Annotated in this window: 48 protein-coding genes and 1 tRNA gene (2 of these 49 cut by a window edge); 22 read left to right on the forward strand and 27 right to left on the reverse strand. The window is 70.8% G+C overall.

What is annotated here, in order from left to right:
* The 6 genes from AAFX79_10075 to AAFX79_10100 all read right to left on the reverse strand — a co-directional run.
* Positions 1-1664, reverse strand: the 5' portion of a protein-coding gene (locus AAFX79_10075) for an HAD-IIIC family phosphatase (GenBank protein MEO1008906.1). The gene continues 280 nt to the left of window position 1, outside the view; only the first 1664 of its 1944 coding nucleotides appear in the window; the start codon lies at positions 1662-1664; its stop codon lies off the left edge, out of view.
* A gap of 123 nt (positions 1665-1787) precedes the next feature.
* Complete coding sequence (locus AAFX79_10080) at positions 1788-3071, reverse strand: glycosyltransferase family 4 protein (GenBank protein MEO1008907.1); 1284 nt, start codon at positions 3069-3071, stop codon at positions 1788-1790.
* Positions 3072-3153: 82 nt separating this feature from the next.
* Positions 3154-4188 (reverse strand): hypothetical protein, encoded by a 1035-nt coding sequence (locus AAFX79_10085; protein ID MEO1008908.1) that lies wholly within the window; start codon positions 4186-4188, stop codon positions 3154-3156.
* Between the two features lie 82 nt (positions 4189-4270).
* Positions 4271-5323, reverse strand: a complete 1053-nt coding sequence (locus AAFX79_10090; GenBank protein MEO1008909.1) for an NAD-dependent epimerase/dehydratase family protein — start codon at positions 5321-5323, stop codon at positions 4271-4273.
* Positions 5324-5488: 165 nt separating this feature from the next.
* Positions 5489-6391: a sulfotransferase domain-containing protein gene (locus tag AAFX79_10095; GenBank protein MEO1008910.1), complete on the reverse strand. Its 903-nt coding sequence runs from the start codon at positions 6389-6391 to the stop codon at positions 5489-5491.
* A 55-nt stretch (positions 6392-6446) separates the two neighbouring features.
* Positions 6447-8327 (reverse strand): SLC13 family permease, encoded by a 1881-nt coding sequence (locus tag AAFX79_10100; GenBank protein MEO1008911.1) that lies wholly within the window; start codon positions 8325-8327, stop codon positions 6447-6449.
* Between the two features lie 122 nt (positions 8328-8449).
* On the opposite strand from AAFX79_10100, the gene AAFX79_10105 reads away from it, so the two are divergent.
* The gene (locus AAFX79_10105; protein MEO1008912.1) at positions 8450-9280 is read left to right on the forward strand and encodes a TerC family protein; all 831 of its coding nucleotides are present in this window, start codon (positions 8450-8452) and stop codon (positions 9278-9280) included.
* Positions 9281-9681: 401 nt separating this feature from the next.
* Here AAFX79_10105 and AAFX79_10110 read toward each other — a convergent pair whose 3' ends face one another.
* The 4 genes from AAFX79_10110 to AAFX79_10125 form a co-directional block, all read right to left on the reverse strand.
* Positions 9682-11136: an ABC transporter permease gene (locus AAFX79_10110; GenBank protein MEO1008913.1), complete on the reverse strand. Its 1455-nt coding sequence runs from the start codon at positions 11134-11136 to the stop codon at positions 9682-9684.
* A 10-nt stretch (positions 11137-11146) separates the two neighbouring features.
* Positions 11147-12742 (reverse strand): ABC transporter permease subunit, encoded by a 1596-nt coding sequence (locus AAFX79_10115; protein MEO1008914.1) that lies wholly within the window; start codon positions 12740-12742, stop codon positions 11147-11149.
* A gap of 36 nt (positions 12743-12778) precedes the next feature.
* Positions 12779-14560 (reverse strand): ABC transporter substrate-binding protein, encoded by a 1782-nt coding sequence (locus AAFX79_10120; GenBank protein ID MEO1008915.1) that lies wholly within the window; start codon positions 14558-14560, stop codon positions 12779-12781.
* 132 nt (positions 14561-14692) lie between these two features.
* The gene (locus tag AAFX79_10125) at positions 14693-15508 is read right to left on the reverse strand and encodes a BtpA/SgcQ family protein (GenBank protein ID MEO1008916.1); all 816 of its coding nucleotides are present in this window, start codon (positions 15506-15508) and stop codon (positions 14693-14695) included.
* Between the two features lie 131 nt (positions 15509-15639).
* Here AAFX79_10125 and AAFX79_10130 point away from each other — a divergent pair, with 131 nt between their 5' ends.
* From AAFX79_10130 to rfbB, 4 genes are read left to right on the forward strand one after another with little or no spacing between them, the layout of a single operon-like run.
* Complete coding sequence (locus tag AAFX79_10130; GenBank protein ID MEO1008917.1) at positions 15640-16410, forward strand: sugar phosphate nucleotidyltransferase; 771 nt, start codon at positions 15640-15642, stop codon at positions 16408-16410.
* Complete coding sequence (locus tag AAFX79_10135; GenBank protein MEO1008918.1) at positions 16407-16931, forward strand: hypothetical protein; 525 nt, start codon at positions 16407-16409, stop codon at positions 16929-16931. Before AAFX79_10130 ends, AAFX79_10135 begins: the two co-directional genes overlap by 4 nt.
* Positions 16928-17791 carry a dTDP-4-dehydrorhamnose reductase gene (gene rfbD, locus AAFX79_10140; protein MEO1008919.1) on the forward strand — a complete coding sequence of 288 codons (864 nt, stop codon included), beginning with the start codon at positions 16928-16930 and terminating at the stop codon, positions 17789-17791. Before AAFX79_10135 ends, rfbD begins: the two co-directional genes overlap by 4 nt.
* The gene (gene rfbB, locus AAFX79_10145; protein MEO1008920.1) at positions 17784-18839 is read left to right on the forward strand and encodes a dTDP-glucose 4,6-dehydratase; all 1056 of its coding nucleotides are present in this window, start codon (positions 17784-17786) and stop codon (positions 18837-18839) included. Before rfbD ends, rfbB begins: the two co-directional genes overlap by 8 nt.
* 3 nt (positions 18840-18842) lie before the next feature.
* On the opposite strand, the gene AAFX79_10150 is transcribed toward rfbB, so the two are convergent.
* Entirely contained in the window at positions 18843-20870 is a 2028-nt protein-coding gene (locus tag AAFX79_10150; GenBank protein MEO1008921.1) for a cation-translocating P-type ATPase, read from the reverse strand.
* Between the two features lie 243 nt (positions 20871-21113).
* Here AAFX79_10150 and AAFX79_10155 point away from each other — a divergent pair, with 243 nt between their 5' ends.
* Positions 21114-22148: an NAD(P)H-dependent glycerol-3-phosphate dehydrogenase gene (locus tag AAFX79_10155; protein MEO1008922.1), complete on the forward strand. Its 1035-nt coding sequence runs from the start codon at positions 21114-21116 to the stop codon at positions 22146-22148.
* Here the strand turns inward: AAFX79_10155 and AAFX79_10160 are convergent.
* The 3 genes from AAFX79_10160 to AAFX79_10170 form a co-directional block, all read right to left on the reverse strand.
* Positions 22145-24691, reverse strand: a complete 2547-nt coding sequence (locus AAFX79_10160; protein ID MEO1008923.1) for a ComEC/Rec2 family competence protein — start codon at positions 24689-24691, stop codon at positions 22145-22147. The two genes, AAFX79_10155 and AAFX79_10160, sit on opposite strands and share 4 nt — an antisense overlap.
* Positions 24692-24795: 104 nt before the next feature.
* Positions 24796-25869, reverse strand: coding sequence for a prepilin-type N-terminal cleavage/methylation domain-containing protein (locus AAFX79_10165; protein MEO1008924.1), 1074 nt, complete (start codon positions 25867-25869; stop codon positions 24796-24798).
* A 502-nt stretch (positions 25870-26371) separates the two neighbouring features.
* Positions 26372-27256, reverse strand: coding sequence for an HDOD domain-containing protein (locus AAFX79_10170; protein MEO1008925.1), 885 nt, complete (start codon positions 27254-27256; stop codon positions 26372-26374).
* Between the two features lie 211 nt (positions 27257-27467).
* Here AAFX79_10170 and AAFX79_10175 point away from each other — a divergent pair, with 211 nt between their 5' ends.
* Positions 27468-28769 carry an ATP-dependent Clp protease proteolytic subunit gene (locus AAFX79_10175; GenBank protein ID MEO1008926.1) on the forward strand — a complete coding sequence of 434 codons (1302 nt, stop codon included), beginning with the start codon at positions 27468-27470 and terminating at the stop codon, positions 28767-28769.
* A 4-nt stretch (positions 28770-28773) separates the two neighbouring features.
* Here AAFX79_10175 and neuC read toward each other — a convergent pair whose 3' ends face one another.
* Positions 28774-30045, reverse strand: a complete 1272-nt coding sequence (gene neuC, locus AAFX79_10180) for a UDP-N-acetylglucosamine 2-epimerase (GenBank protein ID MEO1008927.1) — start codon at positions 30043-30045, stop codon at positions 28774-28776.
* A gap of 97 nt (positions 30046-30142) precedes the next feature.
* On the opposite strand from neuC, the gene dnaN reads away from it, so the two are divergent.
* Together dnaN and gatA are read left to right on the forward strand one after the other, a co-directional pair.
* A complete protein-coding gene (gene dnaN / locus AAFX79_10185; protein MEO1008928.1) occupies positions 30143-31312 on the forward strand; it encodes a DNA polymerase III subunit beta in 1170 nt (389 codons plus the stop codon).
* An 8-nt stretch (positions 31313-31320) separates the two neighbouring features.
* Complete coding sequence (gene gatA / locus AAFX79_10190) at positions 31321-32805, forward strand: Asp-tRNA(Asn)/Glu-tRNA(Gln) amidotransferase subunit GatA (GenBank protein ID MEO1008929.1); 1485 nt, start codon at positions 31321-31323, stop codon at positions 32803-32805.
* Between the two features lie 6 nt (positions 32806-32811).
* Here the strand turns inward: gatA and AAFX79_10195 are convergent, their stop codons facing one another.
* Positions 32812-34323 carry a CPBP family intramembrane glutamic endopeptidase gene (locus AAFX79_10195; GenBank protein ID MEO1008930.1) on the reverse strand — a complete coding sequence of 504 codons (1512 nt, stop codon included), beginning with the start codon at positions 34321-34323 and terminating at the stop codon, positions 32812-32814.
* A 281-nt stretch (positions 34324-34604) separates the two neighbouring features.
* Between AAFX79_10195 and rplM the strand changes: the two genes are divergently transcribed.
* From rplM to pheA, 3 genes are all read left to right on the forward strand, one after another.
* On the forward strand, positions 34605-35051 hold the full coding sequence (gene rplM, locus AAFX79_10200) for a 50S ribosomal protein L13 (protein MEO1008931.1): 447 nt from the start codon (positions 34605-34607) through the stop codon (positions 35049-35051).
* A gap of 218 nt (positions 35052-35269) precedes the next feature.
* The gene (gene rpsI / locus AAFX79_10205) at positions 35270-35665 is read left to right on the forward strand and encodes a 30S ribosomal protein S9 (GenBank protein ID MEO1008932.1); all 396 of its coding nucleotides are present in this window, start codon (positions 35270-35272) and stop codon (positions 35663-35665) included.
* A gap of 120 nt (positions 35666-35785) precedes the next feature.
* Positions 35786-36907: a prephenate dehydratase gene (gene pheA, locus AAFX79_10210; protein ID MEO1008933.1), complete on the forward strand. Its 1122-nt coding sequence runs from the start codon at positions 35786-35788 to the stop codon at positions 36905-36907.
* A 12-nt stretch (positions 36908-36919) separates the two neighbouring features.
* Here pheA and AAFX79_10215 read toward each other — a convergent pair whose 3' ends face one another.
* On the reverse strand, positions 36920-37831 hold the full coding sequence (locus AAFX79_10215) for a hypothetical protein (protein ID MEO1008934.1): 912 nt from the start codon (positions 37829-37831) through the stop codon (positions 36920-36922).
* A 92-nt stretch (positions 37832-37923) separates the two neighbouring features.
* Between AAFX79_10215 and AAFX79_10220 the strand changes: the two genes are divergently transcribed.
* The 3 genes from AAFX79_10220 to AAFX79_10230 are packed head-to-tail and all read left to right on the forward strand — an operon-like array spanning position 37924 to position 40889.
* The gene (locus tag AAFX79_10220) at positions 37924-39063 is read left to right on the forward strand and encodes an alkaline phosphatase D family protein (GenBank protein ID MEO1008935.1); all 1140 of its coding nucleotides are present in this window, start codon (positions 37924-37926) and stop codon (positions 39061-39063) included.
* Between the two features lie 41 nt (positions 39064-39104).
* Positions 39105-40121 carry a hypothetical protein gene (locus AAFX79_10225; GenBank protein ID MEO1008936.1) on the forward strand — a complete coding sequence of 339 codons (1017 nt, stop codon included), beginning with the start codon at positions 39105-39107 and terminating at the stop codon, positions 40119-40121.
* Positions 40122-40124: 3 nt separating this feature from the next.
* Entirely contained in the window at positions 40125-40889 is a 765-nt protein-coding gene (locus AAFX79_10230) for a hypothetical protein (protein MEO1008937.1), read from the forward strand.
* Between the two features lie 66 nt (positions 40890-40955).
* Here AAFX79_10230 and AAFX79_10235 read toward each other — a convergent pair whose 3' ends face one another.
* From AAFX79_10235 to AAFX79_10245, 3 genes are all read right to left on the reverse strand, one after another.
* Positions 40956-41093 carry a hypothetical protein gene (locus AAFX79_10235; GenBank protein MEO1008938.1) on the reverse strand — a complete coding sequence of 46 codons (138 nt, stop codon included), beginning with the start codon at positions 41091-41093 and terminating at the stop codon, positions 40956-40958.
* A 61-nt stretch (positions 41094-41154) separates the two neighbouring features.
* Entirely contained in the window at positions 41155-41328 is a 174-nt protein-coding gene (locus tag AAFX79_10240; GenBank protein ID MEO1008939.1) for an entericidin A/B family lipoprotein, read from the reverse strand.
* Between the two features lie 40 nt (positions 41329-41368).
* The gene (locus AAFX79_10245) at positions 41369-42253 is read right to left on the reverse strand and encodes an ATP-binding cassette domain-containing protein (protein ID MEO1008940.1); all 885 of its coding nucleotides are present in this window, start codon (positions 42251-42253) and stop codon (positions 41369-41371) included.
* Positions 42254-42393: 140 nt separating this feature from the next.
* Here AAFX79_10245 and AAFX79_10250 point away from each other — a divergent pair.
* Positions 42394-42466: transfer RNA gene (locus AAFX79_10250), tRNA-Phe, on the forward strand.
* Positions 42467-42880: 414 nt separating this feature from the next.
* Complete coding sequence (locus AAFX79_10255; GenBank protein ID MEO1008941.1) at positions 42881-44932, forward strand: S9 family peptidase; 2052 nt, start codon at positions 42881-42883, stop codon at positions 44930-44932.
* A gap of 18 nt (positions 44933-44950) precedes the next feature.
* On the opposite strand, the gene AAFX79_10260 is transcribed toward AAFX79_10255, so the two are convergent.
* The 3 genes from AAFX79_10260 to AAFX79_10270 form a co-directional block, all read right to left on the reverse strand.
* Positions 44951-45181: a hypothetical protein gene (locus AAFX79_10260; protein MEO1008942.1), complete on the reverse strand. Its 231-nt coding sequence runs from the start codon at positions 45179-45181 to the stop codon at positions 44951-44953.
* Between the two features lie 219 nt (positions 45182-45400).
* Positions 45401-45730: a hypothetical protein gene (locus tag AAFX79_10265; GenBank protein MEO1008943.1), complete on the reverse strand. Its 330-nt coding sequence runs from the start codon at positions 45728-45730 to the stop codon at positions 45401-45403.
* A 125-nt stretch (positions 45731-45855) separates the two neighbouring features.
* Positions 45856-47298 carry a VCBS repeat-containing protein gene (locus AAFX79_10270; GenBank protein ID MEO1008944.1) on the reverse strand — a complete coding sequence of 481 codons (1443 nt, stop codon included), beginning with the start codon at positions 47296-47298 and terminating at the stop codon, positions 45856-45858.
* Between the two features lie 123 nt (positions 47299-47421).
* Here AAFX79_10270 and AAFX79_10275 point away from each other — a divergent pair, with 123 nt between their 5' ends.
* The gene (locus AAFX79_10275) at positions 47422-48336 is read left to right on the forward strand and encodes an AraC family transcriptional regulator (GenBank protein MEO1008945.1); all 915 of its coding nucleotides are present in this window, start codon (positions 47422-47424) and stop codon (positions 48334-48336) included.
* 31 nt (positions 48337-48367) lie between these two features.
* Here AAFX79_10275 and AAFX79_10280 read toward each other — a convergent pair whose 3' ends face one another.
* On the reverse strand, positions 48368-49915 hold the full coding sequence (locus AAFX79_10280; GenBank protein MEO1008946.1) for a deoxyribodipyrimidine photo-lyase: 1548 nt from the start codon (positions 49913-49915) through the stop codon (positions 48368-48370).
* Between the two features lie 422 nt (positions 49916-50337).
* On the opposite strand from AAFX79_10280, the gene AAFX79_10285 reads away from it, so the two are divergent.
* Positions 50338-50991 (forward strand): hypothetical protein, encoded by a 654-nt coding sequence (locus AAFX79_10285; protein MEO1008947.1) that lies wholly within the window; start codon positions 50338-50340, stop codon positions 50989-50991.
* A gap of 126 nt (positions 50992-51117) precedes the next feature.
* On the opposite strand, the gene AAFX79_10290 is transcribed toward AAFX79_10285, so the two are convergent.
* Positions 51118-51642 carry a CYTH domain-containing protein gene (locus AAFX79_10290; protein ID MEO1008948.1) on the reverse strand — a complete coding sequence of 175 codons (525 nt, stop codon included), beginning with the start codon at positions 51640-51642 and terminating at the stop codon, positions 51118-51120.
* 88 nt (positions 51643-51730) lie between these two features.
* Entirely contained in the window at positions 51731-53866 is a 2136-nt protein-coding gene (gene ligA / locus AAFX79_10295) for an NAD-dependent DNA ligase LigA (protein ID MEO1008949.1), read from the reverse strand.
* Positions 53867-53894: 28 nt separating this feature from the next.
* Between ligA and AAFX79_10300 the strand changes: the two genes are divergently transcribed.
* Positions 53895-54770, forward strand: coding sequence for a bifunctional 5,10-methylenetetrahydrofolate dehydrogenase/5,10-methenyltetrahydrofolate cyclohydrolase (locus tag AAFX79_10300; GenBank protein MEO1008950.1), 876 nt, complete (start codon positions 53895-53897; stop codon positions 54768-54770).
* 22 nt (positions 54771-54792) lie between these two features.
* On the opposite strand, the gene AAFX79_10305 is transcribed toward AAFX79_10300, so the two are convergent.
* A complete protein-coding gene (locus AAFX79_10305) occupies positions 54793-55806 on the reverse strand; it encodes a tetratricopeptide repeat protein (protein MEO1008951.1) in 1014 nt (337 codons plus the stop codon).
* Positions 55807-56017: 211 nt separating this feature from the next.
* Here AAFX79_10305 and AAFX79_10310 point away from each other — a divergent pair, with 211 nt between their 5' ends.
* Complete coding sequence (locus AAFX79_10310; GenBank protein ID MEO1008952.1) at positions 56018-56863, forward strand: hypothetical protein; 846 nt, start codon at positions 56018-56020, stop codon at positions 56861-56863.
* A gap of 29 nt (positions 56864-56892) precedes the next feature.
* On the forward strand, positions 56893-57246 hold the beginning of the coding sequence (locus AAFX79_10315) for an SDR family NAD(P)-dependent oxidoreductase (GenBank protein ID MEO1008953.1). 456 nt of this gene lie beyond the right edge of the window; the window shows 354 of its 810 coding nt (coding positions 1-354); its start codon is at positions 56893-56895; its stop codon lies off the right edge, out of view.

The following is a 57246-nucleotide window of genomic DNA, read 5'->3' on the forward strand; positions in this document are numbered from 1 at the left end:
AGGGTGTCGAGGTGCCACGCGTCGCCCTCGATCCTCGCGATCACGACGCCGACGATGCCGTTGTCGCCGAAGCGGTCGGCCACGCGGATCCAGTACACGCTGCTGTCGCCATCGCGGGCGAACGCCTGCACGTCCTGCGTGCTGTAACGCTTGGTGGTCATGTTGAGCTGGTTGGTTTTCTGGGTGAGCTGGGCGATCCGCTCGACCGTAGCCGAATCGGTCGTTTCGTCCACGATGCCGACCTCGGCGACCATGGCCAGCGAGCGCCAGTAGTCCTCGAGCGACGTGGCCGCGCTCTGCAGCTCGGTGCGCTGCCGCTGCTCGACGTACATGCGGCCCCGCGATCGGTCGTCGTCGCTGAGCGCCAGCCGCTCGAAGAGCGGGCACTCGCGGATCGCCCGGAGCATGTGCTTGGGGTCGGCCGACGCCGGCTCGAGCACCATGACCTCCGGCGCCAGCGTGCGGACCAGCTCACGCTCGACGGGGTTGTCGTCGAGGAAGACCAGCGAGTCGACGCCGATGTTCAGCTCTGCTGCGATCTCGCGCAGGTTCTGGGCCTTGTCGGTCCAGTTCACGCGGACGGCGGCCAGGTGCTCGGGGCGGATGAGCATGTGCGGATGGCTGCGGAGCACCTCGTCGGCGTCGCCCGGGTTGTTCTTGCTGCACAGCGCCAGCACCACGCCGCGATGGTACAGGTCGAGGGCGGCCCGCTGGATGGCGACGTAGTGCGCGCCGGGGTGCTCCACGCCCAGCTGGATGCCGTCGGGCCCGTCCTCGCCCACGATGCCGCCCCACAGCGTGTTGTCGAGGTCGAGCACGAGGCACTTGGACTGCCGGCCGGCGATGGGTAGCAGGAAGCGGGACCACTCCCGTGCCAGCGGCAGCAGCGCGTCGGCGGCCAGCGGCATCCGCATCGTGAGGAATTTGTCCTCGTCGTGCCAGCGCTCGCGGCCGTGGCGGGCGACGAGCGCGTCGTAGTCCAGCACGTGCACGCCGGGGACTTCTGCCGCCGCTGCGCGCAGCCGATCGTTGATGCGACCAATCGCCTCGGCTTGCCGCGCGTGCGTGCCGTCGCGGGACTCGAGCGCCACGCCGAGCGTCGGCCACGCGGGCTGCTCGAGCGTGTGCACGACGAGGTGGGCGGCCGAGCGATCGCGGAAGGTCCGGATCAGCGAGGCCAGCTCGCTCGCGACTCGATCGGCCTCGGCTAGCGCGTCGTCGCGGGAGAGGCCCGCGGCGCCGCTCCAGAGAATGGGCGCGATGTCCCGCGTCTGCACCGCGAGCACGACGGCCTGCGGCGCGGGATCGGCGTAGGCGATGCTGCGGGGGTCGAGCAGCTCCTGCGTCCAGGCGTTGAACTCGCCGAAGCGGATGCGCAGGTCGACGCCAAACTCGGCGGCGCAGGCCCGGGCCAGCGGTGCCACGGGCTCGAGCGTGACGCTGCGGAGCACGAGCAGGTCGAGCGTCGGGGCGCCCAGAGCCGCGGCGAGCTTCTGGAAGCGGCCCGCGACCCAGGGGGCGGCGGCCGGATTGGACCGCCAGAACGCGTTGAGGGCGTGTTGCGCGGGGCGGGCGGCGTCGGCGTCTTGCAGCGCGCGGGCGATGGCCTCGTCGATCGCCTCGCGGGAGGGCGGGGATGGCTCTGGCCGGCCTGCGCTGCTCACCGTGTGCATCCTCCGCCGCGGGCCGGATCGTATGGGGCGCCACCCGGCCGCCCCGGCTCCGACGCACCCGACGTACGCCGCCGCCCACCGGCAAGATCGGCGATTTCGGCCGATGGGTTGGGGCTAACGCGACGCTCCGGGGGCCCCGGCGAGTTCCGGATGGCGGCGGGCGATGGCGGCCTCGACCGCGTCGCAGAACTCGCCCAGCAGGCGGGCTTGCGTGTACCGCTCGTCGATGAAGGCCCGGGCGCGGCGACCCATGGCGGCAAGCTCCCCCCGCGGGGTGTCGAGGATGGCCTCGATCTGCCGGACGCAGGCGTCGGCATCGCCGTGGGGCACCCGCCAGCCCACGCCCTCGCCCGAGAGCAGATCGGTCACGTGGCTGGGCTCGGGTCCGACGAACAGGATGGGCCGGCCGACCGCCATCGCGCCGTAGACCTTGCACGGATGCACGCAGCCGACGACGGGGTCGACCATCGTGACCAGGTGCACGTCGGCGGCCGACAGCGAGAACCGCAGCCGCTCGAAGGGCTGGTAGGGCAGATCGACGATGTTGCCCGGATCGTGCTCGGCGATGACGCGGCGGACGTCGGCCTTGCCCAGCCCGCCGCCGATGAACATGAACACCACGTCCTCGCGGTGCCGCAGCGCCAGGGCCGCGTCGAGCACGGTCGTGACGGGCGTGGTCATGCCGTGGTTGCCCGAGTACATGAAGACGAACTTGCCCTCCAGGGCGTGCTCGCGGCGGAAGTCGTTGTCCTCGTGGGCCACGGGCTGGACGTGGTCCTCATGCGGCCAGGGCGGCAGGATGGTCATCCGCTCGCCGACGGCGGCCTTGCGTTCCAGCCGATCGGCCATGAAGCGATCGAGGGCCACGACGCCGTCGCTGCGCCGGAGCGTGACGCGGTTGAAGAAGTCGAACAGCCGCGCGACGGGATGGCGGGCGCTGATGACGCCACTCTCGATGAGTTGGTCGGGGTTGAGGTCCATCACCCAGAAGGCCAACGCGGCGCGCTTCAGTCGTGCCAGCGTGGCGCCGAAGACGCCGGCGAAGGGCGGCGCCGTGCTCACCAGCACCCCCCGCACGCCGCCCACGAACAGCCCGCGGGCGAACGCCTGCACGACGAAGAGCAGCCCGGCGAGCAGGCGGAGGGGCAGGGCCCGCTTGCCGAAGCTCGAGAGCGGCAGCCGGCGGATCTCGACGCCGTCGCGGGTCTCGCGGGCGGGATATCGGACCGTGGCGTCCTCGTAGCCCCGGGCCGCCGCGAGCACGACCACCCGCCAGCCGCGCCGGACCATCTCGGCCGCCGCGTCGTGCATGTGCTGGCCGACGCTGGCCGGGTCCGGCACGTACACGAGGCTGATCACGACGAGCGTGGGCCGGGGCTGTGGGTCGTCTGCTGGCATCGCCGGGGTGGCCATCGGTCAGCGGGGCGCCCGGGTGTAGGCCGGGGCGCCGAATCGGGCCGGCCGCGATGGCCGCCGGTCGTCAGCCGTCGTTGACGTACTTCTTGAGTTCCTGCACGACATACTGCAGGGTGAGCTTGTCGTTGCCGTCGGGCATGTAGGTCATGCCCCGCTCGAGGCTCTCGATGGCCTGGCGGGCGACGTCCTTGCCCGCGCCGCGGATGGCGGCGATCTGCTCGCGGGCCTCCTGCTGCTTGGCGGGTGGCAGCGAGTTGAAGTCGATCTCGGCGGCGCCCCCGCTCTGCTCGGCCTGCTTGGCGGCCATCTCCTTGACCTCGGCGGGCGGCTCGAACGCCGAGGCGTCGAGCTTGTTGGCCTCGAGGGTCTTGACGGTCATGGCGATGGGCTGGGGGCCCATCTGGGCCGACTCGACCATCGCCTTGTGGAAGAACTTGACGCCCTCGACGGCCTTCCAGTCCTCGAAGGCGACGGTGGTGGTCTGCTGGCCCATCGGGCCGGCCTCGGTCTGGCGGAAGCCCACGGGCATGCCCGTCTTGGCGTCGTAGAACATGTGGCCCTCGCTGTCGCCCTCCTTGGTGACGTAGAGCACCTTGAAGCTGTCCACGCCGCGGAAGGACTCGCGGCCCACGGTCTCGAACTTCTCCAGCTCCTCGTCGCGCATCCCGATGGGATCGATCATCGCCATGTGCATCGACGCCTGGTCGTTGAGCTGCTCGGCCTGCTCGTCGGGCAGGATCATGTACTCGCCGGTTATGGGGTTGGTGCCCCAGGCGATGGTGCCGTCGGTGCCCATCGAGGTTTCGCCGAAGCCGCCCATGTTCATCTTGACCAGCCGGCCGCCCGCGCGGGCCCACGCGGTGTCCATCTCTATCTGCATGCCCATGGCCTCCATGGACATGACCACGCGCAGGCTCTTGATCTTCTCGAGCTTCGAGCGGCCGCCGACGGCCTCGACCGCCTTCTCGGCGAGCTTCGCGGCCTTGGGCAGGTCGGCCTGTGCCTGCGCCGATGCGGACACGGAGTTCTGGGCGAGTGCGGGCAGGCCCGCGACGCCGAGCGTCGCGCACAGGGTCAGGGCAGCGATCGTGGTCCGCATGGCGAGGTCCTCTCTTGCTCTGGAATGGGTCGTGCTCGGGAACGAATGTGCGGTGCCGGGTCGTCCTAGACGACCCGCGGGTTCATCGCGCAGCGCCAGCCTGCTCGGAATGCCTGGCGTGCGCGCCCTTGGGTGCGGCCTCGCGCTTCGGCACGCTGCCGTTGTACTTCTTCATGTGCTCGTCGTAGATCCACTTGTAGGTCCGCTCCATGCCGTCCCGCAGGCGGATGGAGGGAGCCCAGCCGATCTCCCGCTGGATGAGCGTGTTGTCGCTGTTGCGGCCGTTGACGCCCTTGGGGGCGTCGAGGTTGTAGCTGCGATCGAGCTTGATGCCGGCGATGTCCTCGACGATGTCCACGAGCTGGTTGATGGTGACCAGCTCGTCGCTGCCGAGGTTCAGGGGCTCGATGCTGTCGCCGTGCATGATCCGCTGGCTGCCCTCGAGGCAGTCGTCGATGTACATGAACGAGCGGGTCTGCTTGCCGTCGCCCCAGATCTCGATGGAGTGGTCGCCGCTGAGCTTGGCCTCGATCACCTTGCGGCACATGGCGGCGGGCGCCTTCTCGCGGCCGCCCTCCCAGGTGCCGAAAGGGCCGTACACGTTGTGGTAGCGGGCGACCCGCGTGTAGATGCCGAAATCCTCGCGGAAGTGGCGGCACATCCGCTCGCTGAAGAGCTTCTCCCAGCCATAGCCGTCCTCGGGCAGCGCGGGGTAGGCGTCCTCTTCCTTCAGCGGGACGACGTCCTCGTCGACCTGCTTGTCGCCGTTGTACACGCAGGCGGACGAGCTATAGAAGAACTTCTGCACACCGGCGTCGCGGGCGGCCATCAGCATGTGCGTGTTGATGAGCACGCTCAGCATGCACTCGGCCTTGTGGGTCTCGATGAAGCCCATGCCGCCCATGTCGGCGGCCAGCTGGTAGACGTGGGTGGCGCCGTCGCAGGCCTTGTGGCAGGCGTCGAGCCCGTTCAGATCGGCCACGAGGTTGTCCGCCTCGCCGTGCACCTGGTACCACTGGTCCAGCGGCTTGCGGTCGACCGAGCGGACGCGGAAGCCCTGCTTGAGCAGATCGGCGGCCAGGTGCCCGCCGATGAACCCGCCCCCGCCCGCGACGACCACCAATTCGCCTGCCATGTGCCCTTCCTCCCGGTGCTGGTCGTGGGGCTCCCGGCGCTGCCACGGGGCGCAAGGGGCCTCCGGGCGTCCGCCGCCAATCCACGAATATTGATGTTATCGCGTCCGCCGAACGCCCGCGGCCGGCGCGGCTCGGGGTTCCCATCGCCCCGCGGCGGTGCTTCGTCACCGGGACGTCCCCGGTTCGGCGTGGCTCGCCCGGGGCCCCTCCCGCACCCAGGCGTCGTCGGGCTCATAGCCCAGGCGTCGGAGGGCGTGGCCGGCGTGCCGCTCGATGAAGGCCCGGTCGTCGGGATCCAGCGTGTCGCGCCACTTGGGGACGGCCATGCCCTTGCGGCGTCCGATAACATTGGTGCTCTCGGGCACGCCCGTGAGCCGGGCGGCCCAGATCCGCCAGCGGTGCTTCATCGCCCGGGGCAGGACGGGCTCGCGCCGCAGCGGGGGCTGGCCGAGCGCCTGGGCCAGTTCGTCCATGGTGCCGGCGGGATCGGCGATGACCCGCTCGAAGCGGAGCACCAGCGAGGGCTCGCCGCGGTCGAGCCAGGCCTCGACGTGGTTGGCCCACACCCCGGGCCTCGGCACGCCGTTGATCTCCGTGCGGATGAACTCGGCCAGCGGCATCGCGGCGTAGCGCTCGTCGTCGACCGCATCGAAGGCGTGCAGGCTCGCGAGCATCGAGCGGACGTCCCGGACGCAGTAGATGCGGATGCTGCGGGCCATCAACGCGGCGCACAGGGGGGCGGCCTCCTCGCTGGCCTCCGGGAAACCCGGCAGGCTGTGGGCCTTGAGGATCGGCATCGAAGTAGACCGCAGCACCGCGAGGCACGCCGACGGCCCGACGTGCGACGGGTGCGTCGGGCGGAAGCGGTCCATGCTGAAGTACAGGTAGCGGTGCGGATTGACGCCGGGGCGGAACGGCGGGCGGCACGCGTCGAACTGCCGCCGCAGCAGGTCCATCGTCAGGTGCGTGCCCGACCGCTGGTGGGACGCCACCAGCACCGGGCGGACGCCCGGCGGGACCAGCCCGTCGTCCGCCGCCTGCATCGCACCAGCATCTGCGTCCGGCATGCTGCAAGGCTACACCGGCGGGCCGTGCGCGCCGGCTCTGCGCGACGAGCGATCGCTAGATGGGCCGGAACGGGAAGACCAGCGGCACGAGCACCATCGCGGTGATGGTGACGATGGCGGTCATGGGCACGCCCAGGCGGAGGAAGTCGAGGAAGCGGTAGCCGCCGGGCCCGGTGACCATGAGGTTGGTCTGGTAGCCGATGGGCGTCAGGAAGCTGGCCGAGGCCGCCGCCATGAGCCCCAGCAGGAAGGGCTCGGGGCTGAGGTCCGCGTCCTGGGCGGCCTGCATGCTGATCTCGAACATGATGACGGCGGCGGCGGCGTTGTTGATGACCTGGGTGAGCAGCACCGTGATGAGGATCACCGCCAGCAGCAGGCCGTAGGGCCCCAGGCCCAGCCCCAGGATGGCGTCGGCCAGGCCGGTGGCGGCGCCGCTCTGCCGCATGGCCTCGCCCAGCCCGATGGCGGCGCCGATGACGAGGATGACCTGCCAGTCCAGGCTCCGCCGCGCCACGGTGCCCGTGACGCACCGGGTGAGCACCATCAGCACGGCGCAGCCCACCGCGGCTGACACGGGCGTGACGCTCGCGGTGACGGCCCAGCCCAGCGTCGCGAACAGCCAGTTCAGGGCCGGCGCGAGCGGCAGCGCGAGCGAGGCGACCAGGATGCCCAGGATGATCAGCGCGACCCACGCGCGGTCGTGGCGGACCACGCGGGCCTCCTCCACGCCCGACACCAGGTAGAAGTGCCGCGAGTTGCGGAAGGCCGACACGAAGCCGCGGTGCGTGCTGAGCAGCAGCGTGTCGCCGGGCTGGAGCACGATGTCGCCGATCTTGCCCTCGACCCGCCTGCCCACGCGGTGCACCGCGATGACCGCGGCGTTGAACCGCGTGCGGAACTGGGCCTGGCGGATGCTCTGCTGGCACAGCGGGCTCGATGGGCTGATCACCGCTTCGACCACGGCGCGGTTGGCCCACGGCGCCTCGACCTTCTTGACCTGGTCGGTCGCGGGCACGAGCCCGCGGATGTTGAGCAGGTCGACCACCGAATCGAGGATGCCCGCGAAGACCAGCACGTCGCCGCCGCGGAGCACCTCGTCGGGGCCGACGGCGGGGATGACCTCGCCGTTGCGCTCGATGGACGCCAGGAACAGCCCGGGCAGGTGGCGCAGCTGGGCCTGCTCGACGGTCTTGCCGTCGATGGCCGACCCCGGCTCGATCCGCATCTCGAGCGTGTACTCGCGCTCACCGTCGCCGTCGTCGACGGGGCGCCGCTTCGGCACCAGCCTCGAGGCGAAGAGCGCCATGAACGCGATGCCGGCGACGGCTGCGGGCAGGCCCACGACCGCGACCCGCCAGAACCGCTCGAGCGTGCCGGGGGTTTCGAGGCCGAATTGGTCCTGCAGCCGCGCGGCGGTGCCGGCATCGGCGATGTACTTCATGTACTGCTCGTCGAGCAGCACGTTGGTCGAGGTGCCGATCAGCGTGCACATGCCGCCCAGGATGGCCGCGAAGCTGAGGGGCATGAAGAGCACCGATGGGCTAAGGCGCGCGCGGCGAGCCCAGGCCGACACGATGGGCATCGCCATCGCCACGATGGGCGTGTTGTTCATCGTCGCCGACATGCCCGCGACGGGGATCGACAGCCGCGCGATCGCGCCCGCGGGCGTGGACGGACGGCCCAGCAGCCGGGTGGCCATCCAGTGCATCGCGCCGGTCTCGGTCAGGCCGGCGGCCACGACGAACAGGGCGGCGATCATGATCACCGACGGGTCGGCGTAGCCGCGGAAGGCGTCGGCGGGGCTCCGGAACACGCCCGCGACCAGGAGCGCCGCGAGCGCCCCGAGCATCGCGGTATCGGGCCCGATGCGGTTGCTGGCCATCGCCACGACGGCGGCCGCGATCACCGAGATGGTCAGCCAGGCGTGCGGGTCCACGAGCGTCTCCGGAGGGCGCCCGCGGGCGGGCCCGGGCGGTGTATCGGCGGTATGGTGGTACGCCGCTGAGCCCGCCCCGTTCTTGGCGGGGCGGCGGGCGTATCCCGCGGGAGGAGACCGCCATGCTGGCCCTGCTCGACGTCGCCGAACCGGCCTCCACCGCCACGCTGTTCTCGGCCGCGGGGCTCGCCGCGCTCGCCGCCCTGGTCACCCTCGAGATCGTGCTGGGCATCGACAACGTGGTGTTCCTGTCGATCCTGGTGGAGCGGCTGCCCGAGGAGCAGCAGGCCCGAGCCCGCTTCCTGGGCTTGTTCTTCGCGATGGTGATGCGGCTGGCGCTGCTGGCGGTCGTGGGCCTGATCCTGAGGCTCACGGGCACGGCCTTCGAGGTCTTCGGCCATCCGTTCACCTGGAAGGACCTGGTGCTGCTCGCGGGCGGCCTCTTCCTGATCTACAAGGCCGTCAAGGAGATCCACAAGAAGCTGGAGACCGACGAGGAGGGCGAACTGCACGCGGGCGCGAGGGCGACGTTCGCGGGCGTGCTCATCCAGGTGCTGATCATGGACGCGGTGTTCAGCCTGGATTCGATCATCACCGCCGTCGGCATGACCCAGAACCAACTGATCATCGCGATCGCCATCGTGTCGTCGGTGGTGGTGATGATGATCTTCGCCAGGCCCATCGGACGCTTCATCCACCACCACCCCACCACAAAGATGCTGGCGCTGTCCTTCATGCTGCTCATCGGCGTGACGCTGATGATCGAGGGCGCGGGCGGGCACGTGGGCAAGGGCTACATCTACGCGGCCATGGCCTTTGCCATCCTCGTCGAGGCGCTCAACCTGCTGGCGGGCAAGGCCAGCCGCAAGCGGGCGGCCGCCGCGGGCAAGATCGCCACCGTGCTGCCCGACCCCACGTCGCTGCGATCCGGCGAGAGCGGGCAGGCCGGCTAGCACGACGCCGTTCGAGATTCCGAACATAAAGCGATCAGAAACTCGCTCGACCGCGTTTCGGGCGACCGCGGCTGGCGATCTCGAGCCGTGGGAATCCGGTGGTCCGATCGCGGATCTGCCCATTCTGAGGGCCTTTGGAGCTATGCGATCGGGCCTCCGCCAGCCTTTTGGATCATTTTCTTGGTCAAAGTGCTGGCCTGTCCGAGAAGCGCGGGCATATTAGAGATGTCTTGTCTCTCTCCTCCTAAACACGGCGCCCGATTAGTTTCGGACGTCGTGTTTTTCATTGCGCCGCGGCGGAATCGCCCGCCGGCGCGATGCCCACGAGAAGTCCATCTCACAGGCAGCCGTCCGGCCTCGCCCCGGCGGCCGCGCGACGCGGGCCCGCGGAGTGGCGTCGCCTAGCGGGCGTGCTTGGGGTCGAAGGCGTCCTGCAGGGCGTCGCTGAAGACGTTGAAGGCCAGCACGAGCCCGAACATGAAGGCGGTCGCGGTGCCGATCTGCCAGAAGAAGCCGTTGAGCACCTCGCTCTTGGATTCGCTGATCATCACGCCCCAGCTGGGCTGGCCCTGCACGCCGATGCCCAGGAAGCTGAGGATCACCTCGCTCTTGATCGCCCCGATGAAGATCAGCGAGAAGTTGATGAACACGAGGAAGAGGACGTTTGGGATGATGTGCCGGCGGAGGATGTACAGCCGGCCCGCCCCGACCGACGTTGCGCTCTGCACGTAGTCCAGCGAGCGGATCTTGATGGCCTCGCCGCGGATCTGGCGGCAGGGCGCGATCCAGAACGTCACGCCGAAGGCCACGTACATCGGGATGAGCGTCTGGCTGACCTTGGTGCCGCCGGTGAACGGGACGGCGAGCTCCATCGAGCTGAACACGAAGGCCACGACGGTGAGCAGCACGATGTAGGGCACGCTCGACAGCGTGGAGTAGAGCCAGACGACGGCGTGGTCGACCCAGCCGCCGAAGAAGCCGCCGGCCGCGCCGAGGGCCGCGCCCACGCACACCGCGATGATCGCCGACACCAGCCCCACCTGCGTCGCGACGCGGATGGAGTAGATCGCCCGCCACAGGATCGATCGGCCCTGCTTGTCGGTGCCCAGCAGCACGCGGGCGTCGTAGAGCACGCCGGCGACGCCGCCGGGCACGGGCAGCAGCTCGTCCACGCTGGCCTCGAGCTCGGCGATCTCGGCGAGCAGGGCGGCCTCGGCCACTTCGAGATCGTCCTGGGCCTGCGCGATCTCCTCGAGCAGCTCCTCGCGCTCGGCCTCGTCGCTGGCCTCCTTGAGGTCCTCGCGGCCGAAGGCGATGTCGTCGAGGGCGACCTCGCGGTCGGCGTAGGTGCCCTCGTTGATCTGGATGATCTCGTCCCGGATCGTTGCTACCCGGGCGCGGACGTCGTCCACCGGTTCGTCGACCACCGTCCGCTCGGCGAACTCGATCGCGTCCAATGCGGTCTGCGGATCGCTCCGATCGAGCGCGCGAGCCACGCGGTCCACATAGAAGTCGACCTGCGCGAGGCGATCGTTGATCTCGGCGGTCTCGAAGAAGCCCGGCAGGCCGTCGGGGCCGACGCGCTGCAGCGAGGCGTCCAGCGAGAGCTCGCGGACGAGCAGTGTGTCCGAGAGATCGAGGCCGACCCTGCTCGCGAGGCCCGCGGCGAGCTGGGAGCCGACGATGAGCAGCGCCACGCTGATGTAGACCGCGATGATGCAGGTCGCGACGACGGCGGCCTTGTCCCGGACGAAGGTGCGGAACGACCGCGAACGGCGGATGGCGGCGATGCGGCCGACCTTGCCGCCCTGCAGCTCTTCCTCGATCTTGCGGTCCAGCAGTGATCCGGTGGCCACGCAGCGCCTCCTACTTCAGCGTGACCCGCGGGTCCACGATGGCGTACAGCACGTCGGTCAGGATGTTGGTGATGATGAACAGCGCCGCCAGCAGCGCGGTGATGGCCTCGACCACCGGGAAGTCCTTCGCGGTGATGGCGGTGTAGAGCTGCTGGCCTAGTCCCGGAATGCCGAAGTAGATCTCCACCAGCAGCGACCCCATGATGACGAAGGGCAGCGAGATCATCACGCGGGTGATGATGGGGATCAGCGCGTTGCGGAGCATGTGACGGAACATCACCCGCCGGTTGCTGGCGCCCTTGGCACGGGCGGTGCGGATGTAGTCCTTGTTGCACTCCTCGACCATGACGGCGCGGTAGAAGCGGGTGTCGTAGCCCATCGCCACGATCACGCCGATGATCACCGGCAGCAGGCAGAAGTGCCTCCAGTTGTATCCGGCCGTGTTCACCCACGACAGCGTGGTCCGCACGACGCTCGGATCCTCGACGCCCTTGCGTTGCAGTTCCTCCTGCACCTCGCCCCAGGCCGGGAAGACCGGGTCGTAGCCGAAGGTGGCGAAGAACTCGATGCCGAAGGCCTTGTCGGGCCAGGCCGCCCCGATGTACTGGCCCACGATGACGTAGACCAGGTAGCTGATGCTCATGCCCAGCACGGCGACGAACATGACGCCGCGGTCGATGGGCTTGCCGCGGTTGAACGACGCGAAGAGGCCCACGCACACCGAGATGCTGGTGCTCATCAGCAGCACCGGCAGCGTGACCGACATGCTGGGCACGATGGACGAGGCGATGATCTCGCCGACCTTCTGCGACTGGACCGCCCAGCTCCGCTGCTCGAAGTCAAAGCGGATGATGCTCCACAGCTTGCGGCGGTACTGGTTGTCCCAGAAGCTGGCGACGAATCCGCCGAACGTCCAGGGGTCGCTCTGCATCTCGACGCCCGCGGCGTCCTCGCCGGCATCCAGGACGATCGTGTCGCCTGCGCCCCCTTCTCCGGCGGCCTCCGGCACAACGCGGAGGGCATCTGCCAGCACGCCGCCGCTGCTGTCGTCCAGCAGGCGGACGATCAGCGGATCGGTGCCAACGCGGACGCTGCCGAGCGTCGCCCAACCCACGCCGTCGACGACGGCGTCGTCGGCGGGCCTGGTCTGGTCGACCGAGGCGGTGCGGATGGCGGTGGGCTCGCCGCCGTCGGCCGACCCGTTGAGCAGCCGGACCCAGACGAGGCCCGATTCGCCCAGCGAGCGCTCGATGCCCTGATCGTCGATCTCGCCGGGCCAGGAGACGAACAGGTCGTACTGGCCCGGCTCGAGGTTGAGCGTCCACTGGACCCAGCTCTTGCCGGTGCCCCTGCCCTTGGCCAGGTGCGAGCCGCCGACGCCGCCGTCGCGCCGCGTCCACTCGCGTCCGCCGACCTGCCAGTCGCCCAGCAGCGGCCTATCGAGGCCGAAGTCGGTGCGCTTGGTCTTGTACTCGTCGTAGGTGGGGAACTTGCCCAGGTAGGCGGTCACCGGATCGGTGAGCCTCAGCAGGATCATGAGAAAGAGGATCACCCCCATGTACACGGGGATGTTGTAGAGCAGCTTGCGTAGTACGTATGCCCACATGCGCGTCCGCCGTCGTCTCTCGCCTGCGCGGCGTCGCTAGTTGGTGCGATCCGTGTCGAGGTACTTGAACCAGCTCCAGTGCCGCTGCGTCGGCTTGGCGTTGCGCACGTGCGGGTTGATGAGGAAGTAGCGGTTGCGGGCGAGCGAGCCGATGAACGGCACATCGTTGATCACCATGTCCCGCATCTGGACGTACTTGGCCGTCCGCTCCGGGCCGGGCTCCATCAGGCGGGCTTCGTCGTAGAGCGCATCGAACTCGGGCCGGTTGTAGTTGCTGTGGTTGCTGCCCGGCGCGGAGTTGGGCGAGTAGAAGAGCGCAAGGTTATTCTCGGCGTCGGGATAGTCGCTCGCCCACGCGAAGCCGAACATGGGCGCCGCGCGACGGTTGACGGTGCCGATGAGGTCGGGGAAGTCGACGAGGTACTCCTCGACGCGGACGTTGATGGCGCCCAGCTGCCGCTTGAGCATCGCGGTCTGGCGGGAGTTGACGTCGCTGCGGCTGGTGTAGAACTTGATGGGGGGCAGCCCCTCGCCGTCCGGATAGCCGGCCTGGGCGAGGTACTCGCGGGCCAGCTCGAGGTTGGGCCCGCGGTAGCTGGTCGCGGCGTTGCCGTCGCTGGGGTGGCCGTCCAGCCCGGGCGGGATGGGGCCGTCGTACACCGAGCACAGCCCCTGGTAGAAGGTGTTGTTGAACTCGTCGAGATCGACCGCGAGGGCGAGGGCCCGGCGGAGGGCGATCTTGTCGTCGGTGTAGCCGCCGACGAGTTCGTCCTCCATGTTGAACGCGCGGAAGATGAAGTCCAGCTGCGGCTCGACGACGTAGCTCACGTCGCGGCGGCGGAGATCGCGGTTCAGCCGCTTGGTTCGCTTGTTGAAGGCCGACTCGAAGAAGTCGTAGGGCAGCTCGATGTACGCGAGCTCGCCCTGGTCGAACTTCAGCCACAGCGGATTGTCCTCGACATACATCGAGAACTCGAGGCGATCGACGAAGGGGATCCGCTGGCCCGCGGGCTCGGCCAGGCCCCTGGACTCGTCCTCGGACGACCAGCCATCGCTCGGGTAGTAGGCCGTGCGGTACTCGGGGTTGCGGACGACCGTGAAGCTCTGCTTGGGCCGCCACTCCTCGAACACGAAGGGGCCCGTGCCAACGGGGTTGCCCGAGAAGTCCTTGCCGTAGTGCTCGACGGCCTCGCGGGGCACGATCGAGGTCTGGAACATCTGGAGCACCCAGATGAAGCGGTACACCGGCTCCTTGAGCACCACCTCGAACTCGGTGTCGCTCAGCTTCCGCAGGCCCTCGATGGGCGCGTCGTAGTCGAAGGTCTCGCGGTTGTCCTGGACGGCCTTGAACTCGTCGAAGCCGACGATTGTGTCCTTCAGCAGCCACCAGTTCTTGCCCTCGGACGCCTTGCGGTCGGCCAGCCGCTTCCAGCTGTAGAAGACGTCGTCGGTCGTCACCGGGCGGCCCTGGCCACTCGGGAAGCACTCGTCGTCGTGGAAGGCCGCGTCCTCGCGGAGGCGGAACTTCCAGACCTTGCGGCCCTGATCGTCGACGTAGCTGGTGGGCATCTCGGCGACCAGCAGCGGCTCGAGCTGGTTGGGGTCGGCGTAGCTAACGGTCATCAGCGTCTCGTACACCTGGCTGCACGCCATGTTGTCGTACGTCGTCGAGCCGGCCGCGGGATCCAGCGTGTTGGGCCCGACCGTCCGCATGGGCAACTGCAGGACCTTGTCCTGGGCGGCGGCCGACGCACCGAGCACCGCGGCGGATGCCACCGCCAGCGCCGAGAGCAACCTGCGAGTTCCGTGCTGCAGCATGATGGTCTCCCTTGCTGGATGGGGCTGCGCCGGGGTGCCCGGCCGGCCGTCGTCTTCGCGGATGCGCGAATGCGATCCTATTGGCACTGGGCCGCCGCTCCAACCCCGATTCCCCGAATCACGCAACCCGAACTACGAGTTGCGGACCGCCTCCACCATCCGGCGTGCGCGGCCGGCGTCCACCGGGTTGTGCCAGCGGCCGTCCACCTTAACCCACGAGCCCACGATCAGCGCGTCGGCGTGCTGGAGCAGTGCGGCGGCGTCCTCCGGCGAGGCGCCCGACCCAACCAGAACGGGACCATCGACGGCCTCGCGGGCGGCGCGGACGTCCCCGGGATCGGTCCGCTCGCCCGTAGCCGAGCCGGTGACGACGATCGCGTCGGCCCCAAAGAACCGCGTGCCGCGGCAGGCGTCGGCGAGCGTCAGATCACCGGTCAGGGCGTGCGAGGCGTGCTTCTTCTTGACGTCGGCGAGCACTGCGACGGATTCTGCCCCGATCCGCCGGCGGTACCGCAGCAGCGGGCCGGCCTCGGCCTGGGCGAGCAGGCCCTCGTCGGCGACGTGGGCGTAGGCAAAGTTCTCGCACCGAACAAAATTCGCACCTGTGGCGGCCGCCACCGCGATCGCCTCCCGGTTGCCCCCCGAGAGGATCTGCACGCCCGCGGGCACGCCGGCGGCCTCGACCACCGCCCCCACCAGCCGCGTCATGGACGCCACCACCGCCGGATCCTGCCGGCCGTGGACATAGGGCGTGTCGTGCATGTTCTCGACGATGACCGCGTCGAAGCCGGCGTCGGCCAGCGTCCGGGCGTCGCGGACGGCGGCGTCGACCTGGTCGCCCAGCGGCGGGCCGGCCCGAGCCGCCGAGGACAGCGGGCCGACGTGCACCATGCCCAAGAGCGGGCCGGGCGGCGACCACGCAGGCTCGGATGCCGTGGGGGCTTGCATCGGCCCAGCATACGGCGAAGATTCAAGCGGAGGAGGCCGCCGTGGACCGCAGTCGGCGGCCGGTCTGGACGATACCGGCACTGGACGCGCACGCCCGCTCGGCGGGCGGGATTTGGCATGAGGGATCGGGCATGAAGGGCGTTATTCTGGCCGGCGGGCTGGGCACGCGGCTTCGGCCGCTCACCCTGGTCACCAACAAGCACCTGCTGCCGGTCTACGACCGGCCGATGATCCACTACCCAATCCAGTGCCTGACGAACGCGGGCATCAACGAAGTGCTCATCGTCACCGGCGGCGAGCACGCGGGCGACTTCCTCAAGCTGCTCAAGAATGGCCAGGACCTCGGCGTTAAGCGGCTGGCCTACGCCTACCAGGAGGGCGAGGGCGGCATCGCCGATGCACTGCGGCTGGCCCGCGACTTCGCCGACGGCGAGAAGATCTGCGTCGTGCTGGGCGACAACCTGATCGAGGGCAACATCAAGAAGGCTGCCGGCGAGTTCTTCACGCAGAAGAGCGGCGCCAAGGTGCTGCTCAAGACGGTGGACGATCCGCAGCGCTTCGGCGTGGTCCGCTTCGAGGGCGAGGGCGCCGATCGGCGGATCGCGGAGATCATCGAGAAGCCGAGCGACCCGCCGAGCAACCACGCCGTCACGGGCATCTATTTCTACGACGCGGACGTGTTCGACATGTGCGACGGGCTGGAGCCCAGCGCGCGGGGCGAGCTCGAGATCACCGACGTCAACAACTACTACCTCAATCGCGGCGACCTGACCTACGACGTGCTCGAGGGCTGGTGGACCGACGCGGGCACCTTCGACAGCCTCCGCCGCGCGACCAACTACGTGGCCGAGGGCGGCGCCAACCACGCCGAGCTGGCCACGCACGCGGGAGCGACGGCATGACCACCGCGACGGACGCCCCACCCACGCGACGGCCCGAGCCCATCCGCAGCGTGCAGCTCTCGCCTGCGGAGGCCTTCGAGAAGGCCAAGGAAGACCTCGAGCCGCTGCTGATCCCCGCGTCGATCTTCGCCGACGACCGCGGCTGGTCGGTGATGAACCTCATGCAGGGCGTGCTGGGGCCCGCGGGCCAGATCAACTACTCGGTGATGTACCCGAGCGTGATCAAGGCCTGGCATCGCCACGACAAGCAGACCGACTTCTGGCTGTGCATCAACGGGCACGTCAAGACCGGCGTCTATCGCGAGAGCGACGGCCGCCGCTGGATGGCGATCGTGGGCGAGCGGCGACCCGGCGTGGTCATCATCCCCCCGCCGCTGTGGCACGGCTGCGCGACCGTGGGCCACGAGCCGGCGGGCCTGCTCTACTACGTCACGCACCAGTACGACCCGGGCCAGCCCGACGAGCACCGCATGGGCTACGACGGCGTCGACGGCTTCCCGTGGGGCGTGCAGCACGGATGAGCGAGCCGGCCGGCCAGTCGATCGCCGTGCTCGGCAGCGGCGGCATGCTCGGCCGCGCGGTGGTCGCCGAACTGGTAGAGCGCGGTCTGGAGCACGCCGCGATCGCCCGGAGCGACGTGGACCTTGCCGATCCCGCGAGCATCGCCGGCGTGCCCGCGTGCGACGTGCTCATCAACTGTGCGGCGTGGACCGATGTCGATGGCGCCGAAGCGCACGAAGCAGAGGCTACCCGGGTCAACGGGCACGCCATCGCGCAGCTGCTGGGCAGCGATCGCGTCGGCACGCTCGTGACCTTCGGCACCGATTACGTGTTCGATGGCCGGGGCGAGTCGCCCTACCCGGTGGACCATCCGCGGAACCCGATCAACGCATATGGCCGCTCGAAGGCCGTCGGCGAGGGAGCCCTGGAGGCCGCCGACGCGAGCCGCTGGCTCCACGTCCGCACGAGCTGGTTGTACGCGTCGTGGGGCAAGAACTTCGTGCTCACCATGCGCACGCTGATGTTCGATCGCGAAGAGCTCAAGGTCGTCGACGACCAACGCGGTCGGCCGACGTCGGCCGAGCATCTTGCTCGGTGCGCGATCGACCTGGCGCTCCGTGGTGCGCGCGGCCACTGGCACGCCACCGATGGCGGCGAGTGCAGCTGGTACGAGTTCGCCCGCGAGATCAAGCGGCTGACCGGTGCGCCCTCGGCCATCACGCCCTGCACCAGCGACGAGTTTCCGCGGCCGGCGAAGCGGCCGGCGTACAGCGTGCTGGACATCAAGCAGACCGAGGCCGAACTGGGCCCCATGCCGCACTGGACCGACAACCTCGCCGCCGTGCTGAGCCGGCTGCCCGGAGTGCCCGCCCATGCCTGAGCGAACCTTCACGCACCTGCTGATCACGGGCGGCGCGGGCTTCATCGGCTCCAACTTCGTGCGATTCGTGATGGAGCACCGCTCCGGCGTGCGCATCACGAATCTCGACGCGCTGACCTACTCGGGCAATCTGGAAAACCTCGCGGGTGTCGAGGAGAGCGACGACTACCGATTCGCCAGGGGCGACATCAACGACCTCGAGATGGTGCGCGGACTGCTCGCGGAGTGCGACGCCGTCGTCAACTTCGCGGCCGAGAGCCACGTCGATCGCTCGATCCAGGACGCCTCGCCGTTCATCACGTCGAACGTCGCCGGCGCGCAGACGCTGCTGCAGGCCTGCAGGGAGGCCTGGCCCGACGAGGGACGGGTGGGCCGCTTCCTGCAGGTCGGCACCGACGAGGTGTACGGCTCGCTGCCGCTCGACGATCCGAGTGTGCTCTTCACCGAGTCGACGCCGCTCGATCCATCGAGCCCGTACAGCGCGAGCAAGGCGGCCGCTGACATGCTGGCGATGGCCTTCCAGCGGACCTTCGGCATGGACGTGGTCGTCACGCGGTGCAGCAACAACTACGGCCGCTACCAATTCCCCGAGAAGGTCATCCCGCTGTTCGTGACCAACCTGATGCAGGGCGAGCAGGTGCCGCTCTACGGCGACGGCAAGAACGTGCGGGATTGGCTGCACGTGGACGACCATTGCGAGGCCATCCTGGCCGTGCTCGAGGGCGGCCGCAGCGGCGAGGTCTACAACATCGGCGGCAACAACGAGCGGAGCAACCTCGAGCTCACGCACGCCATCCTGGACATCATGGGGCTGGGCGAGGACCGCATCCGCTACGTGCCCGATCGCCTGGGCCACGACCGCCGTTACGCGATCGACGCGAGCAAGATCAAGGCCGAACTCGGCTGGGAGCCCAGCCGCAGCGCCTGGCCCGAGGGCCTCGAGGGCACCGTGCGCTGGTACCGCGAGCACGAGGACTGGTGGCGCCGCGTGCGGAGCGGCGCGTACCGCGACTACTACGAGAAGACGTACGGCGCGACGACGCGGTAGCCGCTACGCCGTGGCCAGCCCGCGCATCGAGGCCTCGCGGCGCTTCGGGCCGGCCTGCTCGCTCTCGCCCTCGATGGCGGCGAAGGTCTCGCCGAAGCGGAACAGCCGGAAGCTGTTGAACATCACGAAGAGCACCGGCAGGATCTGGTAGAGCCCCGCGACGGCGAGGTTGAAGCTGCCCGTGGACGCGATGATGAGTCCGCCGATCACGAAGAGGATCGACGCGACGATGTTCTGCAGGATGATCGCCTTGGTCTTGCGGGCCAGCTCGATGAAGAAGGGGATGCGGCTGAGGTCGTCGTTCATGAGTGCGACGCCCGCCGAGTTGGCCGCGATGTCCGAGCCGCTCAGGCCCATGGCGACGCCGACGTCGGCCTCGGCCAGCGAGGGCCCGTCGTTGATGCCGTCGCCAACCATCATGACGCGGTAGCCGCGATCGACCAGGTCGCGGACCAGTTCGTACTTCTCCTCGGGGAGGCACTCGGCCTCGATGGCGTCGACGCCCACGGCTACGCCCACCCGCTTGGCGACGCTCAGGCGATCGCCGGTGAAGATCGCGATGTGCCGGGCCCCGAGTTCGCGCAGCCGCTGCAGCACGCTCTTGGTGTTCTTGCGGACGCGGTCCTCCAGGCCGACGACGCCCAGGTAGCGGCCGTCGCGCATGACGTGGACGCCGGTGATGCCCTCGATCTTGGCCTCGACGGCTTCGATGGCGGACGTCTGGCCCGGCGCCACGTCCTTGAGCCAGCTGCTGCGGCCCACGTGCAGGTCGCCGGACTTGGTCCTGGCCAGCACGCCCTTGCCGTGCAATTCCTCGAAGGACTCGGGCGTCTCGCCCTGCACGCGGGCCCGCTCGGCCGTGCGCGCGATGGACTGGGCCAGCGGGTGGTTGGAGTTCTGTTCGGCCGTCGCCGCCGCCTTGAGCAGGTCGGCGCCCTCGACGCCCTCGGCGGGCACGAGCTTGGTGACCTCGAAGGTGCCGGTGGTGATCGTGCCGGTCTTGTCCATGATGATCGTGTTGACGCCGGCGGCGGCCTCGAGGAAGGCCGTGCTCTTGACGAGGATGCCCAGCCGCGCCGCGGCGCCGAAGGCCGCCACCATCGCCGTCGGGCTGGCCAGCAGCAGGGCGGCGGGCACCGACACCACCAGCACCGTGAGCGCGGCGATCTCGGCCTCCTCGCGCCGCGTGGGGTCGTTGGCGCTCAGCAGGAACACGACGAAGGCCACGCCGATGGCGATGGGCACGAAGAAGCGGCTGACCTGCTCGATGATCTGCTGCCGCTGGGTCTTTGTGCTCTCGGCCTCGCGGATGAGCTGGGTCACCTTGCCGATGGTGGTGTCCTCGCCGACTTGCGTGACCTCCAGATCGAGCATGCCCGAGAGGTTGGTCGTGCCGGCGTAGACGTCGCTGCCGGCCTGCACCGACACGGGGATGGCCTCGCCGGTCAGCGACGCCTGGTTGACCTCGCTCTCGCCGCGGACGATCCGGCCGTCCACCGGCAGGTTCTCGCCGGGACGGACGCGGACGATCTGGCCCAACTGGACCTCGGCCACGCCCATCTCCCGCTCGCTGCCGTCGGCGTCGACCACGCGGGCGACGTCGGGCGTCAGCCCGATGAGCGATTCGATCGCCCGGCGGGCGCCGCTGGCGGTCCGCTCGACGATCTCGTTGGAGATGTTCAGGATGAACGCCAGCAGGCCGGCCTCGAAGTAGCGGCCCAGCGCGAGCGCGCCGCCGACGGCGACCACCACGAGGCACCGCGAGCCGATCTCGCCCTTCTTGAGCTCCCGCCAGGCCGGTCCCAGCAGCCAGCCGCCCAGCACGATGGCGGCGACGCCCGCCAGCACGTTGGCGATCTCGGCCGACGCCGTGTCGGTGATCTTCGCCAGGATCGAGCAGATCAGGATCACCGCGCCCACCAGGAACACGACCAGCTTCTTCTCGATCCGGGCGTCCTGCCGATCCTCGGCGGACATCAACTCGGGGTCGGCGGCGTGCTCGACGGTCGAGGGCGAGGCGGCGGTGGACATGCGGGTGCTCCTGCCAGCGTGCCGATGGGGTGCGCCGGTGCGGCGCGGGGGCGACCAGTTTAGGGGCCCGTGCGAGCCCGACGATCCGTCTGAGACCGGCCTGGGCCGGCACGCAACCTACTACAATCCGAACGCATCGGGCGATGCCCGCGGCGCGGATCCCGTGGTACGGCCCCCGCTGCGCCGCGGTTCAGCGTCTCGGGCGTTCGCCGCATCGACGCCGGCCGGGGTATCGTCGCGGCGATGATCCACGCCGCGATCCTCGGCAGCGGGCAGATGGGGCTGGTCTGCTCGACGTTGCTCGCCAGTGCCGAGGCACCCGCGGCCGAGGGCATCGCCGCCGCAGACGACGTGGGCCGCATCGCGCTGTGGGGCCACGATGCCGACGCCCAGCACCGCCTCGCCCAGGTCCGCACGAGCGACCTGCTGGACGGATTCACGCTGCCCGAGCGGGTGGGTGTCGCGCTGGACGACGGGGCCGCCCTCGCCGGCACCGGGCTGATCGTCTGCGCCATCCCCGTGCAGCACATCCGCGCCGTGTTCGAGCGCCTGGCGGACCGGGTCGAGCCGGGCGCGGCGGTGGTCTCGGTGGCCAAGGGCATCGAGGCGGGCACGCTGCTGCGGCCCACCGAGGTCATCGCCGAAGCCATCGGCGGCGATCGCCCGCTGGCGACGCTGAGCGGCCCGACGATCGCGGCCGAACTCGCCCGGGGGCTGCCCGCCACGATGGTCGCCGCCAGCGAGGACGCCGCCTTCGCCGCCCGCGTGCAGCAGTGGTTCGCGGCCCGCTACCTCCGCGTGTACACCAACGAGGACCTCGTCGGCGTCGAGCTCGCCGGCGCGATCAAGAACGTGATCGCCATCGCGGCGGGCATCCTCGACGGGCTGCAGGCCGGTTTCAACGCCAAGAGTGCGCTGCTCGCGCGCGGCCTCGCGGAGATCACCCGCCTGGGCAACGCCATGGGCGCCCGCACCGAGACCTTCTTCGGCGTCGCGGGCGTGGGCGACCTGACCACCACCTGCTTCAGCCCCGAGGGCCGCAACCGCGCCTGCGGCGAGGCGCTGGGCAAGGGCCGCACCCTCGAGCAGCACCTAGCGGCGACCAGGCACGTCGTCGAGGGTGTGCATACCACCAGCGGCGTGGTCGAGCTCGCGCAGCGGCACGGCGTGGAGATGCCCATCTGCGAGGCCGTCAACGCCGTGCTCTTCGACGGCCTCGACCCCGTCGACGCCATCGGCATGCTCATGAGCCGCACGCCCAAGGAAGAGCGGCTCTAGGGATCGGGCACCTCCAGCTCGCCGCGACGCATCGCGGCCACTTCGAGCCCGGCGCGCGAGCGGACGTGGATCGCGCCATCGCGGCCCGTCACCAGCCAGAGCCCGTCGCCGCGCGCCTCCCGCCAGGGATCCTGCCGCACCCGTGCCGGCCCCGCGGACTGGATGACCACCCGGGCGTCGGCCAGCGCGACCAGCCGCCTCGCGTGCTCGTCGTCGGCGCCGTGGTGGGGCAGCTCGAGCACGTCGACGCGGAGGAGCGCCGGGTCGACGCGCTCCAGCAGTCGCGCCAGGCCGCCGCCGCCGATGTCGGCCGTCAGCAGCACCCGCACGCCGTCGGCGGCCTCGACGAGCGCCACGAGCGACGCGTCGTTGGGCGATTCGATCCGCGCGTCCACCGGCGGCCAGAGCACGGTGGCCGTGGCGGACCCGACCTGGAAGCGATCGCCCGCGGCGACGGTGCGGATCTGGACGCCCAGCTCCGCCAACTCGTCGAAGATGTCGTCCATGGCCCCACCCCGCCGCGTGTGCTCGGCGGCCTGCGGCGTGGTGAACAGCGTCGCGATGCCCAGCTCTCGCATTGCTCTGGGTAGGCCGTTGGCGTGGTCGAGGTTGGCGTGCGTGAGCACCGCGGCGTCCACGCGGCCCAGGCCCAGTGCTCGCACGGCGCGAACGGTCGTGGCGCCCGCGCCGCCGCCGATCGAGCCGCAGTCCCACAGCACGTCCTCACCATCGCTTGAGAGCAGGTGGGCCGTGCCGTCGCCGACCGCGAGCGTGTGGACATCGAGCTGCCCAGCTTGCTCGAACGGCCGCGCGAGTTCCGTCCAGGCCCAAGCCGCGACCAGCAGCACCGCGAGCCCGTGGTTCCACCGCACGCGTCGGCCGCGGACGACGACCACGATCGCCGTCCCGGTCGCCGTGATCGCCAGCGCTGTGCTGATACGCGGGAGCGCGACGGCCGACGCGGGCAGCGCATCGAACCAGCCCACGACGGCGTTGCAGGCGTCGGCGAGCGCGAGTAGGGGCAGCCGCAGCGCCCCGGCCACGGGCGGCGCGACGGCGGCGATTGCGATGGCGGCGTACGAGGCCACCAGCAGCACCGCGATCATGGGCGTCGCGACGATGGTCGCCGGCACCGTCCAGGGGCTGAGCAGGCCGGTGTGCAGCGCGATGGCCGGCGCCGACAGCAGCCAGCACAGGGCCGTCGCGCTCGCCAGTCGCGCGACCGATCCCGCCGCCACCCGCACGCCGCTCCGCCACAGGGGCGCCGGCGCGTGCAGCACGCCCCGCACCGGCGATCGCTCGCCGAAGAGGGTGGCGTGCGCCCGAGGCGCCAGCGCGATGAGCGCCGCGACGAGCCCGAAGCTCAGCTGGAACCCGAGATCGAAGAGCTGCGGGGGATCGAACAGCAGTATGGCGGTCGCCGTCCACGCCAGCACCGCCAGCGGATCGTGCCGCCGCCCCAGCGCCCGGGCGGCGAGCAGCGCGAGCACCATGATGCCCGCCCGGACGATGGGCGTCCGCGCCGGCACGAGCACCAGCAGTAGCCCCACCGCGACCGCCACGCCCGCGGCGTGCACGCGCCAGCCCGGCACGAACGTCCGCAGCAGCCACGCCGCCGCCCCCGCCAGGATCGCCAGGTGCAGCCCGGAGATCGCCAGCAGGTGCGCCAGACCGACGCGACGGAACGGCCTGTAGGCCTCCTCAAAGCCCGCGTCGCGCTGGCCCAGCACCAGCGCCGCCAGCAGCCCGCTCGCGGGATCGGCGTCGTCGGCCCGCACGCCCAGCAGCGATCGGCCGCCGGACTGCACACGCCAGCGCACCCGCGCCAGCCAGCCCCGCGCGCGCGCCCACCAGGTCCCGCCGGACGCTTCGGCCAGCAGCTCCCAGTCGTCGGTGTGCAGCGTGGCGGCGTCGATCCGCCAGGACTCGCGGTCGCCGGGGTTCCGCGGGCCGACCGGCGCGTGCAGCCAGCCGACGACCTCGAGCCGCGAGCCGGGTGTCAGCCAGTTCGGCGCGGCATCAACCGCGTCATCGACGCGCAGCCGCACGCCGCCGGACGCCGTGGTCCATCCGTCGCCGAGATCGATCGCCTCGGCCTCGACCTCGATGGCGGTGCGGTCGCCGGCGAATACGCCCCGCTCCCACGATGGCGTCGCCGCGTCCGGGTCCGCCGGGGCCGAACGCACGCGGGCCGTCAGCCCCACGAGGGCCCGCTGCCGGCCGGCATCGTCGATGGGCAGCGCCGCGGCGTGGTGCAGCACATGGTCGCGGGGCGGATGGTGCTCGAGCGTCGCCCGCCCCGCGGTGAGCATGAGCGCTGCGGCGAGCAGCGCGGCGGCGGCGGTCCGCCGGCCGCCAAGAAGCCCGAGTCCGGCGAGGCACACCACCGCCCCGAAGAGCGCTTCGGGCGTGGCGCTGCCGATGAAGGAAGGCCACGCCGAAGACGCCAATATGCCCGCTATGCACGCCGCAAGGGTCCACGCCGCCCGCGTCCGCGGCCGCGTATCGACGCGGGGCAATTCGTCGGAGTGCGGCAGGTCCACGCCCGGAGCGTGGGACGGCGGCCGCCCGCGGTCAAGCGGATGAGGCCGCGATCGCGAGTTCGCCGGCGAGCATCGCGGCCGAATGCCGCTACCGAGCCATCAAATCAGTTGCCGGCCGTCTGGATGATGTCGTCGAACTGGTCGAGCAGATCGATCGACTCGACCTGGCCTTCCCCGTCCACGAGCCGGTCGCCCGAGTCGCCGTAGAAAGAACGCCAGAAGACCAGCCCGTCGGCGGTCTGGGCGGTGCGGCCGCCCTTGTCCTTGGAGCCCAGGTACACCGCGTCGCGGCCGGCCGAGTGGAACAGCAGCTGGCCCCGCGGCGCGGAGGGGAACACGTTGGGCGGCGTGTCGCCCGAGGGGATCGTCGGTGCTCCGAGCAGCACCATCAGGTGCTCGAGCCGCTGGCTCTCGGTCACGTCTTCGGCGATGACGCTGTGCTCGCTGGTCGCCGTGCGGAAGGTGATGTCCTTGCGCTGCTTGCCGAGCTCCTCGGATCTCAGGAAGCCCGCGTTGGACGCCCAGTAGAATCGTGCCGGAGGTTCCGAGGCGGACGTGGGCGAGGAGATCCTCACGAAGTCCTCGACCTCCTCGACCGGCTGGATGGCGGTGCGGTCGGCCTGCCAGGCCAACACCGGGGTGCCGAAGGCGTCGACCACGTCGGGCAGCCTCGTGTGGTTCTCGACCGACGTGGTGAACTGCGTACCAGACTCGATGCCGTCCTGCGGCACGAATCGCCCCGCGTCGGGGGTGTAGTAGCCGCCACCCGCCTGGGTGGTGCCGATGAGATCGAGATCGACCAGGACCGTGGCGTCGCTGGTGGGGCCGACCTCGACGATGGTGTCGCTCTGGCCGCCGAGCGCCGGGCCGCTGGGCTCGACGACGCCACCGGCCAGATCCAGCATGATGTTCTCCATCACGGTGAAGCCGCGGTCCTCGTTGTCCATGTCGCCCATCTGCCGAGCCGTGAACAGCCCCGGGGCCCGCTGATTGTCGTTCTCGAATTGCTGGGCCGCGCCCGAGATGGCCGCGAGCTGCGCCGCGGTGGACGCCTTGCGCGCGGTGTTTCGGGCCCCGCCCAGCGCGGGCAGGATGATCGCCACGATGAGCGCGATGACGACGATCACCACGAGCAACTCGATCAGCGAGAACGCGCGGCGGCGTGCGTGTGGCGGCATGGCCAGGTCCTCCTCGATGCTGTCACCGGGCCGATGAGGCCCGATCCCTCCATGCGGCCAACGACGGGCCGCGGATGACTCCCCGGGAAGTCTGTTCGCGGCCCGTGGGCCAGCAGTTGCCCGGCCGCCGCGTTCGGCCGAGTGTATCGGGCCCGGGGCCGTCCCCGTTCGACACCGCCGGCGGCACCCAAAAAAGGCGGCCGCACACGTGTGTGCGACCGCCCGGAGGGAGAAAGAGAGAGTCCTCTTGGGTCCGCGGGCGGATCGCGGCGCACGCCCCGGCCCGCACCCTAATCGGGAGATTAGACCGATTCACGCCACCGATCATGGCCCCGGCGCAGATTTGAGTTATGTATGGGTTAGGGTCCGCCCCGGTGCAATGCACCCCGATCCGGGGCATAACAACCGGCAACACGATGCCTTAGCACGCCCCAGCACGGGTGGACCGTGCATGGCCCGATCGTGCGCGGGTTTGCAGCAGGCGTGTCGCGGTGGTGGCGTGCTAGCCGAGCAGGCCGGCGGCCGCCTCGATCTCCTCGGGCACGCGGGCCCGCAGGGCGGCCAGGTCGTCCTCGCCGAGCTTGAGCAACTCGAGCACCGCCGGATCAATCGCTAGCGAGGGCAGGTCGAGCCGGAACTGGCCCTGGACCTCGCCCACCAGGCGGTCGGCCAGGTAGACCATCGCCGGCAGGCGGCGGCCGTCGGCCGGGGCCTCCAGCGGCGTGTGGTGGAAGCCGGTGACGAGCTGGAAGTTGCTCGGGAACTTCCACTTCTCGCACAGGCCGCGGCCGAAGTCCTGGTGGTCGGCCCCGAAGACGTTCGCCTCGGCCTCGCGGATGTCGACGCTCGGGGCGCCGCTGCCGTCGACGGCCAGCTGCTGCACGACCTCGATGAGCTTGTTGCGGTCGTACTGCATCTCGACCATCAGCCCGATGTTGTGCATCAGGCCCGCGAGGAAGGCCTCGTCGGCCATGCCCACCTTGGCGGCATCGGCGATCATCTTGGTCACCGCGCCGCAGGCGACCGCGTGCTCCCACACGGCCCGGGCGCTGAAGCCCTGCGAGATGTCGCCCCCGCGGAAGAGCTTGGCGAGGCTCGCGGCGATGGCGATGTTCTTCACCGCGTTGAGCCCGAGCATCACGATGGCCCGGTTGATCGAGCCGATCTGCCCCGGCAGCCCGTAGAACGACGAGTTGACGACCTTCAGGATGCGGCTGGACAACGCCGGGTCGTTCGCGATGACCTTGTGCAGGTCCTGGGCCGTCGACGAGGGGTCCTCGACCAGCTCCACGATCTTGAGCGTGATCTCGGGAAGCGTCGCGATGTGGCTGATCTCGCGGATCGCCAGCTTGACGGCCTGTTCGCGGTCCTGCGTGCTCGTGGTCATCGTCCGTGCTCCTGAGCGTGGCGGCTAGGTCCGATTGAGCATCGGCGGACCGCGTACGCGACTTCACCGGCTTCGCGGCCGCGCTCGGATTTGCGTCGCCGCCGAGGGAACCCGCTCGCAACCCGCTAACAACGGGCCGAAAAGACCCGTAGCACCGCACTGCAGCTCCGGCTGCGCGGCATGCTTACGAGACACCCAGGAGGTTGAAGCGATGCGACGTATTGTGGGAAGCCCGATAATCCTCTCCCTCGCCCTGCTCATGGGCGGCCCGGCCCTCGCCCAAGACGATGCGCACGGTGCGGCGGCGGCGACCAAGCCCGCCGACCAGCATTCCGAGAAAGCCGCCACCGAGCAAGAGAAGAGCGAGATGGAGCAACTCCGCGAGGAGCTTGCCCGCCTGAAGGTGGAGTACGAGATCATCCAGGCCCGCTCGCGTTTGGCCACGGCCGAAGCCGAGACGCGCGAGAAGGCGATCAAGGCCCGCCAGGCGCTGCGCAATGCCGAGCAGGCCGAAGAGCTGGCCGAGCTGCGGGCGCAGGCCGAGCGGCTGCGTGCCGAATCGTCGCTGCAGAGCGCGGTGAAGGACCGTGAACTGAGCAAGATGAAGGATGATGCCGCGCGCGTCAATGCCGAGAACGCGAAGCTCGCGGCCGAGGTCAAGCGCGCGAAGAGCGCGCTGGATCTGACCGCGCTGGAGTACGCGGCCAAGACGGCCGAGCTCGACGCCCGGCTCGGCTACCTGAAGAAGACCACCGACGCGCGCGACAAGGTGCTCAGCGAGGTGGCCTACCCGGCCAACCCGGTCATCGATGGCACGCTGTACATCTCGGATCGTCGCATCCCGCTGAACGGGGTGATCACGACGGGCACGGCGACCTACGTCACCGAGCGCATCCACTTCTTCAACAACCAGTCGAACGAAGCTCCGATCTTCATCGTCATCGACGACTGCCCGGGTGGTTCGGTGATGGAGGGCTACCGCATCGTGAAGGCGATCGAGTCGTCGCGGGCCCCGATCCACGTGGTGGTCAAGTCGTTCGCCGCCTCGATGGCCGCCGTGATCACCACGCTGGCCGACCACTCGCACGCGTACCCCAACGCCATCATCCTGCACCACCAGATGTCGTATGGCATCAGCGGCAACATGACCCAGCACCGGGAGCGGCTGGAGCAGAGCACCGAGTGGATGCGTCGGCTGGCCGAGCCGGTGGCCGCGAAGATGGGGGTGACGCTCGATCGCTTCGTCGAGATGATGTACGAGAACGACTCCGACGGTGATTGGACGGAGTTCGCCGATCAGGCCGTCGAGCTGAAGTGGGTGAACAACGTGGTGGACGAGATCCGGGAGGACGGCGTCATCGCGCGTCCGACGTCGCCGCGCTTCGGCGGCTTCTTCCTGGAGTACGAGCAGGTCGACCCGACGACCGGGCAGCGCTTCGTTCGCCTGCCGGTGCTGGCCAACCCGTTCGACTTCTACGCGATGTACGACCCCAACGACTACTGGCGCGAGTAGGAACTCAATACGTATTGAGCTTGCGGATGAGGCCGCGGCTGTGGGGATCGACCTCGGCGAGCAGGGCCGCCACGCGGACGCCCGCGTGGCCGTCGCCGTAGGGGTGGCCGGCGGCGTCGCAGGGCGGGCCGGCGAGCATCCGCAGGATCGCCCGCTCCAGGTCGGCCGCGGACGGATCGGCGGCGTGGTGTACGCCCTCGGGCCGCTCGCGGCCCTGCTGCCTGGGACCGACGTCCAGCACGCGGAGGCCCAGCGCCGGCGCCTCGATCAGCCCCGCCGACGAGTTGCCGACGAGCGCGCCCCCGGCGTCGGCGACGCGTCGCAGCAGCCCGACGAAGCGATCGCGCGGCACGTGCGGCGTCGGCTCGCCCACGGCCTCGCGGATGGCCCGCAGCACGCCGCCGCGGCCGGGATCGTGGTTGGGCGCCAGCACGAGGAAGGCCGCCCCCGCGCTGCGGACCGCGGCGAGCACCGTCGCCGCCACGTGCTCCTCGCTCTCGTCGGAGCGGCCCGTGGGGTGCAGCAGCACGACCAGCCTGGGCGAACCCAGCGCGTCATAATCGGCGTCGGCCATCGCTGGCACCGCCGCGAGCCCGTCGATCGCCGGCGACCCCACGACGTGGATCTGTCCGGTCGGCTCGCCCATCTTCTGGAGGCGGTCGGCTGACGCCGCCGTCGCGGCCAGGTGCAGGTGCGCCAGCTTGCTGATGGCGTGCCGCATCGATTCGTCGGCGACGCCCTCGGCGCGGTCGCCGCCGTGCAGGTGGGCGAGCGCCCAGCCGCCGACGGCCGCGGCGCTCGCGGCGGCGAAGGCCTCGATGCGATCGCCCAGCACGACGACCCAATCGGGCTCGAGGTCCCGGAAGCTGCGCGCAAAGCGGGCGACGCCCGCGCCGAGCGCCTCGGCGTCGTCGAATCGCGTCGCCCGCCCGGGCTTCTGCATCGGCACGCTGTCGGCGACGTCGAAGGCGGCCTTCACGTCGCGGAAGCTCGCGGCCGGCGGGATGAGGTGCGCCCCCGCGGCGACGACCAGCAGCTGCAGCCCGGGCCGATCCTCGATGGCCGCCATCACGGGGCGGAGCAGCCCGAAGTCGGCGCGTGAGCCGGTGACCACCGCGATGCGGCGGTCCCGCGCGGGCCGCGCGGGCGTGCGCTGCGGCGTCGGCTCGCCCGCCCAGCCCGGGCCGATCACGGCCGTGCCCCCCGGCGTGCGGCTGGATTCCTGCCGGGACTCGTTCTTGGGTTGGGGCTCAGGTAGAGCATGGCCATCGCCCATGCTATCGGGCGGAGCCCCCACCACGGGCGCTACACTCGATCTTGTGCCGCCGGGCGCGGACGGATCGACGGGTGGCCCAGCCTCGGAGACGGCAGCGATGAGAGTGGTGTGCGATCGCGGTGCGTTGCTCGACGCGGTGAACATGGTGTCGTCGGTGGCCGCGGCACGGACGCCCAAGCCCCAGCTCACCTGCGTGAAGCTCACAGCCGAGACCAACAGCGACGGCGCGGGCGAGCTGACCCTCGCCGCCACCGATGGCGAGGTGGGCCTGCGGCTGCAGACCGCCCGGGTGGATGTGCAGGAGGCCGGGTCGGCCCTCGTGCCCGCCGACAAGCTCAAGCAGATCGTCGCCGCCGAAGACGCCGAGCCCACGCTCACCCTCGAGACCGAGGACCGCACCCTGACCGTCCGCGGCGAGGATGCCAATTTCACGCTGCTGGGCTACGACCCCGCGGAACTGCCCCGCGTGCCCGACCGCAGCGACTTCGGGGCCGAGACGCTCCGCACCCGCTTCGACTTCCCGGCCGACCTCTTGCGGGACATGATCGCCCAGACGCTATTCGCGACGGCCCGCGAGACGACGCGGTACGCCATCAATGGCCTGCTGATGCGGCGTCGCGGCAAGGTGCTGGAGCTTGTCGCCACCGATGGCCGGCGGCTCGCGCTGACCCGCGGCACCGTGCCTGGTGCGGGCAAGGACGACGACGACGTCTCGTGCATCGTGCCCACCAAGGCGCTCTCGCTGCTGCAGCGGCTGGTCGACGGCGAGGACGAGACCGTGACGGTTGCCGTCGGCGACCAGCGGGCGCTCTTCGCCATCGGCATCTCGGACGATGGCCAGCCCCGGGCGGTGCTCAGCAGCACGCTCGTCGACGGCCAGTTTCCGCCCTACGAGGAGGCCATCCCGGGCGACCAGAACGTCAAGGCCACCTTCGATCGCGACGTGCTGCACAGCGCCGTCAAGCGAGCCGCGCTGCTGACCAACGAGGAGAGCAAGGGCGTCCGCATGGCCTTCAGCGGTGAGCAGAAGACCCTCGAGCTGTCCAGCCACGCCCCCGAGATGGGCGAGGCCCGCGTGCAGGTGGAGCTGAAGGGCTACGACGGCGCTGATGTCGAGATCGGCTTCAACCCCGCCTTCATCACCGAAGCGCTCCGCGTGCTGCACGACGCCGACGTGACGATGGAACTCCGCGACGGCCGCCACGCCGGACTCATCAAGAGCTCGGGCAACGGCTTCCTCTACGTCGTCATGCCCGTCAACATCTGAGCCACCCGATGGGCAACGCCCTCGAGACGGCACGCGCCATCGCCGCCGGCGAGCGATCGGCCGCCGCCGAGATCCGTGCGGCGCTCGATCGCATCGACGCGGTCCAGCCCGAGCTGAACGCCTTCGTCGACGTCTTCGCGGATCGCGCACTCGAACGCGCACGGGCCGTCGATGCCGCGATCGCGTCCGGCCGGCCCGTTGGCCCGCTCGCCGGCGTGCCCGTCGCCGTCAAGGACAACATCTGCCTGGACCACGGCCGGACGACCTGCGCCAGCCGGATGCTCGAGAGCTATCAGAGCCCGTTCACGGCGACCGCGGCGCGTCTGCTGGAGGAGGCCGGCGCGATCGTCGTCGCCAAGGCCAACCTCGACGAATTCGCGATGGGCGGCAGCGGCGAGCACTCGGCCTTCGGGCCCGCCCGCAATCCGTGGGATGCCGGACGCGTCCCCGGCGGCAGCAGCAGCGGCAGCGCCGCGGCCGTCGCCGCGGGCGCGGTGCCGGTAGCGCTGGGCTCGGACACGGGCGGCTCGGTCCGCCAGCCCGCGGCGTTCTGCGGGCTCGTGGGCGTAAAGCCGACCTATGGCCGCATCTCGCGATACGGGCTCGTTGCCTTTGCCAGCAGTCTCGACCAGATCGGCGTGCTGGCGACCGACGCCGCCGACGCGGCCGCCGTGCTGTCGGCCCTGTGCGGCCATGATCCGCTGGACTCCACCAGCGCACCGCGGGAGTCCGAGGACTTCGCCGCCGGCCTCGACGAGTCGATCACGGGCGAGAGGATCGCCGTCGTCGCGCAGCCCGGCGATGCGCCGCCGCACCCCGCGTTGGTCGCGGCCGTCGAGTCCGCGTCGGCGGCGTTGCGCGACGCCGGCGTGTCCGTCGAGCCCGGAGACCTGCCCCACACCGACTACGGCATCGCGGCGTACTACCTCATCGCGACGGCCGAGGCGTCCAGCAACCTGGCCCGCTACGACGGCGTCCGCTACGGCCGGCGGGCCGACCTCGCGCCGGGCGACGGGCTCGAGGCCCTCTACGTGAAGTCGCGGAGCGAGGGCTTTGGCCCCGAGGTGCAGCGGCGGATCCTGCTGGGCACGCACGCGCTGAGCCGCGGCTACAGCGAGCGGTACTACGCCCGCGCACTGCGCACGCGACGGCTCATCAAGCGGGACTTCGAGGCCCATTTTGACGCCGGCGCGCGAGCCGTGCTGATGCCGACGACGCCCGGACCGGCGTTCCGGCTGCACGAGAAGGACGCCGACCCGATGCAGCTCTACCTCGAGGACGCCTACACCGTGGGGGCGAGCCTCGCGGGTCTGCCGGCGGTCAGCGTGCCCGCGGGCTACGCCGACGTCGACGGCACGCGGCTGCCGATCGGCGTGCAACTCGTGGGCCGCCCCTTCGACGAGGCCGGCCTGCTGCGGATCGCGCGCGCCATCGAGCGCACGCTGGGCGTGTGCGCGCCCAGCCCGATGCGGGCGGGCCTCCTCGCCGGCTAGCGTGTCCTAGCCGTACAAGAGAAACGCCATCGCCACGAGCATCGTGAGCACGACGAAGTTGTTCAGGAAGTGCGCGACGATGGGCGCGATGAGCGACCCCCGCCACGCCCGCAGCAGCGCGAAGTTGAACCCCAGCACCGTCACGGGGATGAGCTGGAGCGCCTGATAGCCGTGCATGAGGCCGAACACGAGCGCCGACAGCACCGCCGCCAGCGGCAGAAAGGCGATCCGCGACCGGAGATGGCGGAGCAGCGCCCCGCGGAAGACGAGCTCCTCGCACAGCGGCGCCCACACCGTCGCGAGCGTGAAGAACAGCACCAGCGTCAGGGGGTCGAGCGACTTGACCAGCTCCAGGATCGGATTCACCGGGGCGGCGGCCTCGGGATCGCCCGGCAGCAGGATCTCCTGGAGGAGCAGCAGCGCGATCATCACCGCGATGCCCACCAGCAGCAGCGGCAGCAGCGCGAGGTAGCCCACGAGCCCCGCGCCCACCTCGACCAGCACGCCCCGCGGTGCGCGCAGCCCCAGATCATCCTTGATGCGCCGCCACGATACCCCGCGGAGCAGCGGCCACAGCGGGCACAGCAGCAGCAGCCACTGGGCGGGCAGCGCGAGCAACCCGACGATCTCGACGGCCGGACTCCCGATGGCCCCCGCGATCGCCTGCGCCCCGACGAGCAGTGCAAAGCCCACGACGAAGGCGACCGCCGACTCGAGGTAGACGCTGCCGCCCGCCCCGGGGCGCTCCATCCGCAGCGGCACTACGCCGCCCGCGACGCGGACGAGCGCAACCACGCCGAGTGCAAGCCCCGACAGCACCGCGAGGCCCATGGCGACCAGGCAGCCGAACAGAAGCAAGAGCGGGCCGAGCGCACCACCGAGCAACCGCTCGCGCGCGTCGGCCTCTGGAGCCTCGTGGGCGATGCCGACCAGCTCGCCGAAGAACCCGTGCCGCTCGATGAACCCATCGACCGTATCGACATCGAGGGGTTCGGCGTCCGCGCCCGCGGCGAGTTCGTTGTAGTAGCCCGCGAGCAGCTCGGCATCGAGCCGCAGCCGATCGGCCTTCGCCGGATCCAGTTCGGCGAGGCCGCCCTCGGGATCGCGGAAGTCCTCGGCGAGGCGGTCCAGCCGATCGGCGGCCTCGTCCACGCCCACGAGCTGCCCGGCCGCGATCGCCGCCCGCAGCCGATCCACCGGCCGCTGGACGGCGGCGTCGACCTGCCCCTGGAATTGCCCGCCGCCCTGCCCGAGCGAGAAGGCGGCCCGCGCGCCCAGCCGCGCCGCGATCTCGACCTGGTCGCCCGCCGGCGCCGCGATGGCGGCCGGGTCGGCCTCGGGCGTCTCGGCGGCCTCGAGCTGCTGCAGTGCGACCACCACCGGCAGCGACACCAGCAGCACGAGCCAGGCCACCAGGGCCCCGCGCCGCGACCCGGGATCGGGCGGCCTGGGTGCCGGCGGGCGTGGCGGCTCCGGCTGCATGGGGGGGGCGATCGCCGGCGTGTGGGGCTGATCCATCGGGCAATCATCGGCCGACGACCCCTCCGCGGCCATCGGGTGAGGGTGTGCCGCCTTGACGGCCGCCGCCGCTCGTCTACTGTTTGCGTCCCGCAAGGGGGCCCCGCCACGGACGCGTCGTGGCCCCTCGCGGACCGTATCGCCAATCCTGCGGCCGCCAGCGTGCTGGCGATCGTCCGTCCCGCCCGGTAGGCGGCGCACAGAAGAGCCCACGGCGGCGTTGTGTCGTCGGCCCGCATCGGCGGGAAGCCTCGGAGAGCAGCATGCGTCGGCAGACCTTCATGGCGCGGGGCGGACCGGCCCCCAAGGACGGCCCGGACGAGGGCCGCGTGCCCCACGACTGGCACATCGTCGACGCCCAGGACCAGGTGCTCGGTCGGATGGCCGCCGAGATCGCCCAGGTGCTGATGGGCAAGCACAAGCCCACGTACACGCCCCACGTCGATACCGGCGATTACGTCATCGTGACCAACGCCAAGCTCGTGAAGCTCACCGGCCGCAAGGCCGAGCAGAGCGTCCGCACCCGCTACACGGGCTACCCCGGCGGGCTGAAGGTCGAGACCTTCGGCCGGCTGCGGGAGCATCGGCCCGAGCGGCTCGTCGAGGACGCCGTTCGTCGGATGCTGCCCAAGAACCGCCTGGGCCGCGTCATGCTCAAGAAGCTCAAGGTATACCCGGGCACCGAGCACCCGCACCAGGCCCAGCAGCCCGTGGAGATGAAGCTCTGATGGCAGACCAGACCCCCGGCGAGCAGCCCGCCACCGCGCCGACCCCCTCCCCAGCCCCGGACGCTCCGGTGCCCGCCGAAGCCCAGCCGCCGACGACCGGCGCGCCGCTGCTGGGCGGCAGCGCACTGGCGCAGGCCGTCGCCGACGAGGGCCCCGAGCCCACCGCCCGCCGCGTCCGCGAGGCCGTCCCGCCCGATCGCCACGGCTGGTGGTGGGGCGTGGGCCGCCGCAAGGCCGCCGTCGCCCGCGTCCGCATGAAGCCCGCCAAGACCGAGGGCCAGGGCGACATCCAGATCCAGGTCAATCGCAAGAAGTTCAAGCCCGTGGCCGAGTACTTCACCGAGCAGCGCGACCAGAACGACTGCTACGCGCCGCTGGAGGTCACCGGCACCCGCGGCCGATTCGACGTGGTCGTCCGCGCCGACGGCGGCGGCTACATGGGCCAGGCCCAGGCCGTCCGCCTGGGCATCGCCCGAGCCCTGCGGGACTACGACCCCAGCCTCGAGGACGCCCTCCGCGATGCGGGCTATCTCTCGCGGGACGCCCGCCGCGTCGAGCGGAAGAAGTACGGCCAGCCCGGCGCCCGCCGCCGCTTCCAGTTCTCGAAGCGGTAGTCCAGACTCTCCACCCGAATCGATCCACCGGCCCCTCGTCCATGCGGGGGGTCTTTCTCTTGCGCGTGCCGGCCGCTCACCTCGTGCACGGGACCACCCGATAATCCGAGCGTGGACCGCATGCCCGACGCCCCCCGATCCCTCGACGACCTGCGCCGCCTCATCGACGACGCCGACGAGCGGCTGGTCGCGCTGCTCAACGAGCGGGCGGACCTCGTGGTCGAGGTCGGCCGCCGCAAGCAGGCCGATGGCACGCCCATCTACGCCCCGGACCGCGAGCGTCGCGTGCTCGATGCCGCCAGGGCCCGCAACGCCGGCCCGCTGCCCGACCGCACCATCGAGGCCATCTACCGCCAGCTGATGTCGGGCTCGTTCGCGCTCGAGCGACCGCTGCGGATCGCCTACCTCGGGCCGGCGGGCTCGTACTCGCACCTCGCCGCTCGCGCCCACTTCGGTGCGAGCGTGGAGTTCGCCCACGTCAGCTCGATCGCCGCGGTCTTCGGCGAGGTGATCCGCGGCCACGTCGATTACGGGCTAGCGCCCATCGAGAACAGCACCGCCGGCGGCATCATCGAGACGCTGGACGCCTTCATCGAGCACGCGACCGAGGTCTCGATCTACGCCGAGGCGCAGGTCGCCGTGAAGCACGCGCTCATGGCCGGCTGCCCCGCCGACGCGATCACCCGCATCCACAGCAAGCCCGAGGTCTTCGCGCAGTGCCAGCAGTGGCTGGCGGCTCGCTATCCAAGGGCCGAGCTCATCCCCGCGGCCTCATCCAGCCGCGCCGCCATCACCGCCGCCGAGGAGACCACGCAGGCGCGGAGCATCGGCGCCAGCCCCGGGTCGGCCGCCATCGGCACGCCGCTGGCCGCCGAGCTCTACGGCCTGGCGGTGCTCGTCGAGTCCATCCAGGACCAGCCCAACAACATCACGCGCTTCGTGGTGCTGTCCAAGGAGCGCACCGGCCGCACCGGCCAAGACAAGACCAGCATCCTCTTCGAGACCAGCGACGAGCCCGGTGCGCTGGCCGACGTGCTGGCGGTCTTCCGCGCCCACGGCGTCAACCTGACCCACATCGAGAAGCGACCCAGCCGCCGCGAGAACTGGACCTACACCTTCTTCATCGACGCCGCCGGCCACATCGATGATGACGCGGTACGCGCGGCGATCGACGAAGCCAAGACCCGCTGCCCGAGGCTGACGGTGCTGGGGAGCTACCCGCGGGCGAAGGGCGTGATGTAGCCGCAGTCCGAGTCAGCGAAAGCGGATCATTCCGATCCACACGTTGTGCTCCCGCATCGCGCTGGTCATGACGCACATGCCGCCGCCCAGCGTGGCGAAGCCCTCGAGTTCGTCGGTCGGCTCGTCGAGGTCCACGAAGGGCGCGTCCCGCGCATCGCCGGCGGCGATGGCCTCCTCCAGCGCTACGAACGTGAAGCGATACCGAAGCCCGGCGACCTGGTTCTGGATGAGCACCAGCGTGCCCGTTTCGTCGAGCCAGTGCACGTTCTGCACGTAGGGCGTGCACGGCACGCTCGCCACGAGCACGCCGTCCGCGCTCGTATTCTCGACGGCACGCAGCCGCTTGGGGTCGTACAACCGGATGGCGTTGCCCTCGCTGCCGTAGTCGCTCGTCGCCAGCAGCCAGCGGTTCTGGTACCGCGCGTAGTGCGGCCGCGTGCCGTTGACCGCGGCATCGTCGAGTGCGCGGTGGAGGATGGCCCCGTCCAGCGTGCCCCGCTCCCACGCGGCGTCCCAGTCCAGCCAGAAGATCTGGCCCACGCCCGCGACGGTGTCGCCCAGGATGACCGTCCGGCCATCGAGGCTCGTGAGGCCCGTGGGGTGGGCGGCGACGTCCTCGCCGTCGACCGTCAGCCGCAGCACGCGGCCGGTGGGCACGAGGTCGCCCCGGCGCGCCGCATCGAGTTCGTATTCGCGGATGATGCCGGTGTCCGCGTCGCCGTAGATGTACAGGTGCTCGCCGATGACGCTCACCCCCTGGCCCGCTCCGACATCGACCGTGTAGCCGGTGAACGGACCCAGGGCCACCGCCGGTCCGGTGGTGTGTTCGTCGATCGTTGCCGTCGGCGTGGCGGCGTCCTGCATGGCCAGCATCGGCATGCAGATCGCCGCGAAGATCGCGGCGACCGTCGGTCGTAGTGACATCTTCATTCGTCCCTCCTCTGCGGCGTACGCTCGCGCCGGACCGTACCATCGCCGGCGACGATCCGCCGGCCACGCGAGAGGAGGAACTCCACGTGCCCGCACTGTCGATCATCGTCCTTGCCGCCGTGCTCGCCAGCCAGAGCAGCTTCCAGACCGACGCCCGCCCGCAGCAGCCGGAGTCGGTCGCGCCCGAGCCGCTCAGCGGCGAGGCCGTCACGCGGATCGCCTTCGGATCGTGCTTCAATCCCAACCGCCAGCCGCACACGATCTGGGACGCCGTGGAGGCCTACGACCCCGAGGTCTTCGTGATGCTGGGCGACAACGTCTACGCCGACACCGAGGACATGGCCAAGATGCGGGCCGACTACGACGCCCTCGACGCCATCCCGGCCTTCGCCCGCGTCAAGGAAGCCGCCCACTTCCTGGCCACCTGGGACGACCACGACTTCGGCCAGAACGACGCCGGGGCCGAGTATCCGAAGCGGGCCGAGAGCCAGCAGGTGATGCTGGATTGGGCCGGCGAGCCCGAGGACACCTGGCGGCGGCGGACGCCCGGCATCTACGACGCCGAGGTGTTCGGCCCCGAGGGCCAGCGCGTCCAGGTCATCCTGCTCGACACCCGCTACTTCCGCGGCCCGCTGGCTACGGGCGAGCGGGACCGCGACTGGGCCGACGGCATCGCGGGCGGCTACGTGATGGACTTCGACTCGTCGTCCACCATGCTGGGAGCTGCGCAATGGGCGTGGCTGGAACACGTGCTCGAGCAGCCCGCCGACCTGCGGATCATTGCCAGCTCGATCCAGATCATCCCCGAGGATCACCGCTTCGAGAAATGGGCCAACCTGCCCAGGGAACGAGCGAGGCTCTTCGAGGTGATCGAGGGGGCCGCAGCCGAGGGCGTGGTGTTCATCTCGGGCGACCGCCATCGCGCCGAGATCAGCCGCTTCGACCCCGGCCGCGCCACGCCCGGCGCCGGCACCTTCGACGGCTACACGCTCTACGAGATCACCAGCTCGGCACTCAACCGATCTAGCAGCGGACGCACCTTCGAGGATCGCTTCTCCAACGAGCTCAACCGCCACGTCGTCGGCAACCAGTACCAGGCCAACAACTTCGGCTCCATCACCATCGATTGGGCCAACGAGCGGCTGACGCTCGCCATCCACCGCGAGAACGGCCAGCCGGCGATGATGCAGGCCGTCGAATTCGACGAACTCGCCCGCGGCCGCTAGCCGATGCTCGCTCCGGCGGCATCGCACGAAGGAGGACGGCCATGGACCCCGCGCAGCCCACGACGCCACCGACCGCGCCGCCCACGGTGGCATCGCCCGCGCGCGCCTGCGGTTCGTGCGGCTATCCGATGCGGGACCTGCCCGCGAACGCGCCGTGCCCCGAATGCGGCATAGCGCCCAGCGTGCCGTGCATCTCGTGCGGCTACGAGCTGACGGGCCTGGCGCCCGAGGGCGCGTGCCCCGAGTGCGGCGAGCCGGTGGCGCGATCGCTGCGGGGCGACTTCCTGGCGTTCTGCGGCCGCGACTACCTCCGCACGCTGGCTCGTGGGCTGAAGATGGCGCGCTGGGGCCTGGCGACGATGGTGATCATCTTCCTGGTGAGCGTCGTCCTGGTCGTGCTGGTGGGCGTTGCCGGCGCGGGGTTCGGTGCCGGCGGGGGCGGCGGTGGGCCCGCCGCGGCGCTCGGCATCGGCATCGTGGCCTGGTTCCTGGTTGCGGGCCTCGGGGGCCTGACCGCCCTCATCCTCCTGCTCGTGGGCCTGTGGTTCGCCAGCACCCGCGACCCCGGCAAGCCCGATCACGAGGATCCGCGATCCCGCCGCGTGCTCCGCGGCATGATCATCGCCTACATCGTCGTCACGGGCGTGTCCTGGTTGTTCGCCGGCATCGGCGCGGTCAACCCCGCATCCGCGACGGGCGCACTCTTCACGGGCCTCAACGGTCTCGCGACCATCGCGGGCCTGATCGTGCTCGTCGTGTTCCTGGTGGCGCTCAGCCGCTACCTCCGCACGCTGGCGGACCGCGTGCCCGACAAGATCGCCCGCCGCCACGCCAAGCGCATCGTAACGGGCCTGATCCTGTTCGCGATCGGCATCGGACTGGCCTTCGCCGGACTGTTCGTCGGCCTGGTCGGGGGCGGCACCGTGGTCATCGTCGCCACCATCATCGGCGGGTTGCTCTACTTTCTCTCGGCCCTCTTCGTGCTCGCCGCGGTCTACAACGCGTTCGTTCGCCTGAGCAGGGCCACCTCGAAGATCGCCGCGGGCGCCGCCGCATAGAGCGTGGCCGCCGCCCTCGATCGCGGGCCGTGGTGCATCCGTTGCGGCTACGAGCTCGCGGGACTTTCGCACCAGGGCGTGTGCCCCGAGTGCGCCGCGCCCATCCGCGACTCGCTGTTTGCCAGCCCGCTGGCCGACGACCCCCGCTACCGCGAAGCGCTCCGCGACGGGGCCGCGACGATCCGCGTCGGGCTGGTCATTGCGGTGCCCTTCGGCGTGTGCCTGCCCTTCGTGCTGCCGCTCGCGCTGCTGCTGCTCGCGCTCGGCGTCTGGCGGGTCACTCGCCCGGCGCCCCGCGTCCTGACGCACGAGGGCGAGGTCGTCCGCCGGCGGCTGCGCTGGAGCATGACGCTCGCGACCATGCTGATCGCGGCGTGGCTCGCTTCCCTGTTCGGCCCGTCGGCGATCGAGCCCGTCCAGTGGGCGCTCGGGCTCGGCGGTGGGGCCGCCCTGCTGCTCGCCGTGCACTCCACGCCCGGCTTCTTGCAATGGCTGGGCGAGCGTGGGCGGATCTCCGCCGTGCGGGCGGCGGCCAACGCGACGCGGGTGTCCGCGTGGGGCCTGATCCTCGGATCGATCGTGCTGGGCATCGCCGTCCTGCTGGACCACGTCGTGCCCGGTCTCGGCGGGTGGATGGAGTTGATCGGCGGCGGCAGCGCGCTCGTCGTGCTGCTGTGCGCCATCCTCTTCGCGGTGCAGGTCTTCGCGGTGGCGGGCGATCTCCGCCAGGCGCTGCCGCGGAAGGTCGATCGCTCGACGCATTCCTGAGCGTCCGTGGGGCGCACGAAAAAGCAGCCCAGGGGGCTGCCGAACGGGCGTCGTCTTGCGTTGGATTCAGCCGTCCGAGGCGGCGGCATCGTCCGACGCGTCGGTGTCGCCGTTGCTGCTGCATGCCGCCGCGGTCACGCCGAGGGCGACCAGGAACAGCGTGAACACGGTGCGGAAGGCCAGGCGGATCTTCTCGTGCTGCATCTCGGTGTACTCCTGAGAGGGTGCGCGTTCCGCCTGTCTTCGACAAACCGCCGGCGATCGCTCAACTATCGTCGTCGCTCTCGCCGTCGGTCGCGTCGCCGATGGCGTCGCCCACGGCCTCGACGTCCTGGCCCGCGCCCTTGACGGTGTTGCACGCCGCCGCCGCCAGGGCGAAGGCCACGAACACGCCGGTCAGGGCGATGCGCATCGGGTTGACGGTCTTCTTGCTTTCCATGGCAACCTCCCTGGGCCGGCTCGCGGGCCGGCGTGACGGCCTACATCGCCCCGCCCTCGAAGATGACGCGCTCCTTCACGCGTCGGGGGTCCGGCTCGGGGACGGCGCTCAGCAGGCTCTGGGTGTACTTGTGCTGCGGGCGCTCGAGGATGTCGTCCCGCGTGCCCTCTTCCACGATCTTGCCCTTGTACATCACCGCGATCCGCCGGCACACGTGCTGGATGACCGCCATGTCGTGGCTGATGAACAGGTAGCTCAGCCCGAACTCGCCCTGCAGATCGGTCAGCAGGTTGATGATCTGGGCCTGGATGCTCACGTCGAGGGCGCTCGTCGGCTCATCGCAGACGATGAACTTGGGCTCCAGCGCGAGCGCCCGGGCGATGCCGATCCGCTGCCGCTGCCCGCCGCTGAACTCGTGCGGATAGCGGTCCGCCGCCGCCGCCGGCATGCCGCACCGCACCAGCAACTCCTCGACCCGCTTCCGCAGATCCCGTCGATCCTGCACCAGCCCGTGCACGATCAACGGCTCGCCAACGATCGAGGCGATCCGCATCCGCGGGTTCAGGCTGCCCGCCGGATCCTGGAAGATGATCTGCATGTCGCGACGCAGCGACTTCATTTGCGCGCCGTCGGCCTTGAAGACGTCCCGGCCCTCGAAGCTCACCGTGCCGCCCGTGGCTGGGATGAGCCGCAGCAGCGTGCGGCCCACCGTCGTCTTGCCGCAGCCGCTCTCGCCCACCAGGCCCAGGGTCTCGCCCTTGCCCAGGCCAAAGCTCACGCCGTCGACGGCCTTCACGTGGCTGGTCACCCGCTGCAGCAGCCCGCTGCGGACCGGGAAGTGCGTCTGCAGCCCGCGGACATCCAGCAGCGGGCGCTCGGTGCGCTCGGCGGTTTCGCGGGCCGGGGCGGGGGCGGCGGTGCTCATCGCGGCCATGGTAGCGGGCGGGCCGCCGACGCGAACCACTGGGCCCCACGCCCCGGGCGGCGTTGACCACCCGCCCACATCGGCTACACTGGCGCTCGCCGCGGCGCGGAGGCCCACCCGGCCAGAATCCGAGCCGCCACGGGCAGATAGCTCAGTTGGTAGAGCACGGCATTGAAAATGCCGGTGTCCCCGGTTCAAGTCCGGGTCTGCCCATTCGGGTGCTGTGCGGATCGCGGCGGGTCGCCGCGGAGCCCCTCCGAGGCACCCCTTCTCTAACTCCGAATCGGTTCGGCTGACGGGCACGGCACGTGCTTGCGGCGGTGCGGTGCGGCGTACTCCGCCAGTAGCGCCGTGTCCGCTGGATGGACCTGCGCCGTCACGAATTGGGGCCTCGCCTCGGCCGCGACAACTGCAGGCGTGGACCCCACCGACCTCGAGCGTCGCACCGCGATGCGAGTGCTGCTGCGCTGGCCCGTCCCCGCGATCGGAACCCAGCCCGCGCGGGTTCTTGTTGGTCCGCTCCTCGCGACCGGGCCACCATCCGGCAAGACCTAGCATCGCCGAAGCATGTACGCATGCAGTGTTTCGATCCGTGCATTGCATCCGGACATGCCAGCGGAGAGACGGATGATCAAGATGTGGCTCCTGATTGCCTCGGTTCTTGTAGCAGCGAGTCCCAGCGATGCGCACGCGCAGGACGGTGCGTCCCGCCCCGCCTTCTCCCCCGCGGACGTGTTCGAGCTGGAGCGTGCGGGCGGCCCGCGGATCTCGCCCGACGGGCGCATGGTCGTGTACACGCGTCTCGGCTTCGACATCCTGGAAGACGGCGGCACGTCGTCGCTGTGGATCATCAACGCCGACGGCACGGGGCACGAGCCACTCGTCGTGCTCGAGGCGGGCGTCTCGCAGCCGCGCTGGTCCCCCAACGGCGACCGCATCGCCTTCGTCTCATCTTTTAACGATCGCTCGCAGATCTTCGTGCACCACATGCAGAGCGGGCGGACGGCGCCGATCACGCGATTGACGCAGTCTCCGAGTTCGCTGGCGTGGTCGCCCGACGGGCGCCACATCGCCTTCGGGATGTTCGTGCCGGGAGAGGGCGCGAAGGCCGCGACCATCCCCCGCGCGCCGAGGGACGCCGATTGGGGCCCGCCCATCGAGATCATCGACGACCTCGTCTACCGCATCGACGGCCGCGGCGACCTCAAGCCCGGCAATACGCACCTCTTCGTCGTCTCGGCCGAGGGCGGCACGGCGCGGCAGATCACCTCGGGCGAGTTCGACCACAACGGGCCCTACTCGTGGACGCCCGACGGCGCGGCCATCGTCCTGAGCGCCAACCGGCGCGAGGACCGCGAGCTTGAGCCACAAGATTCCGATCTCCACGCGGTCGACGCCAAAACGGGCGCTATCACGCAGCTCACGAGCCGCTTCGGCCCCGATACGCAGCCCGCGGTGTCGCCCAATGGGCGCACGGTCGCATACGTCGGCTTCGACGACCGCTTCCAGGCGTACCAGCTCCAGAAGCTGCACCTCGTCGACATCGACGGCGCGAACCCCCGCGTCCTTGCGGCCGAACTCGACCGCTCTGTCGCGGCCCCAACCTGGAGCGCCGACGGCCGTGCCCTCTTCGTCAGCTCCACCGACCACGGCCGCACGAAGATCCTCCGCGTCGATGCAAATTCGGGCGACGTGACCGAGGTCGCGCATGACCTGGGCGGCATGTCCCTCGGGCGCCCCTACGGCGGTGGGTCCTTCACCGTCGGCGGCAACAACACCATCGCCTTCACGCAGGCGTCGCACGCGAGGCCCGCCGAACTCGCGATCGCGCGGCGCGGCGCCGTGCGCACCATCACGAACCTCAACGGCGACCTGATGGACCATCGCGACATGCGGCCCATCGAGATGTTCTGGACAGACTCCACGATCGACGACGAGCGCATCCAGAGCTGGTACGTGACGCCGCCGGGCTTCGATCCGTCCAAGAAGCACCCGATGATCCTCGAGATCCACGGCGGGCCGGTCGCGGACTACGGCCCGCGCTTCGCGAGCGAGATCCAGCTCTTCGCCGCCGCGGGATACGTCGTTCTCTACGTCAATCCCCGCGGATCGACCAGCTACGGCGAGGCGTTCGGCAACGCCATCCACCACGCCTACCCGGGCGGCGACTATCAGGACCTCATGGACGCGGTCGACAACCTGATCGCGAAGGGCTTCATCGACGAGGACCGCCTCTTCGTCACGGGCGGATCGGGTGGCGGCGTGCTCACCGCGTGGATCGTCGGCAAGACCGACCGCTTCGCGGGCGCCGTCGTCGCCAAGCCGGTCATCAACTGGTACTCGATGATCCTCTACGGCGACTTCCCCGCCTTCTTCATGAAGTACTGGTTCCCCGGCCCGCCGTGGGAGCACCAGGACCACTACATGGCGCGGTCGCCCATCTCCCTCGTCGGCAACGTCACGACGCCCACGATGCTGCTAACCGGTTCGAACGACCTCCGCACGCCCCTTGCGGAGACCGAGCAGTACTACACCGCGCTCAAGCTCCGCGAGATTCCCACCAAGCTCGTGCGGGTCCCCGACGCCGCCCACGGCATCGCCGCAAGGCCCTCGAACCTCATCGCCAAGGTCGCCGAGATCCTCGCCTGGTTCGAGGAGCACGACCCCGGGGCGGAGTGATCTTCGCCCCGCCGGGGCCTAGGGCGCGCCACGCCAGAGCGACTCGCGCGGGGTGGGGGGCGCCGCCGCGGGCGGCTTGGTGCTCAGCGCCGGCTTGCGGCTCCAGCGGCTCCCCATCTTCGCAACCGACTGGATCACGTCGATGCACTCCTGGCCCTCCAGCGCGTCGGCGAAGAGCAGCAGCCGCAGCGGGCGCTTGCAGGCGATGGCCTGCAGCGCCCGCGCGGGCGCCCCACGCTCGTTGGTCATGTCTATACCAGGGCCAGATCAGCGTGCCGATGGCCTTCTCCTTCCGCGGCATTTCCCGGAAGTAGGCCGCCATGGCGTCGAACACCGCGTCGGGCGTGCCGCCGGCTCGCTTGGGGTGCTCCATCTCCGCCAGGAACTCGGCCATGCACATCAGCATCCGGTCGTCGGTCTCGTCGCCCGATGCGGAGTGCCCGCCGATCATCTCCCGCGCCTCGGGCTTCAGCATCGTGTGGTGCGCGACCAGCAACGCCGCGAATCGCCGCTCCGGATCCCCGTCGGCGAGCACGGGCGCGGCCAGCCGCAGCCGACCGATGGCCCCCAGTCCTCGTACCGCTCGCTGCCGAGCATCGCGACGATGGCGTGCCGCCCCATGCGGCCGACCTCATGCACGCCCTGGATCGAATCCACCAGCACGCCCCGTACGGCGTCGGCGTTCGGTCCCGGCCCGCTCAGCGCCGCCGCGAGCAGACGGCCGGTCTCCACCACGTCGACGTACATGCCACCGTCGTCGCGGGCCTCGGGTGGCGGCGGCACGACGAAGTCGTCCATCAGTCGCCTGCGTCCGCCGAGCGATCGGCTCGTGATGGTGAGGGCTATCCGTGGTCGCCGTGCGTCGACCAGCGAGTGGGGCAACGCCCGAACGCCGACCCCGCGTTCCAGTAGCGGGACTCCCGCTACGCGCATCCCGCATCGAAGGCGTTCTGGAACGCCAGGAAGTCGAACAGTGTCAGTTCGCCGTCGCGGTCGATGTCGGAGGTCGGCTCGCCTGCATCGAAGGCGTTCTGGAACGCCAGGAAGTCGAACAGCGTCAGCTCGCCGTCGGAGTCGAAGTCGGCCACGCACGCGACGCCATCGATGATGAGCGCCTCGTCGCCCAGCGCCGCGCCGACGAAGAAGTCCACCGTGCCGTCCCCCGTAACGTCGCCGATGCCCACCGCGTCGAAGCCGAACTGCGATCCAGGCACCAGGTAGCTCATCGTGCGGAGCACGCCGCCCGTGCGTCCCGACACCACGGTGGCCCGGTTGGCCAGGTAGCTCCCGCTGATGATGTCGTCGTGGCCGTCGCCGTCCACGTCGCCCGCCCCGCGTCCACAGCCCAGGCCGAATCCCAGGCCGTCCGGCCCGCCGCCAGCGACGCTCAGCAGCACGGCGCCGTCGACCCCGCTGTACACGTAGAAGTGTCCGCCCGAGCCGCCGTTGAAGTCGCCCACGTACACGTCCGGCGTGCCGTCGTTGTTGGTGTCGCCGGCGGCTCCGGTAAAGAACTGCCCGAACGCCCGGCCCGTCACCGTGGGCTCCAGCGGGCCGAGCAGGTGCGCCCCGGTTCGCCCCGAGAAGACGTCGGCCCGATTGGCCCCGGGCGAGCCGACGGCGAAGTCGGTGGCGCCGTCCCCGTCGATATCGCCCACGGCGCCGATGCCCGAGCCGAACAACGCGCCCTCGCCCCAGCCCTCCAGCGTGTGCAACGCCGACCCATCCGATCCGCGGAGGACGTAGGCCCGCCCATCGTTCGAGCCGATGCTCGTCGGATCGGTCACGTCGCTGAAGGCGGCCCCGACCGCGACCTCGCCGAAGCCATCGCCGTCGACATCGCCCAGCCCCGTGACGGCGTAGCCGAACAGCTCGCTGCCGTTGAAGCTGTCGACCCGACGGATGAGATCACCCCGCGTGGCGGCGCCGCCGGAGAAAACGTAGGCGCTGCCCTCGAACCCGCCCCGGCGCGTAGCACCCACCACCACGTCGTGCGCACCGTCGCCGTCCACGTCGCCCGCGTCGGCGATCGCCCAGCCGAAGTTCTCATTCGGACCGCTCGGGCCGAGATCCATGAGCACGCCGCCCCCCAGGCCGCTGTGCACCACGACCCGGCCATCGCCCAGCACGCCCGGCGTGCCACCCGCGAAGGGTGCGCAGTTGATGGCCTCCATTGCGCCATCGCCGTCGATGTCTGCCAGGGGCGATACCGCCCAGCCGAAGCGGCCCTCGCCCGCGAATCGCTGATGGACGACGACGCCCGGCTCGGCGAACTGGGCCTGGGCGGTTGCTGTCGGGCCGGCGGCGATCGCGGCGAACGCGGCCGCCGGGATGCAGCCGGCGATCCTGGGATATGGGACGGTCATGGATGGGCTCCTTGCGCCGTGGCCCGCCATGGGCCGCGTGCGACCATTCTGCCGGAACACCAGGCCGCGGGCTATCGAAACCCTGCTCGGCGGAGCCGGTAGCAGCATGCGGGGAGGCCTTGCATGCGGACAGCGCGCCGCGGAGCAACCAACCAGGAGACGCCGCAGCCACCGGCGGACCACAACCGCCTGCGGGTGGAGTCGGCGCGCTGGTCGCACGGCCGCTTCCGCCTGCCCGTGGACGCCCCGGACTTCGGGGTCGCTGGAGCCATCGCCCGGCCGACCATCGTCTTCCCCCGCGAGCCGGTCCGCATCCTCCATCCCGATGCCGAGGCCATCGTTGCCGACGCCAACACCGTGATGGTGTACAACGCCCACCAGCCCTACGCCCGCGAGGCCATCTCGGGCCGCGGCGACCGCTGCGAGTGGTACAGCGTCTCGCCCGCCGTGGCGCTCGAGATCGTCCGCGACCTCGGCATGGACGCCGGCGACCCGCAGCGGCCGATGCCCGTGACGCACGTCGCCTGCCCGGCCAGCCTCTACGCCGCGCAGCGCCGATTCGCCGACGACATCGCCCGCGGCGTCGAGCAGAGCCCGGATGCTCCCGTTGCGCACGATGAGCACGTCTTCGCCATGTTCCGCAGCGTGCTCGGTGCCGCCCGGTCGCCGCGCCAGCGGCGGCTCTCGGCCGCCCGCGAGCCCACCCGCGACGCGCACCGTCGGCTCGCCGAGGACGCCAAAGAGCTGCTGGCGACGCGGCTGGCCGAGCGACTCACGCTCGATCGCCTCGCCGATGACCTCGACGTCTCGCCCTACCACCTCGCCCGCGTGTTCCGGCTCTGGACCGGCGCGTCCATCCACGCCTACCTCACGCGCCTGCGCATCGCCGCCGCCATGGACCTGATCGAGCAGCGGGCCTCGCTCACCCACGCGGCCCTCCGCACGGGCTTTAGCAGCCACAGCCACTTTACGAGTACGTTCCGGAGGATGACCGGCGAGACGCCATCCCGATGGCGCCGCCGCCACGGGCCAACCTAGCCGTGCCGCGCACGCCGGCCTCCATGCCTCGCTACGCCACGCCCCGATCCTCCGGCGCACCGCGGTAGCGGCCCGCCGACCGGGACGCGCCGCGCTTGCGGCTGCCGTGCCGGTCGTACACCCGCTTTGCCTCCGATCGCGCCTCCGCCGTCTTCCGCACCGCGAAGATCCGCCGCTGCGCCTGGCGGTACGCCGCCGCGTGCTCGACGATCGGCCGCGGATAGCCCCCGCCCGGCACCCAGCCGAACAGCGAGCCCCCGCGCCACGGCTCGTGCACCTCGTCGCCCTCCACATCGGCCAGCTCGGGCACCCACCGCCGGATGAACACGCCGCCGGGATCCTGGTCGCGGCCCTGCTTGATGGGGTTGTAGATCCGCACCGTGTTGATGCCCGTGGTGCCGCTCTGCATCTGCACCTGGCTGTAGTGGATGCCCGGTTCGAAGTCGACGAACAGCCGTCCAAGGTGCCGCGCCAGCGGCCGCCAGTGCAGCCACAGGTGATACGCCGCGACGCTCACCAGCATCGATCGCATTCGGAAGTTCATCCAACCGGTGGTCCGCAGGCACCGCATGCACGCGTCGGCGAAGGGGTAACCCGTCCGGCCCTCGGCCCACGCGTCGAAGCGCAACCGCTCGTCGTCGCTCCATGCGCCCTCGTCCTCGGTCCGCAGCCCGTCGTAGCCGCGGTGCATGTTGCGGAACTCGATGTCCGGCTCGCTCTCGAGCTTCTGGATGAAGTGGCAGTGCCAGTGCAGCCGCTTCTCGAAGCTCGCGATCGATCCCCTCCACCGGCCGCCGACGCCCTCACGCCGCAGTTCGTCGGCCCGCTTCCGCGCCGCCTGGTACGCCGCACGCACCGACAGGCTGCCGTACGCCAGGTGCGGGCTCAGCCGGCTGCACGCATCCCACCCCGCCAGCGGCGAGGACATGTTCCGCTGATAGGTCTCGCCCCGCTCGCTCAGGAAGCTCGCCAGCAGCGACCGCGCCTCGCCGGCCCCGCCCCGCTGCGCGCCTCGCGTCTCGCACTCCGTCCGCACGCCCAGCTCGCCCGCCGACGCGATGCCGCCCGCCCGGAGTCCATGGACGTTGGGCCACGGCTCGAGCAACCGGGGGGCCGCGAGCACCGGCGCCCGCATCCGCCGCTCCCATTGCCTCGCCCAGCCATCCCGGGACTTCAGACCCCGCACGACGCCGTGCTGCGCGACCTCGTGCCAGGCCACGCCCCGCCGCCTGCACCACGCCGCGACCCGCCGATCGCGGTCGTACGTCACCGCCAGCCCGGTCTCCTCATGGCTGTACAGCCGCTCGAAGCGGTGCTCGTTCCACAGCCGTTCGAGCACGTCCACCGCATCGCCCCGGCGGATCAGCAGCACCGACCCCAACGCGGCGAACTCCTCCTGTAGTTCCCGCAGGCAGTCGTTCGCGAACTCCAGGTGCCGCGCATCGTGCTCGTCGGCCTCCAGCACGCACGGCTCGTAGGCGTACAGCCCGAGCACCGGGCCCGACGCGGCCGCCCGCACGAGCGGCTCGTGGTCCTCCACCCGAAGGTCCCGCTTGAACCACACGAGCCCCGCCGACACCGCGCGCCCTCCTCTATGCAGGTTCAATCATCCGACCAGCTACCGAGGAACGGTTGAGCGCACGTCCGAACCACGCCGGCGCGGTACCCCCCCGCGAGGGGATTCCGACGCCGATGCCTTCGCCACGGCCGATCCGCCCACTAGATGCACCAGAATCCACTCTTTCTCTCTCTCGCGCTCGATCACCCGCCGCTGATCGGCGACAACCCTGCAGCGCTCACTCGGCAACCCGCGGGTTGCGATGCCGCTCCACCGTGTGCATTGTGCCTTTCTACGCGGATCGTGATGTTGCTGCGTCCGCCCATTCGACCGGCACGAAACCACCCCTTGGATGGAGAGACCGGGGAGCGAGCGCGGACTACAGGTGCGAGCCGCGCACGGCACCCGGCGAGAGAACACGCGTCGCACCACGTGAGGAAGACATGAGATCGATCACATTCGCCACCGCCGCGCTCACCGCGACCGCCGGCACCGCCCTTGCGCAGGAATTCGCCGTCGTGGGCGGCCAGACCAGCGTGCTGCTCGATACGGGCACGCTCTCGGCCGCCGCCAGCCTCGACCTCTCGGGCGTCTCGTCCGACGTCATCGCCCCGGGCGCCCTGGGCGCCGATAGCGTCGCGTTCGGCATCAACCCCCGTGACGCCGCCACGCTGCCCACCACATTCCTCTACGACACCGACCTGGCCGACTTCTCGGGCACCATCGAGCACACCGGCTCGGTCTTCTTCAACATGGACACCGTCGAGGTCGGCAACTTCACCATCGGCTTCGATGCCGGCCGCGTCGGCGGCGACCGCAGCGGCTTCTTTGTCGAGAGCACCACCGGCATCGCCGCCATCCTCTTCGATGTCGGCACGCCCAGCGACCTCGTCGCCGACGACACCGGCCTGCAGATCGGGGCCGACCTGCTGGTCTCCAACGAGTTCGCGACCTTCCTGGTCGACCAGGGTCTGGCCGCCAGCGATCTGACCGGCGCCGACGTCGGCGATGCCCTCGTCGAGGGCGTCATCCCCGCGCCGGCCTCGCTCGCGCTGCTCGGCATGGGCGGCCTGCTGGCCGCACGCCGCCGCCGCTAGCAACGCCCTGCTCTAACTCTCTCTCTACGAGGCCGTCCGCGACGCGACGGCCATCCGAGTCGCCCCACGTGCGTGCCCCCACGGTGCATGCACGCGGGGTGTGTTCGCATGCTCTGCCAGATCGGCCTATACGCCGGTGCGGTCGGGCTCGAGCGCCTCGAGCATGTCGGCGTAGCTGCCCGTCAGCGGTTCGCCCAGCGTGGGCCCGAGCACCGTTCGCAGCTCCTGGATCCGCTCGTGGCACCGCGCCACGTTGTGCGCGGGGCTTACGTGCGCCTCCAGCTCGCAGAACTCACCGAGGTCCTCGATCGCGTCGAAGTGGATCCGCACGTTGCCCCGCATGAAGGCCCGGCGAGTCTTCTCGACGACCCGCCACACCGGCGGATCGCTCCGCCCAAACCGCAGACGCGCCTGCGACTCGTCGTACACCGTGTACCGGCACAGGTGGGGCTGTGGCCGATCCAGCCGCTCGTAGAAGATGTACTCCACGGGCTCATCGGCCGCCTCGCGACGCTTGAATACGCCGCTGGGCACGCGGAAGTAGGTGTCCCGCAGCACCAGCGTGATCAGCGGCGTCGCCCCCGCGTGCAGCACGGCGGCGATGGCCGAATCGGCGTCCCGCAGCTCGGCTCGGAATTCCAGGCTCTGCATGCCGCCTCCACGCACCGCCCGCGCACCGTCTCCGCACCGAGCACACCCACCGGGAAGTGCTATCGGGCCATCGCCCGCCGCACTTGAGCTACGGCGTGGCGTCCGCGGGGAGCTCCTCGAGCAGCCGGGCCTCGTCCCACACCTCCAGCCCAAGGCTCTCGGCCTTGGCCAGCTTGCTGCCCGCCTTGGCGCCCGCAACGACCACGTCGGTGTTCTTGCTCACCGACCCCGTGACCCTCGCGCCCAGGCCCTCCAGCACGTCCTTCAGCTCGTTGCGCTCGTAGCGCTCCAGCGTGCCGGTCATCACGAAGGTCCGCCCCGCGAAGGCATTGTCCGCCCCGGCCTCGGCCCCGCGCGCCCCCGGATCGACGTAGTCCCGGCTCGCCAGATCCACGCCGACCTCGCGGAGCTCGTCGAACAGCCGCGTCGCCGCCTCGGAGTGCAGGTACGCGTGCACGATCGGCGCCGTGGTCGCGCCCAGCCCGGTCTCGTCCCGCTCCTTGGGGTCCTCGGGCAGCCCCAGCTCTCGCGCCCGGGACTTGTTCAGCGTCTTGGGACGCAGCATCTCCTCATCGACGTCGAGCAACGCCCCGAGATCCGCGAACAACCGCGCGAGCGCCCGCGCCGTGCTCTCGCCCACATGGCGGATGCCAAGCCCCGCCAGCACCCGTGCCAGTCCCCGGCCCTTGGCGTCTTCGATGCCCGCGAGCATCAGCTCGACCGATCGCTCACCCAGTCCGTCCAGCTCGCGGAGCGCGTCGGCGTGCTCGCGCAGCCGGAACACGTCGGCGAAGCCATCCAGCGGGATGTCGCTGCCGCGGATCAGATCGATGGTCTTCTCGCCCAGCCCGTCGATGTCCATCTGCCGCCGCCCGACGAACCACACCAGCTTCTCGCGGAGCTGCGCGGGGCACTCGGGGTTCACGCAGCGGCGGGTCGTCTCGGACTTCGGATCGCCCCCCGCGCCGGGCGGCTCGATCTCGACTACGCCCTCGCACGCGGGGCATTGCGCGGGCGGCGTGATCCGCCTCGCCCCCTTCGGCCGCTCGCTGGTGACCACCCCCAGCACGTACGGAATGATCTCGCCGGCCTTCTCGATCTCGACGGTGTCGCCCAGACGGATGTCCTTCTGGGCGATCTGGCCGTAGTTGTGCAGCGTCGCGTGCCGCACCGTCGTGCCCGCCAGCAGCACGGGCTCCATCGTGGCCCGGGGCGTGATCTTGCCCGTCTTGCCGACCTGGTGCTCTACGCCCAGCACGACCGTCGTCGCGCGCTCGGCGGCGTACTTGTACGCGATGGCCCACCGCGGCGCCTTGCTCGTGACGCCCAGCGTCGCCTGCTGCGCGAAGCGGTTGACCCGCACCACCATGCCGTCGGTCAGGTAGTCCAGCTCGTGCCGACGCTCGGCGAAGCCCTCGATGGCCTCCAGCACGCCCTCCGCGTCGCTCGCCGTCGTGGCCATCGGGCTGGACGGCACGCCCAGCCCACCGAGGCGCTCCATGAACCCCGAGAACGAATCCGCGAAGCCGTCGCCGACCTCCCCCCGCCCGTGCGCCACGAAGCCCAGCCTGCGGTGCGCCGCCACCGACGGGTCGAGCATCTTGATCGTGCCCGCCGTCGCGTTGCGGGGGTTCATCAGCGGTGGCTCGCCCGCGGCCTCGCGCTCCTTGTTGATCCGCGTGAACTCCGAGAGGGGTATGAACAGCTCGCCGCGGACCTCGAGCACCGCCGGCGCGTCGCCCGCAAGCCGCAGCGGGATCGCCCGCACCGTGCGCACGGCGTGGGTGACGTCGTCGCCCCGGGTGCCGTCGCCGCGGGTGAGGGCGTGGAGCAACTCGCCGCCTTCGTACCGCAGGCTGATCGCCACGCCGTCGATCTTGGGATCGCACACGAAGCGATCGGCCTCGGGTGCGCCGCCGAGCTTCTCGGCCACGCGATCGACCCAGCGGCGGACGTCCGCCTCGCTGTAGGTGTTGTCGATGCTCAGCATGGGCTGCGCATGGCCGCGGGTGACGAAGCCCTCGATGGGCTCGCCGCCGACGCGCACCGTGGGGCTGGCGGGGTCGGCCAGCTCGGGGTGCCGCGACTCGAGCTCGCCCAGTTCGGCCAGCAGGCGATCGAACTCGGCGTCGCCCATGATCGGGTCCGCGTCGGCGTAGTACGCGCGGTTGGCCCGGGCGAGCAGGTCGCGGAGCTCCTGGATGCGCTCGGGCTCGTCGGCCATGGCGCAGCCAGCGTAGGTACGATGCCGCGTGGCGGAGGCGACCATCATCGACGGGCGGGAGCTGGCGGGCCGGTACCGCGACGAGATCACCGATCGCGTCCGCCGCGCGCACGCCGCGGGCCGCACCGTGCGGCTGGACGCCGTGCTGGTCGACGACGGCGACAACGCCTCAAGGCAATACGCCGACAGCCAGTGCAGCACCTGCGGCGAGCTGGGGATCGACTACCGGTTGCACACGCTGCCGGCGTCGGCCGGGTTCGACGACATCGCCGGCCGCGTGCTGCTGCTCAACACCCAGGACGATTGCCACGCCATCATGGTGCACCTGCCGCTGCCCGAGGGCGTGGACGCCTACGAGGTGCAGCGCCGCATCGACCCCCGCAAGGACGTCGAGGGCGTCAACCCCGCCAACATCGGCAACGTCGTGTACGGCCGGTCGAGCCTGGCGCCCTGCACGGCGCTGGCGGCGGTCCGCATGATCCGCTCGACGGGCATCGAGCTGGCGGGCGCCCGCTGCGTGGTGGTGGGCGCGGGCGACGTGGTCGGCAAGCCCATCGCCGTCCTGCTGATGCGCCGCGAGGCCACCGTCATCAGCTGCAACGAGCACACGAAGAACCTGCCCGAGCTGGCACGCACCGCCGACGTGCTGGTCGCCGCCGCCGGCGTGCCCGAGCTGGTCCGCGGCGACTGGATCAAGCCCGGCGCCGTCGTGATCGACGTCGGCGTCAACCGCGTGACGAACGACGACGGCACGACCCGGACCGTGGGCGACGTCGCCTTCGACGAGGCCCGCCAGATCGCGGGCCACCTCAGCCCGGTGCCGGGCGGCGTGGGCCCGATGACCGTGGCGATGCTGCTGCGCAACGTCGTAGACGCCGCCGAGGGCGCCGCCAGCGAACTGTGACAGCACTCATGCCGGACGGGTGCTATCGGAATCGCGCAAGCAACTCCCGGATCGGCGGCTGGCGGTGCTCGAGCTGCAGGCTGCGGCGGAGGTGCTTCAGGCCCTCGTCGCGGGCCGCAACGTTGGTCTCGTCGCTCCACAGGTACTGGTTGAGCAGGTAGACGCCCAGGCCGTTGAGGGCGGGGTAGTGGTCCTCGTCGTACTGCAGCGCGGTCTCGAAGCCGACGAGCGCCTCGTCATAGTTGCGCAGCCGGAACTGGGCGCTGCCCAGCCGCTCCCATGCGATGGCCGACGGGTGCGTCCGCACGAGCTGGCTGAGCACGTTGACGACCTCGGCGTCCCGCCGCAGCGCGCGGAGGCTCTCGGCGAGATTAATGAGCAACTCGGCCGGGATCGGGTCGACCAGCTCGGCGGCCTGCTGGTACTGGTCGACGGCGTCGTCGTGCTCGTCCAGGGCGGCGTAAATGGTCCCGAGGTTGATCAGGGCGGCCGCGTCCCGGGGCGCCAGCAGCACGGCCCGCTCGGCGTAGTCGACGGCGAGGCCCGGCTCCTCGGCCTGCATGTAGGCGACCGAGAGGTTGATGTTGGCCTCGACGTTGCTGGGCTCCAGCTCCAGGGCCGCGAGGTAGGCGCCGATCGCCTGGCCGATGCGGCCGAGGATCTGCAGCACGCGGCCGTACTTCACGCGGGCGTCGGGATCCTCGGGCTCGATCTCGGTGGCGGTCTGGTAGTCGGCCAGCGCGTCCTCGTGGTTGCCCAGCAGCAGGTGCTGGTCGCCCGCGCCCAGGTACGCGTCCGACAGCAGCGGGTTGAGCTCGATGGCCCGCTCGAACTCGGCCAGCGCGTCCTCGGCGCGGCCCAGGCCGGCGAGGGCGGTGGCGTTGTCCAGCGCGTCGGTGGCGGCCCGCGATTGCACCCGCTTCTTGGGCGATGGGCCCGAGCCGCAGGCGGCGAGCGCGGCGGCGCATCCGGCCAGGGCCAGCACCAGGGCGACCGATCGCCCCGTCCTCCGCACGCGTGCCGCCGTCGTGTCCATCCGCTGCCCTTTCCTGCGCCTGAGCGGGCCCTCGATCCCGGAGGCCCTTCCAACGATCGGCATGCCGGGGGGGTTCGGCCCATCCGGATGCGGGGCTCGATTATCGCAATGCCGGCCGCCGCCGGCCGAACACCGCACGCCGGTGGAGGCGTCGTCGGCCGATCCGCCCTCCGTCTGGACGATTCTGCCGACCCTGGCCGATAACCGGGCGATGCGCCGGCACGCCGACCTCTATCTCGCGGTGCCATCGTCCATCCGGGCGGCGACCGCCAGGGCGATCGGGCTCGCGGGGCTCCGCGGCCCGGTGGTCCGGATGGCGGCGCTGGTCCTCGCGATCGTGGCCGCCGCGGCGCTACCCGGCTGCGCGCGGAGGGCCGAGCTGCCCGTCACCCTCCAGTTCAACAACGTCCGCTCGGTCGTGCTGCCCGGCTCGGTCGGCGGCGAGACCCGCGGCGAGTGGGACCAGATCTGGCCCACCGTCATCGGGCACCACAAGGTCCGCAACCGGCTGGACCTGCGACCAACGTTCGAATCCACCGATCCCGTGGTCGACCAGATCGCCGGCGTCGAGGTCCGCGATTACACCGCAACCATCGTCGTCGACGGCTTCCAGAGCCTGCCCGCGCTGCACCGCGACCTGGACAAGCTCCAGGGCACCGAGATCGCGCCCGGGCGACGGCTGCAGATCTCGCTGAGCGACGTGTCGCTGGGCTTCAGCGGCAACTTCATCAGCGCCCGCCGCACCGAAACCGTCCAGGGCCGCTCGCTGCCCGGCGCCACCGTCGTGCTCTACGACCGCGACGCCGACAGCCCCAGGGTGGTCCGGGCCGATGGCTCGGGGGCCTGGGTGGCTCCGGTCGAGACCTCGCCCGGCCAGCGCGCCATCGTGGGCTACAGCGTGCCCCCCGGGGCCCGCGACCGCCCCGAGACCCGCCGCCACTTCCGCATCGATCTGGCCACCAACATCGCCGAGGACATCAACGAGCGGCGGTTCAACAACGAGATCGACTCGATGCGGGGCGGCGTGGGCGGCTTCGTGGCCCGCATCACGGGATAGCCTGCCCCCTCAGCGAGGGGGCTTCCCAAATGACTACCACGAACGCACCGTCCGCCACCGCCGATTGGTTCCGACCGTCCTTCGCCGACCGCGTGGCCGTCGTCACCGGCGCCAGCGCGGGCATCGGCCTGGCGACCGCCCGCGCGCTGATCGACGGAGGCGCCACGGTCATCGTCAACGCCCGCCGCGCCGGCCGGCTCGACGAGTTGGTCGAGATGGCCCCCGAGCGGGTGCGGCCCATCGCCGGCGACGCCACCGAGCCCGAGCTGGTGCACCAGATGCTCGACGCGGCGCTGCAGCTCGCCGGTGCGGAGGCCGATCTGGTCGTCGCCAACGCGGGCCGGGGGCTGAAGGGCTCGCCGCTGGATTCCGACGCCGACGAG

It is taken from the genome of Planctomycetota bacterium, assembly GCA_039819165.1.
Classification (GTDB): Bacteria; Planctomycetota; Phycisphaerae; order Phycisphaerales; family UBA1924; genus JAHCJI01.

Bases quoted from the DNA above. Each gene is read 5' to 3' on its own strand.
- AAFX79_10080 (MEO1008907.1), bottom strand. From the start codon at position 3,071: ATGCCAGCAGACGACCCACAGCCCCGGCCCACGCTCGTCGTGATCAGC.
- AAFX79_10085 (MEO1008908.1), bottom strand. From the start codon at position 4,188: ATGCGGACCACGATCGCTGCCCTGACCCTGTGCGCGACGCTCGGCGTC.
- AAFX79_10090 (MEO1008909.1), bottom strand. From the start codon at position 5,323: ATGGCAGGCGAATTGGTGGTCGTCGCGGGCGGGGGCGGGTTCATCGGC.
- AAFX79_10095 (MEO1008910.1), bottom strand. From the start codon at position 6,391: ATGCCGGACGCAGATGCTGGTGCGATGCAGGCGGCGGACGACGGGCTG.
- AAFX79_10105 (MEO1008912.1), top strand. From the start codon at position 8,450: ATGCTGGCCCTGCTCGACGTCGCCGAACCGGCCTCCACCGCCACGCTG.
- AAFX79_10115 (MEO1008914.1), bottom strand. From the start codon at position 12,742: ATGTGGGCATACGTACTACGCAAGCTGCTCTACAACATCCCCGTGTAC.
- AAFX79_10120 (MEO1008915.1), bottom strand. From the start codon at position 14,560: ATGCTGCAGCACGGAACTCGCAGGTTGCTCTCGGCGCTGGCGGTGGCA.
- AAFX79_10125 (MEO1008916.1), bottom strand. From the start codon at position 15,508: ATGCAAGCCCCCACGGCATCCGAGCCTGCGTGGTCGCCGCCCGGCCCG.
- AAFX79_10130 (MEO1008917.1), top strand. From the start codon at position 15,640: ATGAAGGGCGTTATTCTGGCCGGCGGGCTGGGCACGCGGCTTCGGCCG.
- AAFX79_10135 (MEO1008918.1), top strand. From the start codon at position 16,407: ATGACCACCGCGACGGACGCCCCACCCACGCGACGGCCCGAGCCCATC.
- rfbD (MEO1008919.1), top strand. From the start codon at position 16,928: ATGAGCGAGCCGGCCGGCCAGTCGATCGCCGTGCTCGGCAGCGGCGGC.
- rfbB (MEO1008920.1), top strand. From the start codon at position 17,784: ATGCCTGAGCGAACCTTCACGCACCTGCTGATCACGGGCGGCGCGGGC.
- AAFX79_10150 (MEO1008921.1), bottom strand. From the start codon at position 20,870: ATGTCCACCGCCGCCTCGCCCTCGACCGTCGAGCACGCCGCCGACCCC.
- AAFX79_10155 (MEO1008922.1), top strand. From the start codon at position 21,114: ATGATCCACGCCGCGATCCTCGGCAGCGGGCAGATGGGGCTGGTCTGC.
- AAFX79_10165 (MEO1008924.1), bottom strand. From the start codon at position 25,869: ATGCCGCCACACGCACGCCGCCGCGCGTTCTCGCTGATCGAGTTGCTC.
- AAFX79_10170 (MEO1008925.1), bottom strand. From the start codon at position 27,256: ATGACCACGAGCACGCAGGACCGCGAACAGGCCGTCAAGCTGGCGATC.
- AAFX79_10175 (MEO1008926.1), top strand. From the start codon at position 27,468: ATGCGACGTATTGTGGGAAGCCCGATAATCCTCTCCCTCGCCCTGCTC.
- neuC (MEO1008927.1), bottom strand. From the start codon at position 30,045: ATGGGCGATGGCCATGCTCTACCTGAGCCCCAACCCAAGAACGAGTCC.
- dnaN (MEO1008928.1), top strand. From the start codon at position 30,143: ATGAGAGTGGTGTGCGATCGCGGTGCGTTGCTCGACGCGGTGAACATG.
- gatA (MEO1008929.1), top strand. From the start codon at position 31,321: ATGGGCAACGCCCTCGAGACGGCACGCGCCATCGCCGCCGGCGAGCGA.
- AAFX79_10195 (MEO1008930.1), bottom strand. From the start codon at position 34,323: ATGGATCAGCCCCACACGCCGGCGATCGCCCCCCCCATGCAGCCGGAG.
- rplM (MEO1008931.1), top strand. From the start codon at position 34,605: ATGGCGCGGGGCGGACCGGCCCCCAAGGACGGCCCGGACGAGGGCCGC.
- pheA (MEO1008933.1), top strand. From the start codon at position 35,786: ATGCCCGACGCCCCCCGATCCCTCGACGACCTGCGCCGCCTCATCGAC.
- AAFX79_10215 (MEO1008934.1), bottom strand. From the start codon at position 37,831: ATGTCACTACGACCGACGGTCGCCGCGATCTTCGCGGCGATCTGCATG.
- AAFX79_10225 (MEO1008936.1), top strand. From the start codon at position 39,105: ATGGACCCCGCGCAGCCCACGACGCCACCGACCGCGCCGCCCACGGTG.
- AAFX79_10235 (MEO1008938.1), bottom strand. From the start codon at position 41,093: ATGCAGCACGAGAAGATCCGCCTGGCCTTCCGCACCGTGTTCACGCTG.
- AAFX79_10240 (MEO1008939.1), bottom strand. From the start codon at position 41,328: ATGGAAAGCAAGAAGACCGTCAACCCGATGCGCATCGCCCTGACCGGC.
- AAFX79_10245 (MEO1008940.1), bottom strand. From the start codon at position 42,253: ATGAGCACCGCCGCCCCCGCCCCGGCCCGCGAAACCGCCGAGCGCACC.
- AAFX79_10255 (MEO1008941.1), top strand. From the start codon at position 42,881: ATGATCAAGATGTGGCTCCTGATTGCCTCGGTTCTTGTAGCAGCGAGT.
- AAFX79_10260 (MEO1008942.1), bottom strand. From the start codon at position 45,181: ATGACCAACGAGCGTGGGGCGCCCGCGCGGGCGCTGCAGGCCATCGCC.
- AAFX79_10265 (MEO1008943.1), bottom strand. From the start codon at position 45,730: ATGGACGACTTCGTCGTGCCGCCGCCACCCGAGGCCCGCGACGACGGT.
- AAFX79_10270 (MEO1008944.1), bottom strand. From the start codon at position 47,298: ATGACCGTCCCATATCCCAGGATCGCCGGCTGCATCCCGGCGGCCGCG.
- AAFX79_10275 (MEO1008945.1), top strand. From the start codon at position 47,422: ATGCGGACAGCGCGCCGCGGAGCAACCAACCAGGAGACGCCGCAGCCA.
- AAFX79_10285 (MEO1008947.1), top strand. From the start codon at position 50,338: ATGAGATCGATCACATTCGCCACCGCCGCGCTCACCGCGACCGCCGGC.
- AAFX79_10290 (MEO1008948.1), bottom strand. From the start codon at position 51,642: ATGCAGAGCCTGGAATTCCGAGCCGAGCTGCGGGACGCCGATTCGGCC.
- ligA (MEO1008949.1), bottom strand. From the start codon at position 53,866: ATGGCCGACGAGCCCGAGCGCATCCAGGAGCTCCGCGACCTGCTCGCC.
- AAFX79_10305 (MEO1008951.1), bottom strand. From the start codon at position 55,806: ATGGACACGACGGCGGCACGCGTGCGGAGGACGGGGCGATCGGTCGCC.
- AAFX79_10310 (MEO1008952.1), top strand. From the start codon at position 56,018: ATGCGCCGGCACGCCGACCTCTATCTCGCGGTGCCATCGTCCATCCGG.